The 57,671-nt window shown below is 27.3% G+C and carries 58 protein-coding genes (1 of these 58 running past the window's edge); 24 read left to right on the top strand and 34 right to left on the bottom strand.

The features are described 5' to 3' along the window. The 5 genes from EGD97_RS09395 to purR form a co-directional block, all read right to left on the bottom strand. On the bottom strand, positions 1-44 hold the beginning of the coding sequence (locus EGD97_RS09395; protein ID WP_078681874.1) for a response regulator transcription factor. Its footprint begins 643 nt before the window's first position; only the first 44 of its 687 coding nucleotides appear in the window; the start codon lies at positions 42-44; its stop codon lies off the left edge, out of view. 194 nt (positions 45-238) lie between these two features. Beyond that, positions 239-1,201, bottom strand: coding sequence for a ribose-phosphate diphosphokinase (locus EGD97_RS09390; RefSeq protein ID WP_078681875.1), 963 nt, complete (start codon positions 1,199-1,201; stop codon positions 239-241). Positions 1,202-1,255: 54 nt separating this feature from the next. Further along, the gene (glmU, locus tag EGD97_RS09385) at positions 1,256-2,629 is read right to left on the bottom strand and encodes a bifunctional UDP-N-acetylglucosamine diphosphorylase/glucosamine-1-phosphate N-acetyltransferase GlmU (RefSeq protein WP_127837158.1); all 1,374 of its coding nucleotides are present in this window, start codon (positions 2,627-2,629) and stop codon (positions 1,256-1,258) included. A 268-nt stretch (positions 2,630-2,897) separates the two neighbouring features. After that, positions 2,898-3,182: a septation regulator SpoVG gene (spoVG, locus tag EGD97_RS09380; RefSeq protein ID WP_078681877.1), complete on the bottom strand. Its 285-nt coding sequence runs from the start codon at positions 3,180-3,182 to the stop codon at positions 2,898-2,900. 126 nt (positions 3,183-3,308) lie between these two features. Beyond that, positions 3,309-4,115: a pur operon repressor gene (purR, locus tag EGD97_RS09375; protein ID WP_078681878.1), complete on the bottom strand. Its 807-nt coding sequence runs from the start codon at positions 4,113-4,115 to the stop codon at positions 3,309-3,311. A 283-nt stretch (positions 4,116-4,398) separates the two neighbouring features. Between purR and murC the strand changes: the two genes are divergently transcribed. Next, positions 4,399-5,775 (top strand): UDP-N-acetylmuramate--L-alanine ligase, encoded by a 1,377-nt coding sequence (gene murC / locus EGD97_RS09370; protein WP_127837157.1) that lies wholly within the window; start codon positions 4,399-4,401, stop codon positions 5,773-5,775. Positions 5,776-5,872: 97 nt separating this feature from the next. Here murC and EGD97_RS09365 read toward each other — a convergent pair whose 3' ends face one another. From EGD97_RS09365 to EGD97_RS09325, 9 genes are all read right to left on the bottom strand, one after another. Beyond that, positions 5,873-6,094, bottom strand: coding sequence for a DUF2922 domain-containing protein (locus EGD97_RS09365; RefSeq protein WP_078681880.1), 222 nt, complete (start codon positions 6,092-6,094; stop codon positions 5,873-5,875). A 20-nt stretch (positions 6,095-6,114) separates the two neighbouring features. Next, the gene (locus tag EGD97_RS09360) at positions 6,115-6,336 is read right to left on the bottom strand and encodes a DUF1659 domain-containing protein (protein ID WP_078681881.1); all 222 of its coding nucleotides are present in this window, start codon (positions 6,334-6,336) and stop codon (positions 6,115-6,117) included. A 211-nt stretch (positions 6,337-6,547) separates the two neighbouring features. Further along, on the bottom strand, positions 6,548-7,081 hold the full coding sequence (locus tag EGD97_RS09355; RefSeq protein ID WP_127837156.1) for a permease: 534 nt from the start codon (positions 7,079-7,081) through the stop codon (positions 6,548-6,550). Further along, a complete protein-coding gene (locus tag EGD97_RS09350; protein WP_078681882.1) occupies positions 7,078-7,563 on the bottom strand; it encodes a permease in 486 nt (161 codons plus the stop codon). The genes EGD97_RS09355 and EGD97_RS09350 overlap by 4 nt, the downstream gene beginning before the upstream one ends. A 108-nt stretch (positions 7,564-7,671) precedes the next feature. Then, complete coding sequence (locus tag EGD97_RS09345) at positions 7,672-7,860, bottom strand: hypothetical protein (RefSeq protein WP_078681883.1); 189 nt, start codon at positions 7,858-7,860, stop codon at positions 7,672-7,674. A gap of 134 nt (positions 7,861-7,994) precedes the next feature. Beyond that, positions 7,995-8,384 carry an aspartate 1-decarboxylase gene (gene panD, locus EGD97_RS09340; RefSeq protein ID WP_078681884.1) on the bottom strand — a complete coding sequence of 130 codons (390 nt, stop codon included), beginning with the start codon at positions 8,382-8,384 and terminating at the stop codon, positions 7,995-7,997. A 13-nt stretch (positions 8,385-8,397) separates the two neighbouring features. Continuing rightward, positions 8,398-9,243 (bottom strand): pantoate--beta-alanine ligase, encoded by an 846-nt coding sequence (gene panC, locus EGD97_RS09335; protein WP_078681885.1) that lies wholly within the window; start codon positions 9,241-9,243, stop codon positions 8,398-8,400. A gap of 17 nt (positions 9,244-9,260) precedes the next feature. Continuing rightward, positions 9,261-10,088 carry a 3-methyl-2-oxobutanoate hydroxymethyltransferase gene (gene panB, locus EGD97_RS09330; protein WP_078681886.1) on the bottom strand — a complete coding sequence of 276 codons (828 nt, stop codon included), beginning with the start codon at positions 10,086-10,088 and terminating at the stop codon, positions 9,261-9,263. 28 nt (positions 10,089-10,116) lie between these two features. Next, complete coding sequence (locus EGD97_RS09325; protein WP_078681887.1) at positions 10,117-11,010, bottom strand: Rossmann-like and DUF2520 domain-containing protein; 894 nt, start codon at positions 11,008-11,010, stop codon at positions 10,117-10,119. 493 nt (positions 11,011-11,503) lie between these two features. Between EGD97_RS09325 and EGD97_RS09320 the strand changes: the two genes are divergently transcribed. The 9 genes from EGD97_RS09320 to EGD97_RS09280 are packed head-to-tail and all read left to right on the top strand — an operon-like array spanning position 11,504 to position 20,020. Then, positions 11,504-11,830, top strand: a complete 327-nt coding sequence (locus tag EGD97_RS09320; RefSeq protein WP_127837155.1) for an ATPase — start codon at positions 11,504-11,506, stop codon at positions 11,828-11,830. Beyond that, positions 11,817-13,751 (top strand): V-type ATP synthase subunit I, encoded by a 1,935-nt coding sequence (locus EGD97_RS09315; protein ID WP_127837154.1) that lies wholly within the window; start codon positions 11,817-11,819, stop codon positions 13,749-13,751. The genes EGD97_RS09320 and EGD97_RS09315 overlap by 14 nt, the downstream gene beginning before the upstream one ends. A gap of 18 nt (positions 13,752-13,769) precedes the next feature. Next, a complete protein-coding gene (locus EGD97_RS09310; protein ID WP_127837153.1) occupies positions 13,770-14,255 on the top strand; it encodes a V-type ATP synthase subunit K in 486 nt (161 codons plus the stop codon). A gap of 55 nt (positions 14,256-14,310) precedes the next feature. Further along, complete coding sequence (locus EGD97_RS09305) at positions 14,311-14,892, top strand: V-type ATP synthase subunit E (RefSeq protein WP_127837152.1); 582 nt, start codon at positions 14,311-14,313, stop codon at positions 14,890-14,892. A 16-nt stretch (positions 14,893-14,908) separates the two neighbouring features. Then, on the top strand, positions 14,909-15,898 hold the full coding sequence (locus EGD97_RS09300; RefSeq protein ID WP_127837151.1) for a V-type ATP synthase subunit C: 990 nt from the start codon (positions 14,909-14,911) through the stop codon (positions 15,896-15,898). Then, positions 15,891-16,199 (top strand): V-type ATP synthase subunit F, encoded by a 309-nt coding sequence (locus EGD97_RS09295; protein WP_078681986.1) that lies wholly within the window; start codon positions 15,891-15,893, stop codon positions 16,197-16,199. Before EGD97_RS09300 ends, EGD97_RS09295 begins: the two co-directional genes overlap by 8 nt. 15 nt (positions 16,200-16,214) lie before the next feature. Then, a complete protein-coding gene (locus tag EGD97_RS09290; protein ID WP_164850196.1) occupies positions 16,215-17,990 on the top strand; it encodes a V-type ATP synthase subunit A in 1,776 nt (591 codons plus the stop codon). Then, on the top strand, positions 17,983-19,362 hold the full coding sequence (locus EGD97_RS09285; protein WP_127837149.1) for a V-type ATP synthase subunit B: 1,380 nt from the start codon (positions 17,983-17,985) through the stop codon (positions 19,360-19,362). Before EGD97_RS09290 ends, EGD97_RS09285 begins: the two co-directional genes overlap by 8 nt. Before the next feature lies 1 nt (position 19,363). Further along, a complete protein-coding gene (locus tag EGD97_RS09280; RefSeq protein WP_078681895.1) occupies positions 19,364-20,020 on the top strand; it encodes a V-type ATP synthase subunit D in 657 nt (218 codons plus the stop codon). Positions 20,021-20,058: 38 nt separating this feature from the next. Here EGD97_RS09280 and EGD97_RS09275 read toward each other — a convergent pair whose 3' ends face one another. The 10 genes from EGD97_RS09275 to EGD97_RS09230 form a co-directional block, all read right to left on the bottom strand. Next, positions 20,059-21,459 carry a GntP family permease gene (locus EGD97_RS09275; RefSeq protein WP_407643149.1) on the bottom strand — a complete coding sequence of 467 codons (1,401 nt, stop codon included), beginning with the start codon at positions 21,457-21,459 and terminating at the stop codon, positions 20,059-20,061. Between the two features lie 66 nt (positions 21,460-21,525). After that, positions 21,526-23,274 carry a dihydroxy-acid dehydratase gene (ilvD, locus tag EGD97_RS09270; RefSeq protein ID WP_347476722.1) on the bottom strand — a complete coding sequence of 583 codons (1,749 nt, stop codon included), beginning with the start codon at positions 23,272-23,274 and terminating at the stop codon, positions 21,526-21,528. A gap of 402 nt (positions 23,275-23,676) precedes the next feature. Beyond that, positions 23,677-24,363 carry a FadR/GntR family transcriptional regulator gene (locus EGD97_RS09265; protein WP_078681897.1) on the bottom strand — a complete coding sequence of 229 codons (687 nt, stop codon included), beginning with the start codon at positions 24,361-24,363 and terminating at the stop codon, positions 23,677-23,679. Between the two features lie 74 nt (positions 24,364-24,437). Beyond that, positions 24,438-24,608 (bottom strand): cation:proton antiporter regulatory subunit, encoded by a 171-nt coding sequence (locus EGD97_RS09260; protein WP_078681898.1) that lies wholly within the window; start codon positions 24,606-24,608, stop codon positions 24,438-24,440. A 431-nt stretch (positions 24,609-25,039) separates the two neighbouring features. Continuing rightward, entirely contained in the window at positions 25,040-25,549 is a 510-nt protein-coding gene (locus EGD97_RS09255; protein ID WP_127837148.1) for a GNAT family N-acetyltransferase, read from the bottom strand. A gap of 268 nt (positions 25,550-25,817) precedes the next feature. Then, positions 25,818-26,933: an amidase domain-containing protein gene (locus tag EGD97_RS09250; RefSeq protein ID WP_127837147.1), complete on the bottom strand. Its 1,116-nt coding sequence runs from the start codon at positions 26,931-26,933 to the stop codon at positions 25,818-25,820. Between the two features lie 100 nt (positions 26,934-27,033). Next, the gene (locus EGD97_RS09245; RefSeq protein ID WP_127837146.1) at positions 27,034-27,945 is read right to left on the bottom strand and encodes a M15 family metallopeptidase; all 912 of its coding nucleotides are present in this window, start codon (positions 27,943-27,945) and stop codon (positions 27,034-27,036) included. A gap of 90 nt (positions 27,946-28,035) precedes the next feature. Next, a complete protein-coding gene (gene trhA / locus EGD97_RS09240) occupies positions 28,036-28,677 on the bottom strand; it encodes a PAQR family membrane homeostasis protein TrhA (RefSeq protein WP_127837145.1) in 642 nt (213 codons plus the stop codon). Positions 28,678-28,986: 309 nt separating this feature from the next. Further along, positions 28,987-30,300 (bottom strand): histidine--tRNA ligase, encoded by a 1,314-nt coding sequence (gene hisS / locus EGD97_RS09235; RefSeq protein ID WP_127837144.1) that lies wholly within the window; start codon positions 30,298-30,300, stop codon positions 28,987-28,989. Positions 30,301-30,589: 289 nt separating this feature from the next. Beyond that, positions 30,590-30,790, bottom strand: a complete 201-nt coding sequence (locus tag EGD97_RS09230; RefSeq protein ID WP_127837143.1) for a hypothetical protein — start codon at positions 30,788-30,790, stop codon at positions 30,590-30,592. Positions 30,791-30,983: 193 nt separating this feature from the next. On the opposite strand from EGD97_RS09230, the gene EGD97_RS09225 reads away from it, so the two are divergent. Further along, a complete protein-coding gene (locus EGD97_RS09225; RefSeq protein ID WP_127837142.1) occupies positions 30,984-33,032 on the top strand; it encodes a sodium-translocating pyrophosphatase in 2,049 nt (682 codons plus the stop codon). A gap of 178 nt (positions 33,033-33,210) precedes the next feature. Here the strand turns inward: EGD97_RS09225 and EGD97_RS09220 are convergent, their stop codons facing one another. Beyond that, the gene (locus EGD97_RS09220; protein WP_127837141.1) at positions 33,211-35,505 is read right to left on the bottom strand and encodes an ATP-binding protein; all 2,295 of its coding nucleotides are present in this window, start codon (positions 35,503-35,505) and stop codon (positions 33,211-33,213) included. A gap of 343 nt (positions 35,506-35,848) precedes the next feature. Here EGD97_RS09220 and EGD97_RS09215 point away from each other — a divergent pair, with 343 nt between their 5' ends. Then, positions 35,849-36,175, top strand: a complete 327-nt coding sequence (locus tag EGD97_RS09215) for a hypothetical protein (RefSeq protein WP_127837140.1) — start codon at positions 35,849-35,851, stop codon at positions 36,173-36,175. Positions 36,176-36,225: 50 nt separating this feature from the next. Here EGD97_RS09215 and EGD97_RS09210 read toward each other — a convergent pair whose 3' ends face one another. From EGD97_RS09210 to EGD97_RS09200, 3 genes are all read right to left on the bottom strand, one after another. Continuing rightward, complete coding sequence (locus tag EGD97_RS09210; RefSeq protein ID WP_078681908.1) at positions 36,226-37,317, bottom strand: FAD:protein FMN transferase; 1,092 nt, start codon at positions 37,315-37,317, stop codon at positions 36,226-36,228. Positions 37,318-37,561: 244 nt separating this feature from the next. Next, positions 37,562-38,671, bottom strand: a complete 1,110-nt coding sequence (locus tag EGD97_RS09205; RefSeq protein WP_127837139.1) for a hypothetical protein — start codon at positions 38,669-38,671, stop codon at positions 37,562-37,564. A 407-nt stretch (positions 38,672-39,078) separates the two neighbouring features. Continuing rightward, a complete protein-coding gene (locus EGD97_RS09200) occupies positions 39,079-40,362 on the bottom strand; it encodes a hemolysin family protein (protein ID WP_127837138.1) in 1,284 nt (427 codons plus the stop codon). Between the two features lie 221 nt (positions 40,363-40,583). Between EGD97_RS09200 and EGD97_RS09195 the strand changes: the two genes are divergently transcribed. The 12 genes from EGD97_RS09195 to hisJ all read left to right on the top strand — a co-directional run bounded on the left by EGD97_RS09195 (position 40,584) and on the right by hisJ (position 49,771). Then, on the top strand, positions 40,584-41,090 hold the full coding sequence (locus tag EGD97_RS09195) for a hypothetical protein (RefSeq protein WP_127837137.1): 507 nt from the start codon (positions 40,584-40,586) through the stop codon (positions 41,088-41,090). Between the two features lie 383 nt (positions 41,091-41,473). After that, the gene (gene hisZ / locus EGD97_RS09190) at positions 41,474-42,454 is read left to right on the top strand and encodes an ATP phosphoribosyltransferase regulatory subunit (protein ID WP_164850195.1); all 981 of its coding nucleotides are present in this window, start codon (positions 41,474-41,476) and stop codon (positions 42,452-42,454) included. Between the two features lie 17 nt (positions 42,455-42,471). Beyond that, positions 42,472-43,113, top strand: coding sequence for an ATP phosphoribosyltransferase (gene hisG / locus EGD97_RS09185; protein ID WP_127837135.1), 642 nt, complete (start codon positions 42,472-42,474; stop codon positions 43,111-43,113). Positions 43,114-43,137: 24 nt separating this feature from the next. Beyond that, positions 43,138-44,430: a histidinol dehydrogenase gene (hisD, locus tag EGD97_RS09180; protein WP_127837134.1), complete on the top strand. Its 1,293-nt coding sequence runs from the start codon at positions 43,138-43,140 to the stop codon at positions 44,428-44,430. Beyond that, positions 44,430-45,479, top strand: a complete 1,050-nt coding sequence (hisC, locus tag EGD97_RS09175; RefSeq protein WP_127837133.1) for a histidinol-phosphate transaminase — start codon at positions 44,430-44,432, stop codon at positions 45,477-45,479. The genes hisD and hisC overlap by 1 nt, the downstream gene beginning before the upstream one ends. 25 nt (positions 45,480-45,504) lie before the next feature. Then, entirely contained in the window at positions 45,505-46,092 is a 588-nt protein-coding gene (hisB, locus tag EGD97_RS09170; RefSeq protein ID WP_127837132.1) for an imidazoleglycerol-phosphate dehydratase HisB, read from the top strand. A 1-nt stretch (position 46,093) separates the two neighbouring features. After that, positions 46,094-46,729: an imidazole glycerol phosphate synthase subunit HisH gene (gene hisH / locus EGD97_RS09165; protein WP_205693980.1), complete on the top strand. Its 636-nt coding sequence runs from the start codon at positions 46,094-46,096 to the stop codon at positions 46,727-46,729. Positions 46,730-46,780: 51 nt separating this feature from the next. Next, on the top strand, positions 46,781-47,497 hold the full coding sequence (hisA, locus tag EGD97_RS09160) for a 1-(5-phosphoribosyl)-5-[(5-phosphoribosylamino)methylideneamino]imidazole-4-carboxamide isomerase (RefSeq protein ID WP_127837131.1): 717 nt from the start codon (positions 46,781-46,783) through the stop codon (positions 47,495-47,497). A gap of 3 nt (positions 47,498-47,500) precedes the next feature. Further along, a complete protein-coding gene (hisF, locus tag EGD97_RS09155; protein WP_127837130.1) occupies positions 47,501-48,268 on the top strand; it encodes an imidazole glycerol phosphate synthase subunit HisF in 768 nt (255 codons plus the stop codon). Beyond that, positions 48,261-48,605, top strand: a complete 345-nt coding sequence (gene hisI / locus EGD97_RS09150; RefSeq protein WP_127837129.1) for a phosphoribosyl-AMP cyclohydrolase — start codon at positions 48,261-48,263, stop codon at positions 48,603-48,605. The genes hisF and hisI overlap by 8 nt, the downstream gene beginning before the upstream one ends. Beyond that, positions 48,592-48,927 carry a phosphoribosyl-ATP diphosphatase gene (hisE, locus tag EGD97_RS09145; protein ID WP_078681920.1) on the top strand — a complete coding sequence of 112 codons (336 nt, stop codon included), beginning with the start codon at positions 48,592-48,594 and terminating at the stop codon, positions 48,925-48,927. Before hisI ends, hisE begins: the two co-directional genes overlap by 14 nt. Next, positions 48,911-49,771 carry a histidinol-phosphatase HisJ gene (gene hisJ, locus EGD97_RS09140; protein WP_228202005.1) on the top strand — a complete coding sequence of 287 codons (861 nt, stop codon included), beginning with the start codon at positions 48,911-48,913 and terminating at the stop codon, positions 49,769-49,771. Before hisE ends, hisJ begins: the two co-directional genes overlap by 17 nt. Before the next feature lie 547 nt (positions 49,772-50,318). Here the strand turns inward: hisJ and EGD97_RS09135 are convergent. From EGD97_RS09135 to EGD97_RS09110, 6 genes are all read right to left on the bottom strand, one after another. Continuing rightward, on the bottom strand, positions 50,319-51,173 hold the full coding sequence (locus EGD97_RS09135) for a YitT family protein (RefSeq protein WP_127837128.1): 855 nt from the start codon (positions 51,171-51,173) through the stop codon (positions 50,319-50,321). 251 nt (positions 51,174-51,424) lie between these two features. Beyond that, positions 51,425-52,054 (bottom strand): HAD family hydrolase, encoded by a 630-nt coding sequence (locus EGD97_RS09130; RefSeq protein WP_127837127.1) that lies wholly within the window; start codon positions 52,052-52,054, stop codon positions 51,425-51,427. 15 nt (positions 52,055-52,069) lie between these two features. Further along, positions 52,070-54,817: a sigma 54-interacting transcriptional regulator gene (locus tag EGD97_RS09125; protein ID WP_078681923.1), complete on the bottom strand. Its 2,748-nt coding sequence runs from the start codon at positions 54,815-54,817 to the stop codon at positions 52,070-52,072. Between the two features lie 159 nt (positions 54,818-54,976). Further along, positions 54,977-55,945, bottom strand: coding sequence for an SIS domain-containing protein (locus EGD97_RS09120; protein ID WP_078681924.1), 969 nt, complete (start codon positions 55,943-55,945; stop codon positions 54,977-54,979). A gap of 44 nt (positions 55,946-55,989) precedes the next feature. Next, positions 55,990-56,814: a PTS system mannose/fructose/sorbose family transporter subunit IID gene (locus EGD97_RS09115; RefSeq protein WP_127837126.1), complete on the bottom strand. Its 825-nt coding sequence runs from the start codon at positions 56,812-56,814 to the stop codon at positions 55,990-55,992. A 14-nt stretch (positions 56,815-56,828) separates the two neighbouring features. Then, on the bottom strand, positions 56,829-57,593 hold the full coding sequence (locus tag EGD97_RS09110) for a PTS mannose/fructose/sorbose/N-acetylgalactosamine transporter subunit IIC (protein ID WP_127837125.1): 765 nt from the start codon (positions 57,591-57,593) through the stop codon (positions 56,829-56,831). Between the last annotated feature and the right edge of the window lie 78 nt (positions 57,594-57,671).

Below are 57,671 nucleotides of genomic sequence, written 5' to 3'. Positions count from 1 at the left end.
TCATCATCGTCTACAATTAAAATTTTACCTATTGAGCCTTCCATATAATTAATCCTCCTCTAATAAAATTTATGTTTATAATATAAATTATGTAATACTTATATTTTGCGTGGTATATTATCATATTAATAATGTATCACAAAATAAAATTTCTAATAATAGTATACTTAAAAAAGTTACAAATAATTTACACTAATAAAAAGCATAAGCTGTTTTTTAAACAGCTTATGCTTTAATTTTAAACTCCTTCAAATAATTTACTTACAGGCATATCTTCATAAATTCTTTTTATTGCATCTGCAAAAACTGGAGCAACTGAAAGTACTTCAAATTTATCAATATTTTTTTCCTTTGGAAGATCAATTGTATTTAACATAACAAGCTTTTTTATTGATGATTCTTTTATTCTTTCTATAGCAGGGCCTGAAAGAACAGAATGTGTACAACAAGCATAAACTTCCTTTGCACCCATATTAGTCAAAGCATTGGCACCATTACATATAGTACCTGCTGTATCTATAACATCATCTATTAATATAGCAGTTTTACCTTTAACATCTCCTATGACATTCATAACTTCGGAAACATTAGCCTTTGGTCTTCTTTTGTCTATTATAGCTATTGGTGCATGAAGTTTATCTGCAAATCTTCTAGCTCTTGTAACACTTCCAAGGTCAGGGGATACAACAACTACATCTTCATCTTCAAGGAAACCTTTATTAATAAAATATTTTGCAAGTATTGGAGCTCCTAAAAGATGATCTACTGGAATATTAAAATATCCCTGAATTTGTGCAGCATGTAAATCCATTGTAAGCACTCTATCTGCTCCTGCTGCAGTTAAAATATCTGCAACAAGCTTTGCAGTAATTGGATCTCTAGCTTTAACCTTTCTATCTTGTCTAGCATATCCATAGTATGGAATAACTGCAGTAATTCTTCCTGCTGATGCTCTTTTAAAAGCATCCATCATAATTAAAAGCTCCATTAAGTTGTCATTAACTGGGGCATTAGTTGATTGTACAAGAAATACATCGCTTCCTCTTACAGTTTCATTAATGTCAACTGAAATTTCTCCATCGCTGAATTTCCCAACATTAGCATTACCAACTGGTATGCCTAATATTTCTGCAATCTCTTTTGCAAGTTTGGGGTGTGAATTACCGGCAAAAATCTTAATGCCTTTACCGTGAGTTATCATGTGTTTTCCTCCTTATTAACAGCACCACTATAAAATGCAGCGGTTATTATATTATTATTTTTTATTTAAACCTTTTTTAGAAACCCAATCTATTATATTAACTTGTTTGGCTCTTGCAATTCCTAAACTATTTTCAGGTACTTCTTCTGTTATAGTTGAACCTGCTGCTGTATAAGAATTATCTTTAATTTCAACAGGTGCAACTAAATTTGTATTACATCCTATAAAAGCATTATTTCCTATCTTTGTTTTATATTTTTTAACGCCGTCATAATTTACTACGACAGTGCCGCAACCAAAATTACAGCCACTTCCAACTTCAGCATCTCCAATATAAGTTAAATGTGATACTTTAGTATTATCACCTATTGTTGATTTTTTAATCTCAACAAAATCCCCAATTCTAGCATTTTTCCCTATATTAGTTTCTGGTCTTAAGTAAGCATAAGGACCTACTGTTGTACCTTCTCCTATATGTGTTTCTAATATTACTGAACTTTGAATTGTAACATTTGATTCAATAATACTATCACTTATTCTAGAATTTGGATAAATCATACAATTTTCTTTAATAACTGTATTGCCTTCAATTACATTCCCTGGATATATGATAGTATCTTTGCCTATTTCAACATCGCTTCCTATATATGTATTTTGAGGATCAATTATTGTAACACCATTTTCCATATGTTTTTTATTTATTCTATTTCTTAATATTTTTTCAGCTTCAGAAAGTTCAATCCTTGAATTAACTCCAATTGTTTCTTCAAAATCTGTAACCATAGCTCCAATTTTTAATCCTTTATTTTTTAACACAGCTATTACATCAGTTAAATAATATTCTCCTTGAGCATTGTAATTATTAATCTCTTCTAAACTTTCTAAAAGTAAATCTATATCAAAGCAGTACATGCCTGCATTTATTTCACAAACTTCATATTCTTCTTTACTGCAATCTTTAGCTTCAACTATTTTAAGTACTTCACCATTTTTATCCCTTATAACTCTTCCATAGTGGGCAGGGTTATCTATAATTGAAGTCAAAATAGTAGCTTTAAATCCTCCTTCTTCATGAAAAGCTAAAAGCTTTTTAACAGTTTCTTCTTTTATAAGAGGAGCATCTCCTGTAAATATAGCTACAGTTCCACTTTTACCTTTTAAAAATTCCTTTGCACACTTAACTGCATGACCTGTTCCAAGCTGAACTTCTTGAAAAGAATAGCTTACATTTCTGCTTTCTGTACTGTTTTTAACCTTTTCAGCACCTTTTCCAACAATTACATTAACATCTTCAATACCTGATTTTCTCATTATATCTATAACATGATTAACCATTTCTTTTCCGCATACCTTGTGAAGAACTTTAGGTGTATCAGATTTCATTCTTTTTCCTTCACCAGCAGCTAGTATGACGGCACATTTATACATAAAAACACCTCTTTTAATTAGCAATTAATAACAAATTTTAATTGGTAAATTCTTTTAACCTTTTATTTAAATTATATAAAATCGCCTCTTAATATTATATTTTATAAAAAGTTATTTTGCAACCTTACGGAGTAATTTGTCAAAAAATAAAAAGAAGCTGAGATTTCAGCTTCAATTGTTATCTTACAGCATAATTATATTTATGATACTGTTTTCAATATGTATAAGATTAACATAATTTTGCTAAAAATCTTCAACTTCTTTTTATTTATTCCTCTTGTGAAACAGTAGTTTCATCATTTTTTACTTTTTCATATTCATCCAATACAAACTTTTGAATCTTTTCTCTAGTTTGAGTATTTATTGGATGAGCTATATCTTTAAACTCTCCATCTGGCGTTTTCCTGCTTGGCATAGCAATAAAAAGACCATTTTGTCCTTCAATAACTTTTATATCATGAACAACAAATTCATTATCAAAAGTTATTGAAACAATAGCTTTCATTTTACCATCAGCAGCAACTTTCCTAACTCTTACATCTGTAATTTCCATAAAAAACCACCTCCACGATGCTTATACAATAATATTCGCCACATTTTTTATTTTTCCTTCTTATTTTTCTAAATATTTATAAATTTTTTAAAAATTTAATTATTTCATATAATTTTTTAATTTAAATTATTTAGAAGGAAATAAAATTGCAGTTCCATCTTCTCCTATACCATTAAATTTTACAATAGATATATAGTCTTCAATTAATTTTTTAGGAGTTTTTATATCTTCAATCATAACTCCAATCCCTACAAGAAAACTGTCAAATTCTTTGAGCATATTTACTATACCTAAAGCTGTTCCTCCAGCTTTCATAAAATCGTCTATAAATATACATTTACTTCCACTTTTTAATGCCTTTCTTGAAAGAGACATAGTTTGTATTCTTTTACTAGAACCAGTAACATAATTAATACTTACTGTAGTTCCTTCTGTAACCTTCGTATCTCTTCTTACTATAACAAGCTGAACTCCAAGCATTTTAGATACTTCATAAGCAAGAGGAATTCCTTTTGTTTCAACTGTTACAACACAATCTACATCTTTGTCATTAAAAGCCGAAGCTAATACTAATCCTGCCCTTTTTATTATATCTGGATTATACATTATATCAGTCATATATATGTAATTTCCAGGTATTATTCTATCTTTTTCCTTTAATATTCCACAAAGTTCCTCTGCAAAATCTTTTCTATCTTTGTCTGAAATTTCGCAAACATATTTAACTCCTCCAGATGCTCCTGCTATAGTTTCAATTTTACCCATATTAAATTTATTCAAAGTTTCTTTTATAACTAAAATATCTTCACTTATAGTAGATTTTGCCGAATTAAACTTTTCTGTGAATGTATTTAAATTTATAACTTTATTAGGATTTTCTATAAGTATTTTTGTAATTGCAGCTATTCTAGTATTTCTATTTATTTTTTCCATAAATATCACCTTTATATCTAATTTAAATTTTACGAACTTTTTAATTAAAATTTAATTTATTATTCTTATTGTATTCTATTTCACAAATATTATCAATAATATGTTTTTAATCGTTAATATTAATTACCAATTATTGTTTATTTTTGTATCCTTTTTTATAAAATTTGTATATAATGATATATAGGGTTTTAATTTTACTAATAAATTATATTAATCCATTAATAAATAAACTGAATTTTCAGTTTAAAAATCCATAATTGAATGTTTTTAAGGAGTTGATATTTTGTCATTCGATTTTATAAAAGACAAACATAAAAGAATACATTTTATAGGTATAGGCGGAATTAGTATGAGCGGCCTTGCCGAAATATTATTAGAAAATAACTTTACTGTTTCAGGCTCAGATATGAAGTCTTCTTCTTTAACAGAAAAATTAGAAAAACAAGGTGCTCAAATTTTTTTAGGTCATGATGCTAAAAATGTAGAAGGTGCCGATTTAGTTGTTTATACAGCAGCTATTTCAGAAGATAATCCAGAACTTTCTAGAGCTAGAGAACTAAATATTACTACTATGGATAGAGCTGAATTTTTAGGTAAAGTTATGCAGGGACATAAATACAATATAGCTATTTCTGGAACTCATGGAAAGACTACAACAACTTCTATGATTTCTCATATATTTTTAAACGCTAAATTGGATCCGACTATTTTAGTAGGTGGAGAATTAGATATAATAAATGGTAATGTAAGATGTGGTAAAAGCGAATATTTTATTACAGAAGCTTGTGAGTATAAAGCTTCATTTTTGAAATTTTTCCCTTATATTGGGATTATACTAAACATAGAAGCAGATCATTTAGATTATTATAGGAACATAGATCACATAAAAGAAACATTTATAAAATTTGTACAGCTTATATCTAAAGATGGATATTTAATTGCTTATGCAGAAGATAAAAAACTTAAAGAAGTAATACCATATGCAAACTGTAAAGTAATTACTTATGGAATAGATGAAGGTGATATAAGAGCTAAAAATATAAAATTTAATGAAAAAGGCTGCGCAAATTTTGATGTTTATAAAAATAATGAAAAACTTTTTTCAATTAATTTAAATGTTCCAGGTAAGCATAACATACTTAATAGTTTAGCTAGTATATCTGCAGCTTTAAGCCTTAATGTAGAATATAAATATATAATTGAAGGGCTTTTAAGTTTTTCAGGAACACATAGAAGATTTGAAATAAAAGGAGTAAAAAATGGCATTACTGTAATAGATGATTATGCACATCATCCTACAGAAATTAAAGCTACTCTTGAAGCTGCTAAAAATTATCCTCACAATAAAATTTATTGTGTATTCCAGCCTCATACTTATACAAGAACTCTTACTTTATTTGATGATTTTGTTAATTGTTTCTATGATGCAGACGAAGTTATACTTGCAGATATATACGCCGCAAGAGAAAAGTTTACAAAAAAAATAAGTTCAGATATGCTTGGAGATAGTATAAGGGAGAAAGGAAAGTCTTGTAAAAATTTTCACAGTTTTGAAGAAATAGTTTCGTATTTAAAAACTGTACTTAATAAAGGAGACATACTTTTAACAGTAGGTGCCGGAGATGTTTATAAAATTGGCGAAATGTATTTAAATGAATAATTTCAAAAAATTTAAAAGCCATGCATAAATAGGAAAATATCCTTTTTATGCATGGCTTTTTTATAAAATTACATAAATATTATTTTTAAAATCACTTTTATTTAACTTGAAGTTCTTCTATGTCTTTAGATATTATTTGTGCTGAGTCTTTTAAAATTAAATCTCCTCCAGTTGAATCAAAAATATTTTTTTCTATTATAGCATCCATAACAAGTGAAACCTGTTGGTTAGTTACTGTATCTGCTATTTCATCTAATCTAATAGATACTTTCCTTCCTGATTCATTCATAAAATTCATCAATAAACTTCTATTAGCCATTTAAAAATTCCTCCTTTTTATTATTCAGCTCTAACAACATTTAAGTCTTCTCTAATTACCTCAGATAGAGGATATTTAAGAAGTTTTCCAATTTCTGTACCTATAAATAAAATATTTTCATCTGCTGAATCTACTTTTATTTTTGAAAATCTTGTGCTTTTAAATACATCTTCTCCATTTGCATCTACCCCTGTTTTAAATTTAATTATCATGCTACTTTGCACCTTAGTTGAAACAGCCATACTATCTACTCCTTTTATTTTAAATTTAACAGCTTAACTTAAAAATCTAAGTTTTCTGTCTTTCAATAATTAAATATGCAGTAATAAAAAAATTTACCTTAAAACAAAAAATTTATATAAACTAAAAATCAAACAAGTTTTATAGAACTATTTAATATTGATATAGATAAAATAAAAATTAAAAAGAGGCTGATAATAAAATCGCCTCTTTTTAATCAATTTTTGAAATATATAATTGTTCTAATTCATTTTTAGGCATCATTGCTTCGGCTAAATATCCCATAATAATAACGCCAGGTATATCTATTATAAGTCTTGCTAGAGTAAACTTGTAACCTAATGCAGCTATTTCAAACATGAGAGTTGATATTTTTGTTACACACCAAGCATTCATAAATATAATTATATTGCTAAACTTTACTCCTTTTTTAAGTAAAACTGCAGTAAACGGAAATGCTGCATACATAGGTCCAGCAGCTAATGAACCTATTAATATTGATAAAAACACACCCAATATACCAGAATTATTTCCCATATATTTCATCATAGTTTCTCTTGGTACCCATACATCCATAAGTCCAAGCAAAAGCATAATAGGCGGGACTACAGAAATCATCTGTTTAAAGCTTGAAAATGCTATGTTAAATGATTTAAATCCTATATCTTTATTTATAAATGTTATAATTATCATTATAAAAAAAGATATTATAAAAAAGCTATACCTTTTTATTAAATATTTAATCATAAAATTCCCACCACCTTTTCTACAAAAAAGGCTACTATAAAAGAAAATAAAAACGCTAGAATATTTCTATAAATAGCGGCTCTTTTCCCTATATATTTTATTTCTAAAGGTATTGTTATTATACCTATAAGAGTTAAAGTTGATATAAGTGCTGCTACCTGACTAACTCCTGCTCCGTTTTTTAGTAACATATCACCAGTTGAAAAGGCTACAAAGGTTGGCATCATAGCTATACTACCTATTAAGGCTGAAATAACTACTCCAAAAAATCCAGAATTTTTTCCTATTATATTAGATATAGTTTCAGGTTTAAGTAATGAAAGGGTTAATCCTACTATAATTATTATTCCAAGAAATTGAGGAAGCATATTTTCTAAAGACCGCCATGCTTTTAAAATTGCTTTTTTGCTTTTGTTTTTATCTTTTATATAAGACAAAAAAAGTAAAAAAACAGATACTACATATAAAACAAAAGCATTCATTATATTTTCTCCTAAAAACATACTATTAATAATATTATATTTTAAAAAAATTATAATGTGAGTCTAATTTATATACATTTTTTGTAAAATTAAAAGATAGCCTTTCGGCTATCTAATATCTTCTTTATTATCTTTACTATCTATATTTTTATAAACAACTTCCTTATTTCTAAAATAATTTCCATTGCAAATCTGTACTCTGGATATATATTTTATAAATCCAGAATATCCAAGCTCATTGATTAAAGCCTTTGTTCCCCTTTCAATAAGTTCTAAATCCTTATCTTTTAATTCCACTTTATTTCACCCCATAATTTTTATAAAATTTTATTAATCATAATATTCACATATTTAAATAAATGTTACACATTCATTTAAATTATGGGTAAATTTAAGAGGAACTAAACATATTTTAAAAAAATATTTAATTTTTAACAAAGTGTCAATTCACCATGTTTTTCATAGTTTGTTATTTTATTTATTGAATTATCTTCATTTACAAATACTACCCTTGGTTTATGTTCTTTAGCTTCTTGTAAAGTCATATTACAATATGCCATTATTATTATTATATCTCCCTTTTGTGCACAACGAGCTGCAGCCCCATTAAGGCATATTACTCCGCTTCCTGGCTCTCCAGCTATGACATACGTTTCTATTCTTTCTCCATTATTTACATTAACTACAGATACTTTCTCATATTCCATTATATGAGATGCATCTAATAAGTCTTTATCTATAGTAATACTTCCAACATAATTAAGTTCTGCCTGAGTTACTATAGCCCTGTGTATTTTTGATTTAAGCATTGTAATTTCCATAAAAATCCTCCTTCTAAAGAGAAAAAGTAAAATTATCTATAAGTCTAGTTTTTCCTATAAAAACAGCAATTGCTACTAAAACATCTGATTTAATATAAGAAACAGGTTTTAAAGATAAACTATCTACTACTTCAACATAATCAATTTTTGCCATTGGTTCACTATTTAATTTATCAATTATTATATCTTTTATTTTTAAAGCATCTCTTTCTCCTTCATTAAGTGCAGTTTTAGCACTTTCAAGGCTTTTATATAAAATTAATGCAGCTTTCCTTTCTTCAGGACTTAAATAAGAATTTCTTGAGCTTTTAGCAAGCCCATCTTCTTCTCTTATAATTGGACAAGATACAATTTCAATTGGCATATCTAAATCTCTAACCATTCTTTTAATTACAGCTAATTGCTGGGCATCTTTTTCACCAAAATAAGCTTTATCTGGCTGAACTATATTAAAAAGTTTTGTAACTACAGTACAAACACCTCTAAAATGTCCTGGTCTTTTAGCTCCACAAAGGCCTTCTGTTAATCCCTCTACATCAACATAGGTAGAAAAATTTTCTTTATACATTTCAGAAGGTGATGGATTAAAAATTATATTCCCACCACATTCTTCTACAACCTTGCTATCTCTATTTATATCTCTAGGATATCTTTCAAAATCTTCGTTAGGTCCAAATTGAATAGGATTAACAAAAATACTAACTACTACCTTATCATTTTCTTCACTGGCACGCTTTATAAGTGAAGCATGACCTTCATGAAGATATCCCATAGTTGGAACAAGCCCCACAGAAAGCCCTTCATTCTTCCATTTCTTTATTTCTTCTTTTAAATCCTTTATACTATAAATTATATTCATAATTTTATATTGCCTCCTTAATAAAGCTTATCTAAAATAGATTCATTTATTTTAAATTCATATTCTTCAGAAGGGAATAAATTATTTTTAACTTCATTTATATAATTTTGTACAGCATCTTTTATTATATTCCCTGTATTAGCATATTGTTTAACAAATTTAGGCTTAAAATCAGAGAACATTCCAAGCATATCTTGATATACTAATATCTGTCCATCACAATCTTTTCCTGCTCCAATTCCTATGGTTGGGATACTTACTTTAGAAGAAATTATTTTAGCAAGTTTTGCAGGTATACATTCCAATACTATTGCAAAAGCTCCTGCATCTTCAATTATTTTAGCATCCTCAATTAATTTTTTTGCAGTTTCTTCATCTTTTCCTTGAACTTTAAACCCTCCAAAAGCATTTACAGATTGAGGCGTCAAACCAAGGTGTCCCATTACTGGAATTGAGGAATTAACTATTGCTTTTATTTGTTCTGCTACAAAAGCCCCACCTTCAAGTTTTACAGCTTGTGCCCTTCCTTCTTTTATTAACCTTCCTGCATTAAAAACTGCATCATATATTGAAGTTTGATAAGACATAAAAGGCATATCTGCTACTATAAGAGCATTTTTAGCACCTCTAGCAACAGCCTTTGTATGATGTATCATATCCTCCATAGTAACACTTAATGTATCTTCATATCCTAAACATACCATACCTAATGAATCACCTATTAATATTCCATCAACACCTGCTTCATCTATAAGCTTTGCCATTGAATAATCATAAGCTGTAAGCATAGTTAATTTTCTTCCACTATTTTTAGCTTCTTTAAAAGTCGATACAGTGTTTTTCATTTTAAATTAATCCTCCTATATTCTAAAATTAATTGTTTAAGTCTTTTGCATAAAATTCTTTGTCAATTTCTTCAAAGTATTTTTCTAAATCAGAATAATCTCTGTTCTTATTTTTATTTTTAGCAATTAAAATAAGTTCTTTAGAAAGTTCACAATAAGCTTTTTTATGCTCTTTAGGCATAAACGCAATATGCTCTTTTACAGTATTTATATCTCCTCGCTCAATAGGTCCAGTTAAAGCATTTATAACACCAACATTAAAAATATTTTCTATATTATTTTTAATAAGAGGATATAAAGCATTAACAGCATCTTTTTCCTCAAAGCCACATTGTTTTAAATAATCGCAGCTTCTATTAAATAATGCTAAAAATAGGTTACTTGCAGTAACTGAAGCAAGATGATATAAAGGCTTATTTTTGCTATCAATTGAAATTATTTTAACCCCAATTGAAGAAAATAAATCAATCATAAATTTTAAATATTTATAACTGCCTTCAATTGTAAAAAAAGCATCTTTTAAGTATTTGTAACTTTCTTTTTTTTGAGAAATAGGAAACATAGGATGGATTGAATAAGAATATGCACCAAAATTATCTATGTCAGAAAAAATATTGGAAGAAAGGCATCCACTAGTATGACAAATAATTTTGTCTTTTAATGGATAAGATTTTAATTCTGAATATACATTTAATATTTCATTATCAGGTACAGTAATAAAGATAATATTGCTTTCATTTACTAAATCCTCAATACTTTTAAAATGCTTCGTATTTGTAAAAACTGAAGCTTCTTTAGAAGATTCAGGATTTTTGCTAAAATAGCCAGAAACATTTAAATTTTTTTCTTTCAAAAATTTTCCTAAAGAAAAGCCTACTTTACCAGCACCAATAAACCCAATTTTTATAATAACCACCTCCATATGGAAGTGTACCATCAATGAAATATATATACATAAATAATTTGGTGCAGCTCTAAATGATGCCACCCATAAAAAATTTATCATAAATATTTAATAAAATCAAACAAGATTTTACTTAAAAATAAACATAATATATAATTTCTTCAAAATTTAATATAACTATATAGTAAAATAATAATCCTCTCTATTAAAAACAACTAATATCCCTGCTCGGATTATTATTTTACTAGACTATATTTAATTTTCATGTTGGATATCTATACATTAAAGTTAATTTTTTATTTAATATTGCAAAAAAACACAATAATACTTTTGTATTTTAAAAAATTAACTAAAAGTTTTGTATTTCAATACTTATAATATAAACCCCATCCTTTATATATTTTTATAATTATGCTATAATATACAATTATTGAGAGAATTTTCTCAATATATTAAATATTATTGTCACTAATTATTTTTATTTTATATTTAAACTGGAGGTGAAAAATGGGTGGCTATACAAGAAATTATAGAAATAAAAAAAGCAGAAGAAGAAGCTTTTGAAATTATTAAAGCGGCTGAAAATGAAAGAAGAGATATTTTAAAATCAGCTCAAAATCAAGCTTTGGAAAAATATGATGAAACTTTAAAAGAAATAAAAAGCAAAGCTAAATCTATAGTTGATGAAGCTATTTCTTTAGCTGAAAAAGAAGCTTATACTATTTCTATAAATGGGAAAAATGAAATAAACAGCATTTATAACATACCAAAAGAAAGGCTTGATAATGCTGTAAAATTAATCATTGAAAGGATAGTAAAAAATTATGGCAATAGTTAGAATGAATAAATTTACTCTGATAGCTTTTGAAGCTAGTAAAAAAGACATTCTAAAGAAGCTGCAATCCTTTGGAGAAATCGAATTTATAAATCTTCAAAGCAAAAAATTAAGCAAAGAAGATGAAACATTAATTTCCTTAAAAGAAGATGTTTTTGATCCTTCTTTTAAAGAAACAGAAGAAACTCTTTCTGATTTAAAGTCTGCTATTAATTTTCTTAAAAATTATATAGAAAAAGAATCTGCTCTAAAATCTTTAAAAGAAGGAAAACCTTCCTTATCTTATGATGAACTTAAAAAATATGGAAAAGAAGAAAATTTTAGAGAACTATTAACCCTTTTAAAAGGAAAGGAAGAAAGATTAAGTGAAATAGATTCTTTAATATCAAAAATTAATACAGATTATGAAATTTTATTTCCTTGGAAAAACTTAGATTTGTCTTTTAGTGATTTAGAAGATTTTAAAAAAGTAAATTATTTTTTAGGTACTATTCCAACTTCAAGAGAAGGCGATTTTAAATATCAAATAGAAGAAAATTTTAAATATGTTCATTTTGAAATTGTAAATAGGGACACTAAATTATCTTATATTTTACTATTTGTTCATAAGGATGAGATGAGCTCTTTAGAATCTTTTTTAAAGCTTTTGGAGTTTAATGAATTTAAAACAGACTTTAAAGAAAAGCCTATTTTATTAATTGAAGGCTTTAAAGAGCAGCTAAATAATTTAAATGAAGAAAAACTTTCTATAATTAAAGATTTAAAAGGAATGAAAAATGAACTTTTAAATCTTGAAAAAGCACATGAATATTTCGAAAATAAACTTATAAGACTTAAATCTAGTGAAAATTTTTTAAAGTCCGATAAAACAATACTTATATCTGGATATTTCCCAGAAGAGAAAAGAAATATTTTTGAAAACTATATAAAATCATTGCCTAGTGATAATTATTATTATAAAATTTCCGATGTTTCTGATGAAGATATAGATGAAATCCCGATAAAGCTAAAAAATGGTACTATAGTTAAATCTTTTGAATCTATCACAGAAATGTATAGTCTTCCTAAATATGATGGTATTGATCCTACTCCTCTTTTAACACCTTTTTACATGATATTCTTTGGTATGATGGTAGCAGATTTTGCTTATGGAGTTATAGTATTTGCTGCTGCACTTTTTGCTCTTAAGAAATTCAATCTAAATGAAAAATCGCAAAATTTTGTAAGGATGTTTATGTATTTAGGTATTACAACTGCTATATGGGGACTTATATACGGTTCTGTATTCGGAGATGTAATTAAAATACCAGCTTTAATTGATCCGTCTCGTGATATTTACACTGTTGTATTTTTATCTATAGGTTTTGGAGCTATCCAAGTACTTTTCGGGCTTTGTATAAAAGGATATATGCTCATTAAAAAAGGAGACCCTTGGGGAGCATTTTTTGATTCTGGTTCTTGGATTATAACTTTAGTAAGTATAGGTCTTTTAGTTGCAGGCTTTTCATTTGCTAAATATACAATGATTGCAGGTATGGTTTTAATCGTGCTTACAAACGGTAGGGACGCAAAATCCGTGGCAGGTAAATTAGCTGGTGGAGCTTATGCTCTTTATGGTATTACAGGTTATATAGGAGATTTAGTTTCATATACAAGACTTATGGCTCTTGGAATATCTGGCGGTTCTATAGCCGGAGCTTTAAATCTTATAATTGGAAGTTTCCCAGGAATAAGTCTATTTATAGTAGGCCCTGTTCTTTTTATAGCAGTTCATATTTTTAATATGCTTTTAGGACTTTTAGGTGCCTACGTTCATGGTTTAAGACTTCAATATGTTGAATTTTTTGGAAAATTTTATTCCGGTGGCGGAAGGCCATTTTCACCTTTTAAAATGGTAAATAAATATATAAATATAAAAAACTAATATAAGGAGGAATTTATAATGGAAATATTAAATTTAGGAACTTGGTTACAAACTTATGGAGGAATAGTATTTGCTTCACTTGGAGTAGTTCTTGCAGTTGCATTAGCTGGTATAGGTTCAGCTAAAGGTGTTCAACTTGTTGGTGAAGCTGCATCTTCACTAGTTTCTGAACAACCTGAAAAATTTGGTCAATCATTAGTTCTTCAACTTTTACCTGGAACACAAGGTCTTTATGGATTTGTTATAGGATTTTTAATAATGACAAATATAAATAAAGACTTATCACTAATTCAAGGTTTATCTTATCTTTTAGCAGCATCAATAATAGGCTTGGTTGGTCTTTGGTCTGCTATAGCTCAAGCTAAAGTTGCCGTTGGCGGTATACATATATTAGCTAAAAAACCTGAACATTCTACAAAAGGTATAATTTTTTCTGCTATGGTTGAAACTTATGCATTACTTGCATTTGTTATGTCATTCTTATTAGTTAATAAAACATTTTAAATAATTATTTAAAATTAATTATAACCTCAAAGAATTGCAGGAGGGAATTTAAAATATGTCGATAAAAAATATTACAGATAAAATCCTTAGTGATGCAAATAGCAAAAAAACTGAAATTTTAAATTCAGCTAAAGAAGAAGCTTCCAAAATAATAGAAAACAAAATAAATGAAGCTAAGGATTTAGAAAAACAGCTTTTAGCTAAAGCTCATGAAGAAGCTGTTTCAAGTAAAAGCAGAATAATTCAAAGTGCAGAGCTTAAAGTTAGAAACGAAAAACTATCTGCAAAACATTCTGTTATTGAAAAATCTTTTGAGCTTGCACTTGAAAATTTAAAAAATTTAAATAAAGAAGATTTTTTAAATTTTTTAAAAACTATGCTTAAAGAAAATAAAGTTACAGGTAATGGAGTTTTGAGAGTTAATGAAAATAGATATTCTATTTTCACTTCTGAAGTTCTTCAATGGATAAATTCAGAACTTGGTTTAAATTTAGTTCTTGGTAAAACACTAAATAAAGAAGAAGACGGCTTTATTGTTGAACAAAATGGTACTATATTAAACTGTACTTTTAAAGCATTAGTTGATTCTTTAAAGGAAGATTTAATATTTGATATAAACAAAATATTATTTGAGTAAGGAGGCTTTTAAGTCCATGAAAACTACAGATTTTGCCTCTATAGTTACCAAAATAAGAGTATGGGAATCAAGGCTCCTTACTAAACCTTTCTATGAAAGGCTCATAGATACAGAAAATCTTGATGGAGCTTTAAAGCTTCTTTCAGAAACTTATTATGGGCATTACCTTGAAGGGAAAAATTTTGAAGCTGCTTTAAATAAAGCTTTTAAAGATATGTATGATGAGCTTTATGAAATTACCCCTTATAAAGAAATAATCGATTTTATGAGGGTTAAATATGATTACCATAATATAAAAACTCTTATTAAAGGTAAAATTCTAGATAAGGACTTTTCATCTATACTAATTCCTATGGGAATTTTAGATATAGACCTTTTAAAAACTGCCTTATCAAAAGAAAACTATGCAGAACTTCCTAATATAATGTCTGAAGCTATTAAAACTGCTTTAGATGATTTTGAAAATATAAAAGACCCTCAAAGAATTGACATTATATTAGATAGATATATGTTTATACATATGAAAAATTTAGTTCAAATATTAAATAATAGTTTTTTAGAGGGTTATGTTACTACTCTTATTGACTTAACTAATATTAAAACAATTTTAAGAATAAAATCACTTAATAAGCCTTTAAATTTTTTAAAAGAAGTTTTATTAGATGGAGGAGAGCTTGATTCTTCTTTACTTAAAGAATTATTTTTAGAAGATTATTCTCTTATTCCTAATAAATTAGCTCATAAAAACTACGGCTTAATGATTAAAGAAAGTATAGAAACATTTTTAAGAACAAATTCTTTAAGTAGTTTTGAGAAAAATATAGATGATTATATTATGGGATATATGAAAGACTCTAAATTGATAAATATAGGTCCAGAACCTATAGCAGTTTTCATATATGCACGTGAAACAGAAATTAAAAATTTGAGAATTATATTAGTTTCTAAGCTTAATAATGTTTCAAAAGAACTCATAAAGGAAAGGCTGCGTGATAGTTATGTATAAGGTTGGCATTGTTGGAGATAAAGACTCTGTTCTTGCATTTAAAGCCATTGGAATCGAAGTATTTCCAGTAGATAATGTAGAAGATGCTAGAAAAACTGTAGATACCTTAGCCTATAATAACTACGGAGTAATCTTTATAACGGAACAATTTGCAGAAAAACTTGAAGAAACAATAGAAAGATATAGTAAATCTATTACTCCTTCTATTATATTAATTCCTGGCAGCCAAGGAAGTCTTGGAATTGGTCTTAATAAAATTAAAGATAATGTTCAAAAAGCCGTAGGTATAAATATTTTATAAGAAAGGCGGAAAAGGATAAGCATGGGAAAAATAGTTAAAGTAGCTGGTCCCCTAGTTGTTGCTGAGGGGATGGATAATGCTAATGTATATGACGTTTGTCAAGTTGGCGATCACGGGCTTATCGGTGAAATAATTGAAATGAGAGGAGATAAAGCCTCAATTCAAGTTTATGAAGAAACCGTTGGCCTTGGACCAGGTGACCCTGTAGAAACTACTGGAGAACCTTTATCTGTGGAACTTGGTCCTGGACTTATAGAATCCATGTTTGATGGAATTCAAAGACCACTTGATGTTTACATGCACAAAGCTGATAGTGCATTTTTAAAAAGAGGCGTAAAAGTTTTTTCATTAAGTAGAGAAAAACTTTGGAAATTCAATCCTACTGTCTCTGTAGGCGATACTGTTAAAGCTGGTTCTATTATAGGAACTGTACAAGAGACTTCTGTTGTACTTCATAAAATAATGGTTCCTTATGGAATTTCTGGTACAGTTAAAGAAATAAAATCTGGTGAATTTACTGTAGATCAAACTATATGTTTAGTTGAAACAGAAAAAGGTATTAAAGAACTTTCAATGCTTCAAAAATGGCCTGTAAGACGTGGAAGACCTTATGAACGTAAATTAAACCCAGTAGAGCCTATGCTTACTGGTCAAAGAGTTATAGATACTTTCTTCCCCGTTGTTAAAGGTGGAGCCGCTTCAGTACCAGGGCCTTTTGGTGCTGGTAAAACCGTTGTTCAACACCAAATAGCAAAATGGGGAGATACTGAAATAGTTGTTTATGTTGGTTGTGGAGAACGTGGAAATGAAATGACAGATGTTCTTATGGAATTCCCAGAACTTAAAGATCCAAAAACTGGTGAATCTCTTATGAAAAGAACTGTCCTTATTGCAAATACTTCAAATATGCCTGTTGCTGCTAGAGAAGCCTCTATATATACTGGTATAACAATTGCTGAGTATTTTAGAGATATGGGCTATTCTGTTGCTATAATGGCAGATTCAACTTCAAGATGGGCAGAAGCACTTAGAGAAATGTCTGGCAGACTTGAAGAAATGCCTGGTGAAGAAGGTTATCCAGCCTATCTTGGTTCAAGACTTGCAGAATTTTATGAAAGAGCTGGTAAAGTTGTATGTCTTGGAAGTGAAGATAGAGTTGGTGCTATAACAGCTATAGGTGCAGTATCCCCCCCAGGAGGAGATATTTCAGAACCTGTTACTCAGTCAACTTTAAGAATAGTTAAAGTTTTCTGGGGACTTGATGCACAACTTGCTTATAGAAGACATTTTCCTTCTATAAATTGGTTAAATTCTTATTCATTATACCAAGATAGAATAGATGCATATATGGATGAACATGTAGCTTCTGATTGGTCAGAACTTAGAAGTGAAGCTATGACACTTCTTCAAGAAGAGGCAAACTTAGATGAAATAGTAAGGCTTGTAGGTATAGATGCTTTATCCGAAAAAGATAGATTAAAGCTTGAAGCTGCAAAATCAATTCGTGAAGATTATCTTCAGCAAAATGCTTTTCACGAAATTGACACATATACCTCTCTTAATAAACAATATAAAATGCTTAAACTTATAATTGCATTTTATAGAGAAGCAAATAGAGCTCTTGATAATGGAATTTATTTAAAGAAAATATTAGGCCTTGAAGTTAGAGATAAAATTGCAAGAAGTAAATATATAGCTGAAGAAAATATAGATAAAATTGATGCTATATATAATGAACTTAAAGAAGCCATAGATAATCTTATAGAAGAAGGAGGGCTGAAACGTGCTTAAAGAATATAAAACAGTAAAAGAAGTAGTTGGTCCTCTTATGATTGTTGAAGGTGTCAGTGGGGTAAAATATAACGAACTTGTTGACATAGAACTTCAAAACGGTGAAAAAAGAAGAGGTCAAGTACTTGAAGTTAATGGCGATAGGGCTATGGTTCAAATATTTGAAGGTTCCGCTGGAATAAATCTTAAAGAAACAAAGGTTAGGTTTTTAGGACGTCCTCTTCAAATAGGTGTATCAGAAGATATGCTTGGGAGAATTTTTGATGGTATGGGAAGACCAAAAGATAATGGTCCTAAAATACTTCCTGAAAAAAGACTTGATATAACTGGTGAACCTATAAATCCTGTAGCTAGAGACTATCCTGCAGAATTTATTCAAACTGGTATTTCAGCTATAGATCACTTAAACACATTAGTTAGAGGTCAAAAGCTTCCTATTTTTTCAGGTTCAGGGCTTCCTCACGCTGAACTTGCAGCTCAAATTGCAAGACAGGCAAAAGTTTTAAATTCTGATTCAAAATTTGCTGTAGTTTTTGCAGCTATAGGTATAACTTTTGAAGAAGCTAATTTCTTTTTAGATGAGTTTACTAAAACTGGTGCTATTGATAGATCTGTATTATTTTTAAATTTAGCAAATGATCCTGCTATAGAAAGAATATCTACTCCTAGAATGGCTTTAACTACTGCAGAATATTTAGCTTACGAAAAAGATATGCATGTACTTGTTATAATGACAGATATGACAAATTATGCTGAAGCATTAAGAGAAATTTCAGCTGCAAGAAGAGAAGTCCCAGGAAGAAGAGGATATCCAGGCTATTTATATACCGACCTCTCTCAGTTATATGAAAGAGCTGGTAGAATAAGAGGTAAAAAAGGTTCTATAACTCAAATTCCTATACTTACAATGCCTGAAGATGATAAAACTCATCCAATCCCTGATCTTACTGGTTATATAACAGAAGGACAAATCATTCTTTCAAGAGAACTTTATAAAAGAGGAATTAATCCTCCTATAGATGTACTTCCTTCTCTTTCAAGGCTTAAAGATAAAGGTATTGGAAAAGGAAAAACAAGAGAAGATCATGCTGATACAATGAACCAGCTTTTCTCAGCCTATGCTCAAGGTAAACAGGCAAAAGAACTTGCTGCAATCCTTGGAGAATCTGCTCTTTCCGATGTAGATAAAAAATATGCTGAGTTTGCTGAAAAATTTGAAAAAGAATATGTATCACAAGGTTTTAATACCAATAGAAATATAGAAGAAACTCTTGATCTTGGATGGAAACTCTTAAAAATACTTCCAAAAACAGAGCTTAAGAGAATTAGAGATGAATATTTAGATAAGTATCTTGGCAAAGTAGGTGATTAACTTGGCTATAATCAATGTAAACCCTACTAGAATGGAACTTACTAAGCTTAAAAAGAAACTTGTTACAGCTGTAAGAGGTCATAAACTTCTTAAAGATAAACAAGATGAACTTGTAAGACAGTTTATAATTCTCGTAAAACGTAACGACGAGCTTAGAAAAGAAGTTGAAAAAGAACTTGAAGATGGTCTTAAAGAATTTATGATTACAAGAGCAGTTTTAAGTGATGAAGTTATACAAGAAGCTTTAAGTTTTCCAAAGGAAAGTATATCTGTTGATATAAAAAGTAAAAATATTATGAGCGTTAATGTTCCTGTTATGGAATTTAAAAGGAAACTTGAAGATGACGAAGGAAGCATATATCCTTATGGTTTTGCAAGTACTTCTCCAGAACTTGATCATACAATTAAAAGACTTTATAATATACTTCCAAAGCTTTTAGAACTTGCTGAAGTTGAAAAAGCTACTCAGCTTATGGCAGAGGAAATAGAGAAAACAAGAAGAAGAGTTAATGCATTAGAATATATGACTATACCTCAATTAGAAGAAACAATAAAATATATAAGAATGAAACTTGATGAAAATGAAAGAAGTTCTTTAACAAGACTTATGAAAGTTAAAGATATGCTTGAAAAGCAAAATAATCCTCAAAATATTTAAAAAAAAAAAGCTACTGATTTAAAAATCAGTAGCTTTTTTTATGCAAATAAACTTATTATTAACGCAACAAGAAATCCTACTACACCAACTAACGTCTCCATTACTGTCCATGTTTTCAAAGTTGTTTTCTCATCTAATTCAAAAAAACCCTTTACCAGCCAAAATCCAGAATCATTAACATGACTTACGGCAGTTGATCCTCCAGCAATAGCCATAGTCATTGCTGCAAGATGTAATTGAGATAAAGCTTGTACTTGAGGCATTGAAGCCATTATACCTGCAGCCATAGTCATTGCTACTGTAGCTGAACCTACTGAAACACGCACAGCTAATGCAACTAAAAAAGCTATTACTATAAGAGGCATATTTTTACCTTGAATAGCATTACCTATAACATCACCTAATCCTGAATCTTGCAACATAAATCTTAAAACTCCACCGCCAGCTGTAACTAATAATATAAGCCCTGTAGGTTCTAAAGATTTTGTCATAACCTTTTCAAGTTCTTTTCTACTATATCCATGTCTAGTCCCCAACAAATACATAGCAGCTAATGTAGCTATAGTTAACGCCACAAAAGGCTCTCCTATAAAATTAAGAATTGGTTTTATAGATTTAATTGCTGGATTATATTTTTCAATTAAGTTAGCACCAGTATTTAATAATATTAATATAAGAGGTATAAGAATTATAGATACTACTGTTTTAAAAGATGGTAATTTTTTACCTTTAAAATCCAATTGTGTAGCAGCATGTTCTGGAACTGGTACAAATATTTTCTTACCTATAAAATTTCCAAAAATAGGTCCTGCTACTATCATAGCTGGTATTCCACATATAATTCCTAAAAGTATAACAAGTCCTAAATCAACTTTTAATTGATTGGCAACAAGTATAGGCCCTGGTGTTGGCGGAATAAAAGCATGGCCTACAGCTAAACCAGCTAGAAGAGGAATTGCATAAAACAAGCTTGATTTGCCTGTTTTTTTAGCTAGTCCATAAGCTAATGGTATCAATATAATTAGCCCTGCATCAAAGAAAACTGGTATTGCAACAATTACTCCAGTAATTCCAAGAGCCCATGCAGCTTTACTTTCTCCAAATTTATTTACTAAAGTTGAAGCTATAGTTTCCGCTCCCCCAGAAATTTCTAATATAGCCCCAAACATTGATCCTAAACCAACTAGCAATGCTATACCTTGTAATGTATTACCCATACCTTTTTGAACAGTACTAATTATCATTGAATAAGGCATTCCAACACCAATACCTATAGTTATAGCTGATATAACGATTGCAACAAGAGCCTGCATTTTAAATTTAATAATTAAAATTAACAATAAAGCTATACTTACAATAGCAGATATTATAAGTGCAGTTGGATTTGCCTTCCATACCATTTCTGAATTTGCAGTTAAAATTGGAAATGTACTTAACACCCTATGTTCCCCCTTAATTTTTATACTTTATAGATTTTGAATATTTAAGATATATGAAGTATTATATTACTCCATATATCCCCCTTTCATTGGTGACACTGCTAATCTTGTATAAATTCCTAAAGTCCCTTTTGTATATTTAGGAACTGGTCTTACCCATTTTTTTCTTCTTATATCTAAAATTTCTTCAATTTCTTTTTCTGACTTTTCCTCTCCATTTACACCTACTATTGCAATTAATCTATTAGGTATATCTATTTTTATAAGGTCTCCTTCCTCAACTAAAGCAATATTTCCTCCTTCACTAGCTTCTGGAGATACATGTCCTATAGCTGGTCCTCTAGTAGCTCCTGAAAATCTTCCATCTGTAATAAGTGCTACAGACTCTGATAAAGATGGATCTGAAGCTATAGCTTCTGTAGTATAAAACATTTCCGGCATACCGCTACCCTTAGGGCCTTCATATCTTATAAATACCGCATCTTTAGGCTTTATATTACCTGTAAGTACAGCTTTTAATGCCTCTTCTTCACTATCAAAAGGTCGTGCCCTTAAAATTACATTATGCATTTTTTTTGATACAGCAGAATGTTTAACCACAGCACCTTCAGGAGCCAAATTACCTTTTAATATAGCTATTGCACCTTGAGATTGAATCGGCTCTTTTACAGTTTTTATTATGTCTTCTTTTTTTATTTCTGTATTTTTAAGATATCTATAACATTTATCATAATATCCGTTTTTCTTTAATTCCTCTAAATTTTCTCCAAGAGTTTTCCCTGTAACAGTTAAAACATCAAGATGTAAAAATTCTTTTATTTCTTCCATTATAGCTGGAACTCCACCTGCATACCAAAAATATTCCCCAGGATAAAAGCCGCTTGGTCTTATATTTAATATATAAGGAATTTTTCTATGAATTTCATCAAATAATTCTGGTTCTATTTCAATCCCTAATTCATGAGCAATAGCAGGTATGTGAAGAAGTGCATTGGTAGAACCTGCAATAGCAGCATGTACCATTATTGCATTTTCAAAAGATTTCATTGTAACTATTTTAGAAGGTTTTAAATCCATTTCTATAAGTTTAAGAATATAATATCCTGCATAAGTTGCAGCATTTTTAAGCTCTTCTGATGTAGCAATCATTAATGCAGTGCCCGGAAGTGCTAACCCTAAAGCTTCAGCCATTACCTGCATAGTAGCTGCAGTTCCCATAAAAGAACAAGCCCCACAACTAGGACAAGCATTATGTTTATAATAAGTAAATTCTTCTTCTGTTATCTCTTTTTTTTCAAATTTTGCACTATACATTCCTATTTGTTCTAAAGTTAACATATTAGGACCAGACTTCATTATACCTCCAGGCACAAGTATAGATGGCATATCAAGTCTAGCTATAGCCTTTAAATGTGCCGGCATTCCTTTATCGCAACTTGCAATAAATATTCCTCCATCAAAAGGCGTTGCTTGCACCTGAAGCTCAATCATATTAGCTATATATTCTCTTGATGGTAGTGAATAATTCATACCATCATGTCCTTGAGCTTGGCCATCGCAAATATCTGTTACAAAATATTTTGCTGGCTTGCCTCCATTTTTCTCTACTGCTTTGTAAGCTTCATTTATTAATACATCAAGATGAGCGCTTCCGGGATGACTGTGACCAAAAGTACTTTCAATTATTATTTGAGGTTTAGATAAATCTTCAATTTTCCATCCTGTACCCAGCCTTAAAGAATCCATTTCTGGAGCCATATCCCTTATTTTTTGACTTTTTAACAAATTAATCACTCCTTTAAACTTGTATGACATATTTTATTTATTTTTACTGTTTTTTATGTATTTTTTTATCATTAGTAGATTTTGGGGTTATTTTATATTGTCAGACATCTTACAATTATTATTGTAAACTGTAAACGATTGTTTTGTCAATATTTTTATTTTAAAAAATAAAAAAAATCATTTTAGAACAGTATTTTTATATATTATTTGTTCTAAAATGATTTCAGTTGTATGATGACTTAGAATTGTTATTTCCTATATTATGATTATTTCGCAAAATTTTTTCTATTAAATATTGAGCACTATTATAGATGTAATAGAAATTTAGAAACACTATAAATTGTATAATAGAAATTAATTTATAGCTTATTGTTGGTTAGTTATATATTAACCTTAGTTATATATTAACCTTAGTTAAAAAATATATATTTTTTAACTAAGGTTATCTTCTAAGGCTTTAATATCTTTAATTGTTCTTTCTATATGTCTTCTCATATATATAGCACTAAGCTCATCATCTCTATTTTTTATAGCATCTAATATAAGTTTATGTTCTCTTATTCCTCCTGTTGGTCCCAATCTTTTATATAACATCTTTTGATGATATTCTAACATATTCCTTAACACATTATTTACTTTTAAAACTAATGTATTACCACTACCTTCTGCAATTATCATATGAAATTGCATGTCTGAAATAGTATATTTATTAATATCATCTTTATTATTGCTCATCATATCATATGACTGTTGAAGTCTATCAATTATTTCATCAGAGCATCGCTTAGTACAAAGTCTTACAGTTTCAACTTCAATAATAAGCCTAAATTCCAGTATATCCAAATAATTATCCTTATCTAAAGTAATCATAGGTATAAGAGTATTTAAGTATGTAGAAGGCGTTATATCATTAACAAAAGTGCCCTCTCCTTGCTTTTTGGTTAGTATATCTAAAGCAGCCATTTTTTCAATAGCTTCTCGAACAGACATTCTACTAACTCCTAGTTCCTTTGCAAGTTGAGGCTCAGACATGATTTTACTTCCAGGACTCCATTCACCACTTAATATTCTTTTTTCTATTTCACGAAACACAATCTCACTTGTTCTTTTATTTTTCATTTTTCACCTCTTATTGATTAAATAATACATTTATATTTTTAATAATTTCCTCTAATTTTTTTAAATCTTCATTTTCACCTACTGCAAATTATTATATCTTCTTCTTTTATTAAATCTTCAGCTTTAGGTGATACATTTATTTTATTTCCATGTTTTATTGCTAAAACATTAATTCCACACCTCTTTCTCATATTAAGCTGTCCTAAACTTTTTCCTTGCCATTTAGAAAGTGCTGAAAGCTCCATAAATACTATAGAAAGTTCTAATATAATCTAAAATTAAATAATAATTATCTTTAAAGCTATTTTAACATATTTTTTAATTAAAAAGTAATTAATGATGCTGCTTTATTAAAACTTTATATATTAATATAAAAAATATTCAAAGTTTAATTCATCCTTAACCATAAAGCTCTATTTTAAGATAAAATATATTTCATTCTTAAGTTATTTATTTTATTATGATTATTTTTAGTTTTAATGTTTTATAAATTAATATTATTTTTATAATTGGATAAAATATTAATATAAATTTAAATTAGGAGATTTTAATAATGAATGAGCTTTTAAAATTGATTATCCAATTTTTAAGTTTAATTTTAGTTATAAAAATATTTGAATATTTAAATATATAAAAAATGAGGGAAAATTATAAAAAAATAATTTTCCCTCATTTTTTATGCTGCAAGTTTTAAGAATTCATTTATAGTCATAGAATATTGCATTTCTACTTGAAGTTCTTTTTCTTCCTTAAAACCTATTTTTTTAAATACTCTAATAGAACGCTCATTTTTAAAATTTATCTTAGCTATTACTTTTTCTGTTCTCCATTTGAAAAAAGCATGTTTTAATCCTTGGAATACAGCATTAGATCCTAATCCCTGACCCCACTTTTCTTTTTCTCCAATAACAATTACTATTTCTGCTTCTTTAGCTTTAGGAACAAGCCTTAAAAATCCTACTGGTTCATCTTTTTTAGTTGTAATAACAAAAAAACTTCCATCTTGGTTAAAAAGATGTGTTAATATAGGCATATTAACTCTTTCCATTACTTGCTTTATACTCTTGCTTGCATTTTGATTTTCATTTAAATATTTAGTTATTTCTTCATCTTCTAGCCAGTCAATAATCTTCCATGCATCTGACTTATAAATCTCTTGTCTCAGTTGTACATCTTTTTCTTTCATTAGTACAATCCTCCTTAAAAGATACTAAAAGCCTTTCAAGGATTATCATTATCCTGACGGTTCTTTTCCAATTCAATGTCAATACTACCACACAAAAACATTTATGTAAAATGGAACAAGTGAGTTTATATAAGTTTAACATAATAAATTGACATATATCTCTGTTTTACAACAATATATATAATATTATAATAATGAATATTTAATATTATCGATTAAAAGTAAATACCAGTTTTTAGGTGTTTAATCTCCCTAAAAACTGGTATTTTTAATAATGTACACGTACAAGCCAAAATTTTATATTTTTATTACTCCATCCTAAATCCCAAGGTACTTTATTTCTATCTGTATTATGGCAAGTAACCAATGAATATCCTCGTGAATCAGCTCCTGTAACTACAGAAATATGAGTAACATCTCCTTTTTTTTCATATGCTATAAAATCCCCTGGTAAAAGTTTGTAAGAAGCTTTATAGACTTTTTCATAACTACCATAAGCTATTAATGAAGCTCTTCCACTATTTAGCATATAGTTTTTAAATCCATCAGCATTTAGCCATGCTCTTGTAGCTCCTTTATTATCATAATTCCATGCTTTATTTTTTTTAAATTTGCCTCCTTCATATAATATTTGAGATGCAAAATTAGCACAGTCTCCTCCTTGAGGATTGTAGTCTCTATATTTTTTATTATATTTAAATCCATATTTCTCTTCACTTGCCGCTCCACAATATCTTTCTGAATATTCTACTGCTTTTATTCTTCTTTCATTTAATGAAGAAAAATCCCTTTTTTCTTGTGATAGTATATATTGTTTTATATCATCAGCTTTAATATTTTCTAAATTTAACGAATCTGCAAAAGGATCAGTATACCATTCTTTTGTAATTATAAAAACTCCATCTTTATTTAATAAATTTATAGTATGATATGTTCCTATTCTTGAACTGTTAATTTCATTTTCCTGATTTTCATAAACATATTTATATTCTGTAGAACATAATAAATTTACTGAATATTTATTGTTATTTCCCTTTATACTTCTAATTACAAGTGTAGGATTTATTTCTGTAAATTTAACACCTTGTTTCTCCGCCCAATTATGAAGATACTTAAGTTTTTTTATTTCGTATTCCATAGCCCAAGTCCCATATTTTGTATCTAAATCATAAATAGACTCTATCATTTCTACATCTTGAGTTAATATAGCCCTATTCCTTATTTCAAAAATTTGTTCTAATGCTTTTGTAACTTCTTCTTTTGAATCTGAAGTTTCTTCGAAGGCTTTTACTTCAAAAGAACATATTAAAAAACATAAAATTACTATAATACTAAGCTTCATAATATATAACTTAAATTTAGACTTTTCTAATATATAATTCATATTAACACTCCTTACATTTAAGGATAATTCATATGAATTTATTATTCCCGAATTTTTATAAAACTGTCCTGTGAATTTTGACCAAGAAATATATTAATAACTAATTCCCTAATACTGCTTCAATTTTTTTAATATTGTCTTTTGTATTTTCATCATTTATAGGTATTCCTTCGTACCATTTTTCACCTTTTTTATAAAAATCTTTAAAATATTTAGCTTTTAAAATTATTTCTGGCCTATACTCAAAATGGAGAATATCAAAATGATTCCACTTTCCTCCCCAAACAAAATTGTTTTTCTCAAAAATTTCTACAATTTCTTTTGGATAAGATTTAATTCTATTTCTTCCCTGTTCTATACTTGCCCATTTCCAGTAATCTCTATTATCTCTTGCTAAATCAATAGCATTTCCAAAAGCATGAGGACTTAATCTTCCTGTACCAGAAATTACTCTATAATTATAAGTTCCACTTAAGGGATAAATACAACTGCTAATTTTTGAATTACCTTTTGCAAGAGGTAAAAGTTCATCCATAACATTTTTTAATGATTCTGCAGCTTTATTATTTTTATTAAATCTACAATTTATTTTTTCTACATTTACAAGATTTGATTCTATAGCTTTTTTTGAAGATCCATAAACTTCATTTAATAAACTATATACTCTAATTCTTCCAGGATCAAAATTTTTTTCCATAACATCATCTATAGGGCAAAGAGGATATATTTGTTCAAGCATATCTTCTAGATCTGGATTGTTTAATTTTTGTTCAAAATTTTTTATTTTTTTATCATCATAAAGTATCTTCTTCCCTGACTTCATAATTAAATATACATATCCATTATTATCTTTTTCTACATTTACAGCATATTCAGGATAAGCCATCATTAAAATTAAAATATCTCTTTTCATGTTTATATCGTAGTCAGAAGCATTACCTTCAGCCTTTACTGCATAACTATTGCAAATTAATGTATACATAAGCATTATAAATAAGGCAATTTTTTTCATATCTATTCACCTTCTTATACTTTTTCTACACTTATATATTTACCAAAAGTATAGCTGCTATGTAATACATTTTTTGGATTTTTTGTTTTTTTATTTTATATAAAGTAGACTCATTACTGAGAAAAAATGAAATACACTTCCACCTATAACAAATAGATGCCATATACTATGATTAAAAAATATTTTATTTTTTGAATAAAAAAATGCCCCTACAGTATATAAAAGTCCACCAATTACCAAAAATAAAAATCCACTAAAAGTCATTTTAATATATAAAGTTTTTATTGCTATTATTATCATCCATCCCATAATAATATAAAGTATAGTTGAAAGTCTCTCTTTTTTGCCTGTGTAAAAAGCTTTCAAAGTAATACCAATTGCAGCACTTACCCAAATAATACCCAATATAGTCCATCCTAAAGTTCCTCTTAAAACAGTAAGACAAAATGGAGTATACGTTCCTGCTATAAGAAGATAAATAGACATATGATCAAATTTTCTAAAAAGCTTTTTTATTTTTTCTCCTGTAAAACTATGATATAAAGTTGATTCCAGATATAATATAACTAAAGCTGCTCCAAAAATAGAAAAGCTTACTACATGCCATACAGTCCCTTCTATAGCAGCATATACTATTAAAATAACTAATGCTGCTATAGCAAGCATTGCTCCTATTCCATGGGTTATTGCATTAGCAATTTCTTCCCCTTTACTATAAAATTTTTGTTCCATAATATGACCTCCAAATAAATATATTTATATAAGTAGTTTTTAAAACTACAATACATTATATTAATATTATATCTCATTATTTAAAATAAAAAAGAGTAATTGAAAAAATTTATAAATTTTTTTATTTTTAATTTTATATACATAACTTAATATATAATATATAAAAATAAAATTTAATATTTTTTGTTTATTTTTATATAGTTATCAACAACATATTGTGCATAATGTGTACAACTTCTTCTATATATTGTTTTAAATTATTATAGGGCTGTCTTATATGATTTATTTTAAGACAGCCCTATAATTTATTTACTTTAATTTATTTATTATTTCTTCTATAGTAAGTTTAGACTGTTCTCCACTTTTCATATCTTTAAGTGTCAATATACCACTTGATATTTCATCACTACCTATTATTATTACATATGGAATACCAAGCTTATTTGCATAGCTTAATTTTTTAGCAAATTTTCCTTCTTCAAAATATACTTCTGTAATTATTCCTGCTTTTTTAAGTTCATTAGAAATACCAATAGAATAAGCAATATTTTCATCCATTGGTACTACTAAAACTTTAGTTAAGGTTGATGAAGTATTTTCTTTGAAAAAGTTTGCTTCTTTAAGCTGATAAAATAATCTGCTTAAGCCTATAGATATTCCAACACCAGGTAATTTTTGCGTAGTATAATATTCAGCTAAATTATCATACCTTCCACCAGAACAAACTGAACCTATACCAGGATAATCATTTAATATAGTTTCATAAACTGTACCTGTATAATAGTCAAGTCCTCTTGCTATTTTTAAATCTATAACAAAGTTTTTATCTGGAACTCCAAATTGTCTTATATAGTACACAACCTTTGAAATTTCTTCAACACCTAAAGAAAATTCGTCATTTTCAATATTTAATTCTTTTAAACTCTCTAAAATTTCATCATTAGTGCCTTTTATGTTTATGAATTCTTCTATTCTATTTATAGCATCACAAGTTAATCCTAAATCTTTAAGCTCACTTTTAACTGCATTTATTCCAATTTTATCTAATTTATCTACAATTCTTAAAGTTTCAACTTTATCTTTAACACCTATAGCATCAAAAAAACCATTTAAAATTTTTCTATTATTGATATGTATTGTAAAATAATTAAATCCCAAATCGGTAAAAGTTGAATAAATTATACTTGGAATTTCAGCATCATTTATAATGTTTAACTTCCCATTTCCTATAATATCTATATCACATTGATAAAATTCTCTAAATCTTCCCTTTTGGTTTCTTTCTCCTCTATAAACTTTACCTATTTGATATCTTCTAAAAGGGAATGTTAAATCATTCATATGCTGAGCTACAAATCTAGCTAATGGTACAGTTAAATCAAAGCGAAGAGAAAGATCACTATCTCCTTTATTGAATCTATAAATTTGCTTCTCTGTCTCTCCACCACCTTTAGCAAGAAGTACCTCAGATTTTTCAATAACTGGAGTATCTACAGGAATAAATCCATACTTTTCATAGTTTTTTCTTATAATATCCATCATCTTATTAAAAGCTATTTGATCAGCTGGAAGCCATTCTATAAATCCTGGTAATGTAGATGGTTTTACTATTTGATTAGCCATTTTTGTATTCTCTCCTATCTATAACAAATTACATATGTATAATTTATCACTTTATTTTAATAAAATAAAGTGATAAATAAATTTTAGATAATAATATTATTTATTACAATATTATTATAGTTAAAACATAATAAACTTTAAAAACAATTTCCATAGCATCTGTCTTATTATATATTTTAACATAAATAATTATATTTAATATTAATTATTATATTTATTTTTTACCTCTCTTTATGAAATTCTCTTTAGTTGTTTGTAATTTATTTCATTTAACAACTAAAAAGGGTGCTTATATGCTGGCACCCTGTAATAAATATCTTTCTTTTGGTTTTCTAAACTTCTTTTTAACCTTTACTTGATTTTTATTAATACTACTACACTCTGCTATATATATCTGCTTAGCAAAGTATATTAGCGTTGACATCTGAGCATTTGGGTATTTAAGTTTTGCAATTAACATAGCTCGCCGCCAACTGACGCCACTATCCATAAACTCACTCCTTGTTTATATGATACTTATATTATACACAAATTTATTATTTTGTGCAACTAGTCTGAATTTTCAAATTTTAATATAAATTTTATAATATTCCCGAATATTACATTAAAAAAAGTATATTATATATTGGAGGAATTTTTTTGTATTTAAGTTACTTGTTTACAAATTTATAGGAGGTTTTATTATGGATTTAAAAATTGCTCTTTTGTCTATTATTGTTTCCTTACTTTCTTTTGGTGTGGCCGCTTATTATTATAACTGGGTAAAGAATTTACCTTGCGACAATGAAAAAATAGAAAAAATCAGTCTTTTAATTAAAAACGGGGCTGAAACTTTTCTAAAAACAGAATACAAAGTTTTAATAAAGTTCGTTACTGTAGCTGCAATATTAATATTTCTGTTCCTTCCAGAACCTATTTGGTCAAATAACGAACCTATTAGAAATATTAGTATGGCTATAGCTTATATTCTTGGATCTTTTCTTTCGGGATTAGCTGGAAAAATAGGTATAAGTATTGCAACTATAGCTAATAAGAAATCTGCTGTTGCTGCCCAAAAAGGTATAGGTCCAGCTTTTGATGCAGGGTTTAGAGGTGGTGCCGTTATGGGGTTGGCAGTTGTTGGCACAAGTTTAATTGGAGCAACTCTAGTTTTCATTTTAACAGGCGATCACAATGCTCTTTTAGGCTTTAGTTTTGGTGCAAGTTCTTTAGCACTTTTTGCAAAAGCAGGAGGAGGCATATATACCAAAACTGCCGATATAAGTGCTGATCTTGTAGGTAAAGTTGAACTTGGAATTCCAGAAGATGATCCAAGAAATCCAGCTGTTATTGCCGATAATGTTGGTGATAATGTTGGTGATGTTGCAGGAATGGGTGCTGATCTTTTTGACTCCAATGTAGCTTCTATCGCTGCTGCTGTGGTAATAGGTTTATCTATTGGAGAGATAAATATGGTATTTTGTTATGTTTCTCTCGGTCTTTTAGCTTCAATACTAGGTATATCCTTTGTTAAAGTTGGGAAAAAGGGGAACCCTGGAAAAGCATTAAACAATGGTACTTATATCACAACCATTTTCTTTGCACTTTTAACATTCTTAGCTTCATATATTTTTAATTATAGTTTTCGTATTTGGGGTGCAACTATAATAGGACTTATAGTTGGGGTTATAATGGGCTTTACTTCTGAATATTTTACTTCAGATGAAAGGAAACCTGTTTTTAATGTCGCTAAAGCTTCAAATTCTGGTCCTGCTTTTACAATAATAAGCGGATTGTCTTATGGACTTTTAAGCATATTTCCATCATTAATTGGAATAGGTATTGCTGCTTTAACTTCATATAAACTTTGTGAACCAATAGGTCCCGGATATGCTATGTTCGGTATAAGTATGTCTTCTATAGGAATGCTTTCTATAGTTGGAATAGTTGTTGCAAATGATGCTTATGGTCCAATAGTTGATAATTCTCGTGGACTAGCCGAAATGGGTGATTTAGGTGATGATGTTATAAAAATTGCAGATGATCTTGATAGTGCAGGTAATACATCAAAGGCTATAACTAAAGGTTTTGCTATAGGGGCTGCAGGTCTTACTGTTATAGCTTTACTTGGAGCATATCAAGAAATTGTTCATACAGCCACTGGAGAAAATATTTTCTTTGATTTAATGAATCCATTAGTATTTTTCGGAATTCTTGCAGGAGTTGCTCTCCCAGCAGTATTTTCTGCTATGCTTATGCTTGGAGTTGATAGAAACGCACAAAGAATGGTTTTGGAAATACACAGGCAGTTTAATGAAATACCAGGTCTTAAAGAAGGATATAAAGAATCTTCTCCAGATTATGAAAGCTGTATAAATATAGCAACAAAAGGAGCTATTAAAGAACTTATCCCTGCTGGACTTATTACTATAATAGTTACTTTAGTAGTTGGTTTTATTGGAGGAATTAGAGCCATAGGAGGATTCCTTGCAGGTAATATAATGTCAGGGCTTATGCTTGCACTTCTTATGGCAAATGCAGGTGGTATGTGGGATAATGCTAAAAAATTTATAGAGGCTGGTAATTTAGGCGGAAAGGGCTCTGAAACTCATAAAGCAGCTGTTGTAGGCGATACTGTAGGAGATCCATGTAAAGATACTGCAGGTCCATCATTAAATACTCAAATTACTGTTGTTTCTTTAGTTGCTTCCTTAGCTGCACTTCTTTTTATAAAATTCTCTCTTTTTAAATAAAATATATTATAATTATCTAACAAAAGTCTTTTTATTAAATGTTAGCCACTATTATAAATGTAATAGAAATTTATAAATACTATAAATTATATAATATAAATTAATTTACAGCTTATTGTTGGGTTAGCTAATCATATTATAATAAAATAGAAGAGCTATATTTATTTATATAGCTCTTCTATTTTATTAAAGTACTATTTTCAATATCTTCATCTTCATATGTATCTTCTATACAAGGAAGAATTATTTTAAAAGTAGAACCCTCCATAGGCTTACTTTCAACCTCAATTCTTCCATTATGTTCATTAATTATTTGATAACATACATTAAGTCCTAAACCTGTTCCATTATTTTTAGTAGTATAAAATATAGTACCCAGTTTTTTAATTTCTTCTTCTGACATTCCTTTTCCATTATCACTTATTTTTATAAACATTTCATTTTTATCTTCATCATAACCTGTTTCTATATTCAATACAGCGTTTTCTTTATAAGTCATAGCATCTACAGCATTTTTACATATATTTAATATAACTTGCTTTATCTGTACTTCATCACAAAGTAAATATCTCTCTTCTTCAGACAAAAATACATTTACATTTACTCCTTTTACAAGAGAAGATGTTTCAACTAAATTTTTAATAGATTGAAAAATATCCACCATAGAAACTTCTTGCATTTGGGTTTCTCTAGGCTTAGATAAAAATAAAAACTCACTAATTATACTGTTAACTTCATCCACATCATCATTTATTTTGGAAGCATATTTTTTTATATTTTCATCTTTAGAAATTGCTTCAATAAGTTGGCATCTGCCTTTTATATTTGTTAAAAAATTTCTTGTTTCATGCACTATACCCGCACCTAATTGCCCTAAAAGAGCAAGTTTTTCTTGCTGCCTTATTTTAAATTGTTCTTTTTTTATTTCTGTTATATCTGTGTTTATACTAATAGCTCCTATTATCTCTCCTTCTACATTTTTAATATTTCCTGTATAAATACTAATTTCCTTTACATCTCCATCTAATGTAGTTAATGAAATTTCTTTAAATTTATCATGATCAATACATTGCCCTTGCAGTGCATCTTTAATAAGCTTACCTCCTTCATAATGTATCATTTCACTTAATTTATCTATATCTATACCTATAATATCTTCTTTCTTAATTTCAGCTAATTCTTCAAAAGCTCTATTACAAAGTACAACCTTTTTATCTTTATCAATCATTAAAACACTATTGCTCACTGAATTTAATATAGTTTCTGTTTGAAGATTTAAATTACTTAAAACTTGTTCTTCTTTTGCTTCTTTAATTAATGCTATAACTCCTCCTTTTATTTTTCTAGATGTTATAGCTACCTTTTTATATTCTCCATTTTGAAGTTTATAAGTTCTAAACATTTTTATTTCATTTCCTTCACTTTGCGATACTATATCCCACAAAGTCTTTTCTTCTGTATTAATATTTTTAAAAATTTTTGATAATTCAAAAGTAGTCAAATTATATAAATTAATTCTATTGCAATTGAATATTTCTTCAAATTTACTATTTATGTATTTAATTCTTCCTTCATCGTTATAAGTAAATACCGCAAAAGGTAAAGCTTCTAAAATATCACTTAAAGTTTGAGTAATGCTATTAACTTCATATACTGCTTCTTCTAAAATTTTATGTTCTTTTTTTAACTTACTAAAAGAAAAAATAAAAGTATTTACAAATATAGCTTTAAATAAAAAGTAATAAGAAATAGTTTTTAATGTACATCCCATAGAATATATTATAGAACTATAATTTCTATAATATATAAAGCATATTTCTGAAACTATAGCCAAAACTATACAATTATAAACATATATATGTTTTGTATTTGCAAATTTCTTATTTTTATTTTTTATATTATAAGTGGTTAACAAAAATAAAATAATGATTGCATATTTAAAAAATATCTCTAAAGCTTTTATTCCATTATGTGTAAAAATAAGTAATAAATATTCAGAACTAAAAATAGAAAAATAAGTTATAGAAGCTGTTAAAAAAACAAAAATTATAAGTCCAATCCATTTATTGATAATTATTTTTAAATTTTTGGCATAAAAAAGCATAAAAACAGCTTGAGTAAATCTACTTATTATCCAAAACTTATTTGATAAATTAATACTATAATAAATATTTAAATTTGATTTTAACAAATAATAACAACGGAATACTTCAAAAATTGCTGAAATCAAAAGTCCGAAAGACAAAATAGAAATATTATATTTAGAACTATACCATATAGAAACAAATAATGACAAAGTTATAAAAATACATATCATTTCTAAAATCATATAATATATGTCTAATTGTTTTATAAAACTACTATGTATAATAAGAGCTACTATAAAAGATAAAAATAAAGATAATAAAATATTTACTAAAGCATTCTTGTTTAAGTTTGTAAATGTTTCCTTGATTTTAAAAGTTGCATCCATTGTAAAACCCCCACGCTGCTAAATTATTTTATATATTGACTTTTTATACATTTATTTAGTTTGTTAATTTTACATATAATTTCCCAAAACCACTACTTTGTCCCATATCATATATTATCACAATTTTGTGTAAATTCATACACATTAATATAATTAATTACATAAATATTCGTATATTTTATAATTTTTACAAATAATATATTAATTAGCAAGCTTTCTTTTAATACTAAATTAAAAATTTAATTAGAATGTTTATGATTTTAACCTTATAAACACTTTTTCTTGAAATATAAATTAATGAAGTGTATAATAACATTATTCTTAAGAAAGAGGTGTATGACCCATGAAAGCATTTGAAACTCTTGTAGAAGAAACTTTAGAAGCTATAGACATGGATGAGTTAGAAGCTGCTGCAGATTTATTTCAATTTGGTATAGAATCAGGTCATTATACAAAAAGACAAGCAGATGAATTTAATATTATATATTGGAAGGTAAAAAATAAACTTTTAGCTTACGAACTTTCTAAAACTGTAAAAGCTAATGTATTAGATTTAATTTCTATAGTTTCTAATGCACCTTCTAATATAAAAAATGATAAAAGCGAACTTTTAAATTATGTAAATGGACGTTTAAAAGCACTTAAAGGAAAAGTAAGCGGACTTAAATAAAAAATTAAAGGAAGATTTATCAAATATAATCTTCCTTTAATTTTTAATATTTATTGTGATTCGGCTCCTGTAGCTCCATTACTTTTCATTATTTTCTTCATTCCATCTGTCGCTTCTATTTTCCCATCTTTCATAACCCATAATGCTTCAACACCATTAATACTTTCTACAAGTGCACGGCTTTTATCATATGGAAGTAAAAATAATGTTGTAGAGAGAAAATCAGCAAGTCCTGAATTTTGTGTTACTACAGTTATTGCTTTATAATATTCACCAGGCATAAGAGTATCTGGATCTATAAGATGATGATATTTTTTATTATTAACAACATAATATCTTTCGTAATCACCACTACTTACAACTGAAGCATTTTTTATAAATATAGTATCTATATATTTATCAGCATCATCTGATAATATAGACTTATCTGGATTTTGAATTCCTACTCCCCAGCGTTCCCTTATATTATCAAGAGGTTTATCTAAAGCTCTTACATTACCTCCAGCACTTATTATCCCTGATGTAAATCCTTCTTTCATAATTTTTTGAGCTATAACCTCAGTAGCATATCCTTTCCCTACAGAACCTACATCTAATTTCATATTTTTATCTTCTAAATAAACAGTACTATTTTTAGCATCTACTACCACTTTATCCATATCAATATGCTTTCCAGCTTCTTTTAATTTTTCATAAGGAGGAAGTTTTGCATTTAAAGGATCTTCAATCCCTTCCTCTCTATAATCATGCCATATGCTTGTAACTGAACCCATAGCAATGTTAGTTCTTCCTCCTGTTTTTTTATACCATTCTTTTGAAAAATTTATAAGATCTATTATTTCTTTATCGACTTTTACAGGCTTTATTCCTGCATTATCATTTATAGTTTTAATATTATTTATTCCATCATAGTTATTATATATATCATACAGTTTATGATATTTTTGAAATTCTTCATGAATTTTATTAAAATATGATTTAAATTCTTCTTCTGTTTTTGTATATCCTACAACTATTACCACAGTATCAAAAGTATCGAAAAAACTATCAGTATATTTATTATATTTAATTTCTTTCTTACAACCTATAAAAAGACAAGAAGTTAAAATTACCGTCAAAATTAAAGTTATTATTTTTTTCATAAATATCCTCCAATTACATAAAATTTAATTTTTATTTAAAATAGAAAAAAGTATTATAAATAAATTATGTATAGCCATATATTAATCAAAAATAAATAAAATATTCTCTTTTTTACATTAAACGGAATTTATACATCTTTTAAAAAGAATAGCCACAAATCCTAGTACTTTTCGTTTGTTTAAATGCTAATAAACTTAACGAAAGCACTTGATTTGTGGCTATTATACAGCCTATTAATTTAAATTATTTTGCATTTGTATATGCTTCTTTTAATGCAGCAAGGTACTCGCCAACATTAATAGTAACTGATGAAGTTAATTCTGGAACATCTGGAACTTGTGGATGTTCATCATTAACTTTTTTAGTCTTCATAGAAGTTATTTCATCAACAGTTTTTCCAACCATCCATTTTTGAAGAGCTTCAGCTTGTTGATACCATTCTTTTTGTATTTTAGAGCCCTTTATCATACCATATTTATCTTTAAGTTCAACTTTAGTTTGTTGTGGTGCTGTCTTATCAACAGTTACTTTACCATTTTTATCAAATGGAACTTTAGTTTGCGCACTATCAATTATAGCTCCTACAACTTTTCCATCTTTATCAAATGCCGCAGCAACTAATGAAGTATCAACTTGTGCAAGAGGAGTTTTATCTCCATTTAATCCTGTAGATTTAGCAGATGATATTTCATGTCCAAGGCCAACTTTTACACCGCCAGTAACATCAATAGCATTCTTATATGCTTCTTCTACAGCTTCAATATATTCTCCAACATTAATAGTAACTGATGAAGTTAATTCTGGAACATCTGGAACTTGTGGATGTTCATCATTAACTTTTTTAGTCTTCATAGCTTTTATTTCATCAACAGTTTTTCCAACCATCCATTTTTCAAGAGCTTCAGCTTGTTGATACCATTCTTTTTGAATTTTAGAGGCCTTTATCATACCATATTTATCTTTAAGTTCAACTTTAGTTTGTCCTGCTGCTTTAACATCTGTTTTTAATGAAAGATCATCATTAAATTCTACTTTAGTTTGTGCGTTATCAATAGTTATTGATACGACTTTTCCATCTTTATCAAATCCAGCAGCAACTAAAGATGTATCTACTTGGCCAAGTGCACCTTTCCCAGTTTCTAAATCTTTTGATTTACTAATTGAAGTAATATGTCCAAGACCTAATTTTACTATGTTTCCTTCTGTTTTAGTATTTTCATTATTTTTAGCTGGTTCAGTAGCAGCTGGTTTATCATTATTTGCAGCTGGAGTAGTTTCTCCTTTATTTGCGCATCCTGATAGCATTGAAAATGCAAATACAGTTGCTAATAAAACTGAAATTTTCTTTTTCATTTTTATCCCCCATTCATATAAATAATTTGATTTTTATTCCAATCATAACTAAATATTATCATATTGTTAATAAATTGACAATAGTTTTTAAAAAAAATTATTAAATTATTATAAAAATTATTAAATTATTATAAAAATTATTAAATTATTATTTTTAATTTTTATTATTATAATTATTTCAAAATAAACTATAAATAAGTTTTAGCTATGCTATAGTATTATATTATATAATTTATTAAAACAATTCTAAATTCTAAAAATGATTTTTATTCTATATTGGTAAGATATTAAAAAAAGATTTTAATCTAGCAAATTTTTTATCTCTTGCATAACAAGCATTATTTCTAAATTATACTATGTCCTCAAAATCTAATAAATTTAAAATTTTAAAAAATATATACATAAATTTAATTTATACATATCTTTAATTTTTCAATTCTTTTTTCTTCTACTTTTTCAATCTCAAAAGTTAAATTTTCATATTCTACAACAAGATGTTCATCTTCTTTTGGAATACTTCCTAAAATATCAATAACAAAACCTCCTATAGTATCATAATTATCAGAAGGCAGATTAATATGAAGAGTTTCATTTATATCATCTATTGATGTAGCACCATTTACTATATAAGTATTTGTATCAACTTTAGTTATATCTTCTATGACTATATCGTCATATTCATCAAATATATTTCCTACAATTTCTTCAATTAAATCTTCAATAGTAACTATGCCTGAAAAACCACCATATTCATCTATAAGTATTGCCATATGATTTTTATTGCTTTGAAGCTCTCTAAAAAGTTCATCTATATTTTTAGTTTCTGGAACAAAATAAGGTGTTCTTAATATTTTTATTAAAGTTTCTTTGGTAATTTCTCCTTTTCTTGAATAAATAAATAAATCTTTTAAATATAATATTCCTATAATATTATCTATATCGCCTTCATATACAGGTATTCTTGAAAATTGTTCATCCATTACTTTGTTTATAAGTTCTTCAATTGGAGTATCTATATCTACAGCAAACACATCTGTTCTAGGAGTCATTACTTCTTTTGCAAGAGTATCATCAAAATCAAATATACCATCTATCATCTCTTTTTCAGTCTGATTTAAAATTCCAGTTTCTTCTCCTACATCAATCATCATCATTATTTCTTCTTTTGATACCTTTTCTTCTATACTTTCATCTTTATTTCCTAGTATTCTCATAATTAAATTAGTAGATGCAGTAAGTATTTTTACAAAAGGCAGAGTAATTTTAGATATAAAAATTATGATATTAATTGATGCCATTGCTATACGTTCAGAATTTTGAAGTGCTATTCTTTTAGGCACTAATTCTCCTAATACTAAAGTAATATAAGCAAGTATTATAGTTACTAAAAATAATGCTATTTGATCGCTTCCTGGAATATTTAATTTTAATAAAAATTTTGCTAAAGGCTTTGACATAGATGTAGCTGCAGAAGCACTGGCTAAAAATCCTGCCATAGTAATACCAACTTGAATTGTTGCTAAAAATTTACTTGGCTCTTCCATAAGTTTTAATAAAGTTTTTGCTTTTTTATTTTCTTCATTAGCAAGATGTGTTATTTTTGTTCTATTTAATGAAACTATAGCCATCTCTGAAGCTGCAAAAAAAGCATTAATTAAAATTAAAATTATAATTAATAATAATTCTGCCATTATTTTCCCCTCACATTTATTTAATAGAAAGTATTAACTAAAAAGTATTACTTAGGATATATTATACCTAAAATTATATAAATAAACAATTATTTAAGCCATTAATAATACCTTTATATTATGTCATTAATTCACTAACATATATATTATATTTATCGGAAAAATACTATTAAGTATTTAAATAATAAAATAATACTTTACCATTATAAGGAGGTAATGATATGAAAAAATACAAATTATGCCTTTTATTACCACTTGTAATTTTGTTTTTTTCTTTTGATATAGTTAGTGCTAAATCATTAATTTCAAATGAAGATAATAATCCTCTGATTTTAGAAATTGAAGAAAAAAGGAAACTTATAAAAAAGCAATTTGAAATAAATAAAAATTTAGAAACAAAAGTAGAAAAGAAAAGTAAACAAGCAGAAGATTTATTAGTAAAAGTTCCTGAAAATGCTGTAATTCCACAAGATATTTTAAATCAACAGATAGATGAAAGAATGGATGTTATTATGAATCATTTATACAAAATAGGTGAGCAGGAAAGACTTGTATGGGAAAATATAAATGCAGCAAACGATAATATAAATGCTAAAAATTATTCTGAAGGAATTAAAGGTCTAGATAAAACTTTAACTGCTTTAGAAAAAAAATATAAATATCTTGTTGAGTTTGATGCTGATTTAGATGATTTATTATCATTTTTAAGTACAATAGATGAAAAGTAGATAATTTGGATAGATAATTTTGAAGGACGGAACTTTATTTTTAATACCGTCCTTTTATTTATATTTATTTTTTATATTTGTTTTAATAATTTCATTAAAAATTAAAATTGATATTTAAAAATCTAAAAAGAATATTTCACAAGAAAAGCAGCAACACCATAGGACTTTGCATTATTGTGCATTTCCTAACTTCTCTCATGAAATATTCTCTATTAGTTATTATTCTTTATAATTAAAAATTTATACATTTAATTTTTATAATAATTTAAAATTTAACTAAAATATTTTTAAAGTATTGACACTTCATATATAAAGTGCTATCATTTTATTAATTTATCATGGTAAAGCGATAAATTAATAAAATGATAGAGGAGTGTACTATTTTGAGTAAGTGGAAAAAATACATACCCGAAGGTACAAGAGATTTATTATTTGATGAGTGCACAAAAAAAATAGATATAATTAATACACTTAGAAATTTTTATTTAGAAAATGGCTTTCAAGAGGTCATTACCCCTACTTTAGAATTTTATGATGTATTTCATTTAGACAACCTTTCTATAGAGCAAGAAAAAATGTATAAACTTTTTGATAATAACGGTAGGATATTAGTTTTAAGACCTGATATGACAACTCCAATAGCTAGAATTGCAGCAACAAGACTTAAAGGAGCAAATTATCCTTTAAAAATCTGTTATAGTGGAAATATATTTAGAATGAATGAATCTTTAGGCGGTAAACTTAGCGAAATAACTCAATCTGGAATAGAAATAATTGGTGCTTCTGGAGTAGAAGCTGATTTAGAGGTTATAATAACAGCTATAAAATCTCTTCTTTCTATTGGAATTAAAGATTTTGAAATAGAACTTGGTCAAGCTGATTTTTTTAAGTATTTAATTGAAGATATAGATCTTTGTGAAGAAGATTTGGAAAAACTCAGGAGATTAGTAGAAAATAAAAATTTTACCGCACTTGAAGATTTTGCTTATTATAACAAAGATAAACTTCACAAAAATGCAGAAATTTTAAAAAAGCTTCCTAAACTTTTTGGCGGTATTGAAATACTTGAAAAAGCTAAAAGCTTGACAAATAATGAAAAAGCTCTTAAAGCTTTAAAAAATATTTCTGATATATACAAAAAATTAGAAACTTTCGGTTTGAGTAAATTTTTATCAATAGATTTAGGTATGGTTCAACACATAAATTACTATACAGGAATGACTTTTAAAGCTTATAGCAAAAAAACTGGTGCTGAAATTTTAAGTGGAGGGCGCTATGACAGCCTTATAGCTCAATTTGGTGAAGATATTCCTGCAGCTGGCTTTGGAATAAATATAGACAATATAAAAGATTATGAAATATAAATTACAGGAGAGATAGTATGAAAAATATAAGAATTGCACTTACTAAAGGCAGACTTGAAAAATTTTCAATTAATATGTTTGAAAATATCGGAATTGATTGTACAGAGCTAAAAGATAAAGGAAGAAAACTTATTTTTAAAGATGATAAAAATAACATCGAATTTGTTTTGGTAAAGTCTACTGATGTTCTTACTTATGTTGAATATGGCGCTGCTGATATAGGTATAGTAGGTAAAGATACTCTTTTAGAGCAAGAAAAAAATTTTTATGAAGTTGTAGATTTAAAGTTTGGAAGATGCAGCTTTAATGTAGCAGCACTTCCTGATTATAAAAATTATACTAGTCTTAAAAGAAAAAGAATTGCAACAAAATATCCTAATGTAGCAAGAAATTTCTTTAGAAGCAAAGGAGAAGATGTTGAGTTAATAAAAATAGAAGGATCTGTTGAATTAGCTCCTATACTTGGCCTTTCAGATGCTATTGTAGATATTGTAGAAACTGGAACAACTCTTAAAGAAAATGGACTTATTATAATAGAAAAAATATGCGATATAAGTGCTCGAATGATAGTTAATAGAGCAAGTATGAAGATAAATAAAAACAAAATTGGAACTCTTATAGAAAAAGTACAAAAATATGTTGATGAAAATGTAAAATAGCATATAAAAACAAGGAGGGTTATGATGATAAATATTATTTATGGTAATAGTTATGAAGGTAAAAATTATATATCTTCTCTAAAAAAAAGAGCTGAACAGGTTCAAAGTGATGTAATAAATAAAGTTTCTGACATTTTAGAAGATGTAAAAAATAATGGTGATAAAGCCTTAATTGAATATACAAAAAAATTTGATAGTACAAATATTAACTTAAATAATTTTATAGTATCTAAACAAGAAATTGAAGAAGCTTTTAAAAAAGTAGATGACAAATTTATTGGTGCTATAAAAAAATCTAAAGAAAACATTGAATACTTTCATGAAAAACAAAAAAGAAATTCTTTTATAACCACAAAAGATAAAGGAGTTATATTAGGACAGACTATAAGGCCTCTTGAAAAAGTAGGTATATATGTACCTGGAGGTACTGCCGCTTATCCTTCATCAGTTATAATGAATGCAGTTCCAGCAAAAGTTGCTGGAGTTAAGAATATAACAATGACTACCCCTCCTTTAAAAGATGGAAGCATAAATCCAAATATCTTAGTTGCAGCTCATATTGCTGGAGTAGACACAATAATTAAAGCAGGAGGAGCTCAAGCTATCGGTGCTCTTGCATTTGGTACTGAAAGAATTGAAAAGGTAGATAAAATAGTAGGTCCAGGTAACATATTTGTTGCAATGGCTAAAAGAAGCGTCTACGGCTTTGTTGATATTGATATGATTGCAGGTCCAAGTGAAATACTTATAATAGCAGATGAAACTGCTGACTCTAAATTTTTAGCTGCAGATTTAATGTCTCAAGCTGAACATGATGTACTTGCTTCTTCTATTTTAGTTACAACATCTAAAAATTTAGCTCAAAATGTAAAAATTGAACTTGAAAGACAAATAGAAAATTTAGAAAGAAAAGAAATAATAAAAAAATCTCTTGAAAATTATGGAGCTATTATAATTGTAGATTCTTTAGATGAAGCCTTAAAAATTGCAAATTACATAGCTCCAGAGCATCTTGAAGTTATGACTGAAAAACCATTTGAGATATTAGGAGATATAAAAAATGCAGGTTCAATATTCCTTGGAGCATACTCTCCAGAACCTCTTGGAGATTACATGGCAGGACCTAATCATGTACTCCCAACAAGTGGTACAGCAAGATTTTTCTCTCCACTTTCTGTAGATGATTTTATTAAAAAATCAAGCTATATTTATTATACTAATTCTGCATTAAAAGATTTAAAAGACGATATAATAAAACTTGCAGAAACTGAAAAATTAACTGCTCATGCTAATTCCATTAAAGTGAGGTTTGAATAATGATTAATAAATTTTTTAGAGAAGATTTAAAAACATTTAAGCCATATGAAACAGAAAAAAATACCTGTAACATAAAATTAGATGCTAATGAAAGCTTTTTAAATTTTCCAAAAGAATTAAAAAAAGAACTTTTAGATTCTATAGAAAAAACTCTTTTTAATAGATATCCAGATCCAAGTTCTGAAGAAATATGCAGACTTTATGGAAAATATGCTGGAACTAATTTTAAAAATATAATAGCTGGCAATGGTTCAGATGAACTTATTCAAATTATTATAAATGCATTTATAGGTTATAAAGATAAAGTTATGACTTTAAGCCCTGATTTTTCTATGTATGAAATATATACAAAACTTGCAGGCGGCATACATATTGAATTTGAATTAGATAGTAATTTTAAATTAGATACAACTGCTTTTATAGAAAAAGCTAATATAGAAAATGTAAAACTTGTTTTTATATCAAATCCAAACAATCCAACTGGAGGAGTTATTCCTAAAAAAGATTTACTTAATATAATTGAAAATACTAATTCCATAGTCGTAATTGATGAAGCTTATTATGAATTTTATGGTCAAACTATTATTGATAAAATAAATACTTACGAAAATTTAATAATATTAAGGACCTGTTCTAAAGCACTTGGTCTTGCAGCATTAAGACTTGGATTTTTGATTACAAATGAGATTCTTTTAAGTGAAATAAAAAAAGCTAAACCACCTTTTAATGTTAATTCTATCACTCAATCTGTAGCAGCAGTAATTTTAAGAAATCCTGATTTTATTAAAAATAATATTAATATTATTTTAAAAGAAAGAGATTATTTATATAATGCTCTAAAAAAAATTAAAGGTATAAAAATTTATGAAACATCCGCAAATTTTATACTTGTAGAAGGAAATTGTACTCATGATTTAAAAGAAAAAGCACTCAATGCTTCAATAAGTATTAAAAGCTTTGGAAACCCACGATTAAAAAATTGTTTAAGAATTACTGTTGGAAGCAGAAAAGAAAATGAAGCTTTTATTAATTCTATATGCGAAAATTAATTATTATTTATTTTAAGGTGATTATATGAATAGAAAAACAGAAATCCAGAGAAAAACATTGGAAACAAATATAAAGTTAAGTTTAAATTTAGATGGCGAAGGTATTTTTAAAGGAAGTACAGGAATAGGATTTTTTGATCATATGCTTACTCTTTTTACAAAACATGGTCAATTAGATTTAGATATAAATGCTCAAGGAGATTTAGATGTTGATAGTCACCATACTATTGAAGACATAGGTATAGTTTTAGGAAGTGCTTTAAAAGAAGCTTTAAAAAACAAAGTTTCTATAAAAAGATATGGAACAAGTTTTGTCCCTATGGATGAAACATTAGCCGAAGTTCATTTGGACATAAGTTCAAGACCTTTTTTAGTTTTTGATGCAGACTTTACAGTAGATAAATTAGGAAATTTTGATACAGAAATGGTAGAAGAATTTTTTAGAGCTTTTGCTTTTAATGCTGGAATAACTCTTCATGCTAGAATTCTTTATGGTAAAAATAATCATCATATGGCAGAAGCTTTATTTAAAGCATTAGGAAGAGCATTAAAAGAAGCAATAACTATAGATGAAAAAATTAAAGGTGTTATGTCTACAAAAGGTGTATTGTGAGGTGAAAAATTTGATAGCTATAATTGATTATGGCATGGGAAATTTAAAAAGTGTCCAAAAGGCATTAACTTTCTTAAATATAGATTCATTTATTTCAGACAAAAAAGAAGATATAGAAAAAAGTGCAGGTATTATAGTTCCTGGAGTTGGAGCTTTTCCTGATGCTATGGAAAGTTTAAGGAAAAATGGACTTTATGAATTAATAAAAAAAGAAGCTAAAATTGGAAAACCTATTTTAGGAATATGTCTTGGTATGCAGCTTTTCTTTGAAGAAAGCTGTGAAATTACAGATACTAAAGGCTTTGGCTTTTTTAAAGGTAAGATTTTAGAAATAAAAAAAGATGTAAAAGTACCTCATATGGGATGGAACAATTTAAAATTTCAATCAGATTGTCCTCTTTTAGAAGGTGTTAAAGAAGATTCTTTCGTATATTTTGTACATTCTTACTTTGCTAAAATAGAAGAAGATGGCATATTAAAAGCTTATACTGAATATGGCATAGATATTCCAGCTATAGTTTGTAAAAATAATATATTCGGTATTCAATTTCATCCTGAAAAAAGCGGAGAGGTTGGAATGCAAATACTTAGAAATTTTAATAAGCTGGTTAATAATTTTAAAAAAACTAACTTATAAATTAATTAAAAATATTTAATTAATTTATTTTCCACTGAAAGGAGAACTAATATGATAATATTCCCTGCAATGGATTTAAAAGGCGGTAAATGTGTAAGATTATATCAAGGAGATTTTTCAACATCTGAAGTTGTTGGTGAAAATCCTTTAGATGTAGCTTTAGACTTTAAAGCTCAGGGTGCTGAATACATACATATGGTAGATTTAGATGGAGCTTTAGAAGGAGATATAAAAAATATAGATGTAATAAAAAATGTTATCAAAGAAACAAATCTTAAAATACAGCTTGGAGGAGGCATAAGAGATATTAAGACAATTGAAAAACTTATAGAAAGCGGTCTAGATAGAGTTATATTGGGAACAGCTGCTTTAAGTAATCTTTCACTTGTAAAAGAAGCCGTAAAAAATTTCACAGACCACATAGCTGTAGGTATAGACGCAAAGGACGGATATGTTGCTACTCATGGCTGGCTTAAAGTAAGCCAGACAAACTATATTGATTTTGCAAAAACCATGGAAGATATAGGTGTGAAAACTATAATTTTTACAGACATAAGAAGAGATGGAACACTTAAAGGACCAAATTTTGAAGCTACTGGTATTTTAAACGAAAAAGTTTCCTGCAATATAATAGCATCAGGTGGAGTTAAAGATATTGAGGATATTAAAATATTAAAAAATATGAATATTTATGGGGCAATAATTGGTAAAGCATTATATAGCAAAAGTATATCTTTAAAAGACGCCATTGCTTTAGGGAGGGAGTAAATAATGTTAACTAAAAGAATAATACCATGTCTTGATGTAAACATGGGAAGAGTGGTCAAAGGCGTAAATTTTGTTAACCTAAAAGATGTTGGCGATCCTGTAGAAATTGCAGAATTTTATAACAAAGAAGGAGCAGATGAAATTGTATTCCTTGATATAAGTGCAACTTATGAAGGAAGAAAAACTATGATAGATGTAGTTGAAAAAACTGCAGAAAAAGTTTTTATTCCTCTTACAGTTGGAGGAGGCATTAGAACTATAGATGATTTTAAAGATATATTAAGAGCCGGAGCTGATAAGGTATCTGTAAATTCTGCTGCTATTAAAAATCCTTCTTTAATAAAAGAAGCTTCTAGAAAATTTGGCAGTCAATGTGTTGTTACAGCTATAGATGGTAAGAAAAGAGAAGACGGTAGTGGATGGAATGTATATATAAACGGAGGAAGAATAGATACAGGTCTTGACGCAGTTGAATGGGCAAAAAAAGTTGAATCTTTAGGATCAGGAGAGATACTTTTAACAAGTATGGATGCTGACGGTACAAAAAATGGTTATGATATAGAATTTACTAAAATAATATCAGAAAGTGTAAACATACCTGTAATTGCTTCAGGAGGCTGCGGGAAACTTGAACATTTTGCAGAAGTTTTTAAAAATACCAAAGCAGATGCTGCTCTTGCTGCATCTTTATTCCATTATAGAGAGCTTACTATAGGTCAAGTTAAAAATTATCTTGCTAAAGAAGGATTGGAGGTAAGATTAAATGCTTGATAAATATGAAATAGACTTTCAAAAAGGACTTATCCCAGCAATTATTCAAGACTTTAATAATAATGAAGTTCTTATGCTTGCTTACATGAACGAAGAATCTTTAAAAAAAACATTAGAAACAGGTACAACATGGTTTTTTAGTCGTTCTAGGCAAAAACTTTGGAATAAAGGAGAAACTTCAGGTCATTTCCAATATGTAAAAAGCATAAATTATGATTGTGATGGCGATACTCTTCTTATTAAAGTTGATCAAATAGGTGCAGCCTGTCATACTGGAAATAGAACCTGTTTTTATAGAGAAATTAATATAAAGGAGAATATTTATGAATCAAAATAATGTAATTAAAGATTTATATGAAATAATAGAAGATAGAAAAATAAATCCTGGAGAAAATTCTTATACAAGCTACCTTTTTGAAAAAGGTTTAGATAAAATTTTAAAAAAAGTTGGTGAGGAATGTTCAGAAGTTATAATAGGAAGTAAAAATAATAATAAAAATGAAATCATATATGAAATATCTGATTTAATATATCATATTCTTGTATTAATGGTTGAACAAAATATAAAATTAGAAGATATAGAAAAAGAACTATCAAAAAGAAGAGAAAAAACAGGTAATAAAAAACCTGAAAGAATTGGAGTTGATAAAAATAGTTAAATTTAAGCCTCAATCTAACTATCATACCCATTGTATATTCTGCGATGGACATGGGAGTCTTGAAGATTATGTAAAAGAAGCAATTAAAATAGGATTTAAATCTTTAGGTTTTTCAAGTCATGCTCCCCTTCCTTTTTCTAATGACTGTAACATGAAAAAAGAAGATTTAATAAATTATATAAATGAAATAACAGTTCTTAAAGAAAAATATAAAAATCAAATAGATATATACTGTGGATTAGAAGTTGACTATATTGAAAACATATTAGGTCCAGATTCTTTGGAATTTAAAAATTTAAATCTTGATTATACAATAGGTTCTGTACATTTTATAAAAGATAAAAATACAGAATGTTATCTTCCTGTAGATAATACTTTAGAAGAATACGAAAAAATTATTAACATATTTTTTAATGGTAATATTAAAGATTTTATTTGTGAATATTATAGACTTATAAGAAAAATGCTTTGTGAACATAAACCTGATATATTAGGCCATTTAGATTTAATTAGAAAACATAATAATAATCATTTTAACGAAGAAGAATTTTGGTATAAAGAAGAAATATCTAAAACATTAAATGTTATAAAAAATTCCGGTACTCTTTTAGAAGTAAATACAGGAGCTATAGCAAGAGGTTATTTAAGCACTCCCTACCCTAGCTTTTGGATATTAAAAAAGTGTTGTGATATGGATATACCAATAGTTCTTAATTCTGATGCTCATTTCCCAAAAAATCTTAATTTTTACTTTGAAGAGGCATTGGATTTAATAAAAAATGCAGGATATGAATATATTTACGAAATGGATAAAGGACATTGGATAAAGAAAAAAATAAAATAATGTTAGAGTATTATAATTTTTAATTATTTTAATCATTAAAATCACTATCATAAATATATTATAAAAATATTTGACATACTAAATGTAGAATAATATAATATATCTATAATACCCCTATAGGGTAAAGTTTATATCTTAGTCTTAATGAAGGGAGGATTTTTAATGAATATTATTATAGACGAAGAGACAAAAAAAGCTTTACTTGAAAATCTAAAAAAAAGAAACAAAAGTGCAGTTAGACTTTCTATAAAAGGCTTTGGCTGAGGCGGCCCATCCTTTGGAGTTGTTCTGGATGAACAAACTGAAAATGATGATTTTATAGAAGTTGATGGTATTAAATTTGTAGCCGAAAAAGACATTTCATTTATATTTAATAACACAAAAATAATTCATAGAAAAGGACTTTTTGGCGACTCTTTTGATATATACAATCCTGATAATTCAGGTGGAAGCTGCAATTAAAAACAATTAAAAAATGCTGATTAAATTACATAATTAAAACTTTGTAATTTAATCAGCATAATCATTCTAATATTTTTAATATATTTTATAAAACAGGTTTCAAAAATCCTTTGCCTGTTATTTCTTCTGCTTCTGAAATAGAAATAAGTGATGTTGGATCAATCTTTTCAATTAATTTTTTAACATCATTTAGTTCTTTTGTAGTCATTAAGCTATATATTACCTTTTTCTTTTCTCCTGAATATGCTCCTTCTCCATATAAATAAGTAGTGCCTCTTCCAGTTTCATCCATTATAAGATTGGACACTTCTTTTTCCTTTTGTGTAATTATAATAACAATTTTTTTATGATCAAAACCTTCTGTAACCTTATCTATTACTAAAGATTTAATAAACATTAAAAGTATTGTATAAAGAGTAAGTTCAATACTAGTAAAAAATATTCCCAAAAAAGCTATAGTCCCATTTAAAATAAAATATAAATCAGACATTTTAACTCCATTTTTATTTCTTATGATAACTGCTATTATGTCAGTTCCTCCCTGTGATGCTCTGCTTTTGAATATTAACCCCATACCTATTCCGCTAAATACGGCTCCAAATAATGTTGAAATAAATAAATCATTTACTATAATTAATCTGCTTATATCTTTAGTTAATACAAGAAATATAGACATTGTAAGCATACCTATCATACTAAAGAATACAAAATCCTTATCTATCTTTTTAAGTCCCAATATAAATATAGGTATGTTTAATATAAAAACCCAATATCCTGATGGTACTTTTGTAATGTATTGCACTAAAAGTGAAATTCCTGCAATTCCTCCACTTAAAAGCTTATGAGGAGCTATAAATATATTTATAGCTAATGCATAAATTAAGCTTCCAAGGCTTACCGTAAGTATTCTTTTAATGAGATTTTTATTCACATTTAACACTTAAAAAACCTTCTCTCTTTATACTTTTATAATAAATTGTAATAAATACTATATTATTCAAAATTTATAAATAAGCACCTGCTACTATTAATAATATATTAAACCTTATTATCTTTCAAACTTGTTAGAATGAATTTACAGCAATTATACTTTAATTTTGATAGATATAATTCATTTTTATTGGTTTTTCATATAAATGTGAAATAAATCTTTCATATGTTTGTATATTAACTTTATTTATGCAAAATAGATTAAATTAATTCAATTATTTCTTTTAAGTCCTTAATTTTATATCGGGCTTGTGATTGATCTAAATCGTAATCCTTTTGATATAATGCTACAACTTCTAATCCTGCAGCCTTAGCTGACTGAATACCTAGTAAAGAGTCTTCTATTGCTAATGCTTCTTTTGGTAATATATTTAAAGCTTTAATTGTTTTTATATATATATCAGGATTTGGCTTGCTTTCAATACACTCTTCTCCACTAATTACAAAATCTATATATTTTTCTAATTCACATTCATTAATCATTCTAAATATTTCTTTTTTTTCTGAAGAAGATGCAATTGCTACTTTTATTTCTCTTTTTTTTAACTCCATAAATACATATTCAACTGAATTATTTAACACTTTTTTAAATTCGATCTTATTTATTTCTCTATATTTAATGTACTTTTCTTTAAGCAATTTACGCTTAATAAAATCATTTGGCACTAATTTTTCCCAAATCATCCTATCACTCAATCCAACAAAATCTTTAAAATTACGTGTTGCTGGCTCTATTCCTAAACTATCAAAAAAATCCATCCTCCTTTTAAAATAAAAATATTCACTATTTATTAAAACTCCATCCATGTCAAAAATAACAGCTTTTTTCAAATTAATTCCCCCTTTTTAATCGCTAAATATAATATCACAAATTAAACGAATTTCTGGATCTGAGATTTTAATTGTATATTCTTTTTCTATTTCAGAAAAACAATATCTAATTATTTCTACCCTTCTTTTTTCTTTTTCTAAAAACTCATTAATATCATTTTGTTCATCAACATTTTCTTTCCTTAAAATTCTTTCAACCATACAACAAGAATGTACATAAAGTAAAAATCTTCTATTATTTGATAATTTAATATTTAAATTTTCTTCTATTTTATCAGTTGCTTTTTCCACAAATCTCAATATTTTATTTGGATCCAGAATTGTTAAATTCTCTACAATTTTCTTTATAGAAAAGTTAAATACTAGTTCCTTCTTTAATTGTTGTTCATCAAATTCAAAGTTATCTTTTAATATATTAATAAGCTTTTGAATTTCTTCACCATTTATTAATTGATCTAATCCAATATAATTAATTCCATCAATTTTAGGATCTGCAGTTCCTATAATAGCCAAAATATCATATATTTGAAATGGCAATTCTTTTTGTTTATTTTGTTGTAATTTTTTGTAATCATAAGGAATAATAACAAAAGATTTATCATCATATCTTAAACTTTTTTGAAGTATCTCTTGGATTTGAATCGCACTTCCTATTCCTGTATAGCAACAAGTTAAAATAGCTTTTTTCTTGTTACCAATTGGATATATTAATTGTTTATTAATTCTAACATTTTTTAATATTTCATCACTAATTTCATTTATATTTTTCCCTTGAAGTAATAAGCTTCCTATTTCTAATACTAATGGTGTAGATACATAATCTATTATTAACATTGGACATTTTATTTTATCTTTTAATCTAGTACTTAAATCAGAAAGAGAGCCCATATCAACTAATAAAATTAATCCATTCTCTACTATATTATTATCAATAAAATCTATAACTTTATTTTCTATATCATCTATAGTAGTATTAATAGGCATATCTATTGCTTGAAAAAGGTTTTTCTTTAATAATCTATTAGCTACATTTGCCATACTACTTGCTGTTGAATAACCATGAGCTAAAATTATACTATTTATTTCACCTTTTATGTTTTGCATATTTGTACTGTTTAAATAAAATGAAATAAAAATTAAATCTTCATCTAAAAATTGATAATCCAATTGTTCACTTAAATTCTTTAATATAATCTTTGCTAAATATACAGCATTTTTCATATATGAATTAATAAATATAATTAATTTAGGTTTTATAGTATTCCAATCTGGATGATTAATTAAAATTTCTTTCTCTTCCTTAAAATATAATAAATTTGCAATAGAAAGAATTTTATTACCATCTTGCTTAAACCCATAATTTTCTTCCATATATTTAAATGTAAATCTAATATTAAAAGATATCATAGAAAATAAACTTTCATTTTTAGCCAATTCATTATTAAATACTAAATCATCTAATAATAAATTTACATTTGTCATCATTTTATTAATATATTGTTCTTTAGTTATATTTCCATATTCAACTTGTTTAAACTCTTCAATAAATTTAAAATATGTTATTGTTATATTTTTCTGTTCTCTACTATTTATATTTAATAATTCTGGATTCTTATAATCATAACTTCTATCTTGATATCGATTTAAAAATTTATGATTTATATTTTCTTTTATATGTTCTTCACAATCAACTGGTAAATCAGTAATACGAACTTTTATTACATCAGTATTTTTCATTCTTGCATAACTTTTGCCACAACTATATTTTATAATATTTTTTATTTTACCAACATTTCCATCATAGTTACTTGATAATAAAAAAGATATTACTTGCTTAGAAACTTCTATTGTTCTTTTTAATATTTCACTCTCTTTTAAAAAGAAACTATCTATTAATTCAAGTTTTTCTTGTTGAGTTCTTTCTGAAAAACCAGGTATACTTACTATAACAGGCAATCTACGAATAAATGTTGGTAAAAATGTTGATTGTATAGATTCTGTTGTTGCAAAAATTAATCTTACATTAGACTTTTTCTTAACACTATTATCACCTATAGGTGAATATTCACCTGAATCCATAAATGTAAATAATTTTTCTTGTCCTTCGTTTGTTAAACGATGTACTTCATCAAGAAATAATACTCCTCCATCTGCGTTTTCGAGAAGTCCTTTTTTATCTTTATCTGCTCCTGTGAAAGCTCCTTTAGTATATCCAAATAACAAGCTTGATAGTAACTCTGGATTATGATAGTATTGTGCACAATTTAAAGAAATAAAAGGAGCTTTTTCACCAATTAATTTCTTTTGTATACAATAATCATAAATACATTTTGCTAAATATGTTTTTCCTGAACCACTAGGCCCTAACAGCATTATAGGTAGTCCATGTTCAGGATATAAAACTGCAGTTTTTATTTGTTCAATCTGCTCCTTTAAGCTTCCTTTTGCTCCAATAACATTACTTAATGGATCTTTATTTTTTATTTTCTTACCTTCATTAAATAAATCTTCTAAAGACTCATATTCATTAGCTGTTATCTTAAAATATATTTTTGAAAAAATTTCCTTATCTAAGAAAATTACTGGATATTCTTTGATTTTTATTATACTTCCCTGTTTTACTCCCTTATTTAAATAACTACTTACTGTACTTCTACTTAAGTTAATATTCTCAGCAATTGAATTTGCAGAAAAAAGTTTTAAATTATCTTTGTTAAAAATTTTAGTAATTTCTTTAAGATAGCTATATAAATCTTTTTCCATATAAAGCACCTCTTTCTACAAACATCAAATTTAATTTCTAATAGCATTTTATATAAATAACTTTTAATTTTTTGTATTATTATATTTTACACTTTAATACTTAAAAAGCAAAGAAACCGAAAATTTTCGATTTCTTTGCTAAATTAATAGCTCTTTATTTTAATATTCTAATTTCCACATATATCTTCTTTTAGTTAATGGATGCTGTCTAACATAAGAAAGTTCTTCTGCATAAACACGAAATACTGCTGTAATTAACATAGGATTAAAATAATCAACTACATTATTTGAAATAACTGAGGATAACCCATAATCTAAAGCATCTATAACCGTTGTTTTTGCTTCAAATCTTTTTAAAAATGTTAATGCACGTGAATCTATTTTACGAGTTCTTCCATCATTCATTAATAATATAAATGGAACATCTTTATCTACTATTTCAAATGGTCCATGAAAAAATTCTCCTGAATGGAATGTACCTGAATTAATCCATTGCATTTCCATCATTAAACAAATTGACGTAGCATATGCAACTTCATGAGTAGCACCACTACTCATAACATAAATAATAGGAGCATCTTTATATTCTTGAGCAAATTTTTTAGCATCACTTACTACTGATTTTGCAGCCTTATCAGCTAAATCATATATTTTACTAAAACCAGTCTTCATATCTTCATAGTATTCATATCCTTCATATTGATTTAATATTTCTACTGCTAATTCTAAAGCATATCCCATTTTTTCTAATTTTGCAGAATAGCTCTCAGCAAATCTATGATATATAGTATAGTCTGCATTATTAGCTATTGGAGAATTTACACAACGTGTTAAACTAATTACATGTGCACCCATAGCTTTTGCTTTAGCTGTAGCTTCTACAGTTTCTGGAGTTGTTCCTCCTAGTGAAGCAGTAATAACTATAGCAGTTTCATCTACTGCAACTGGAGTAGCATAATTAAATTCATTTGCTGTAAAATGACTAACTCGTAAATTTTTAGCATTGTTATCTAAAAAATACTTAGCTGGATATAAATCAGCTTTAGATGCACCACAGCCTACAAAAATTACACTTTTAATATTATCTTGTTTTTCCTTTATCTCTTTAATAATTTGTTTTGGATCCATTTTTAAATTCCTCCCATTTATTTTTATTTATATATTTTTAATTTTTATTTAAAAATACCTAACAAACTTAAAATTATTCCCCCTACAATACAAATAGTGAGCATCCATCCAGTTGGAACTTTCTTTTTTAAAAGCCAATATAATGAGAAAGTAACACTTAAAGGAATAATTTGAGGTACAATTCCATTTAGAATATCTTGTAATACAAATGTTTTCCCAAATTTAATAGGTGTTGTTATACCAATCATACTTGCCATCATAGAGCCAATAACCATTAATCCTACTACAGAACAAATATACATAACTTTATCCATAAGATTTTCTTTGTATAATTTGGTTAAATACTTAGTACCCATTAAATACCCTATTTTCCCACCATAATAAGTAACCAAATAAGATGGTATAAAAGATATTATCATCGCTAAAATAGGTCCTAAAATATTTCCTTGCTGAGCTAAATTAATCCCCAACCCAAAAGCTAATACACGAATAGTACCTTGAAAAAAAGAATCTCCTATACCTGATAATGGTCCCATTAATGATGTTTTCATTGCATTAATTGATTCTGGATTGAAATTATCCTTATCTTCATAATATTTTTCTTCCATAGCTGCAGTTAAACCTAATACAAAAGCACTTGTTTGAGGTGTACAATTATAAAATTCCATATGTCTTTTATATGCTTGTTTTTTTAATTCAGAGTCTTTTGGATTTTTATATATATTATCTAAAATAGGGGCAATACCATATAAAAATCCCATATTCATTTGTCTTTCATAATTCCAAGAAGCTTGAATAGCCCAAGAACGCCAGAAAAATTTTCTATATTTCCATTTATTTTTATCTTTTTCTTTTAACTCTTTTTTCATTTTTATCCCTCCAATCAATCTAAACTATCTAATGTGTCTTCTGGTTTATCATTTTTAAACTTAAATTCAGATAATATAAATGCAAATAAACAAGCAAAAATAGCTATACCAGTTACACTTAAATTTGAATATGCAGTAATAAAAAAGCCTATTAATAAAAAAGGTAACATTTTTGCAGAAAGCATTATATTAAGCAATAAAGCAAATCCATAAGCTGGTAAAATCTTACTTGCTAAAGTTAACCCATCTATAAGCCAATTAGGTATAACATTTACAATATCTTTTACCAAATCTGTTCCAAAATATATAGCTAGAAAAATAGGAATAAAATACATTAAAGAATATAAAACTGTTCCCCAAAGAATATGAATTCTGCGAGCCTTTTCATATTCTTCTTTTTCAATAAGATAATCAGCTCTATGTGTTAAATTAGAAAGAATAGTCCTCATTAAAATTCCTAACATTTGACCTAATATTGCTATTGGAATAGCAATTGTTAATGCAGTTTGTGCATTTGCATTTGATAAAATAGCAAATGCTGTTGCTATTATAGATGCCATATTCATATCTGGAGGTGCAGCAGCACCTATATTTACCAATCCTAATGCTATTAGTTCAAGAGAGGCTCCAACCATTAAACCTTTTTGAATATCTCCTAAAACAATTCCAACTAAAGTACTTACAATAAGAGGTCTTTCAAAATTTAATCTTCCTAAAAGTCTTGAATCTAATATACAGAATACGCCAATCAAAGCAATCAATATAGATTTTAGTAACATTTTATATCCTCCCTCATATAATATTGTTAGTAACATTTGATAGAAAACATATCTATTCTCTACCGAACATTACTTATA

This window comes from Clostridium prolinivorans (assembly GCF_004011155.1).
In the GTDB taxonomy this organism is placed as follows: domain Bacteria; phylum Bacillota; class Clostridia; order Clostridiales; family Clostridiaceae; genus Clostridium_AT; species Clostridium_AT prolinivorans.
Note: the sequence above shows the minus strand (reverse complement) of the source record. Positions and strands in the feature narration are given on the sequence as shown.

Excerpts from the sequence above, each read along its gene's own strand:
- EGD97_RS09210 (WP_078681908.1), bottom strand. The coding sequence starts at position 37,317 with ATGAAAAAAATAATAACTTTAATTTTGACGGTAATTTTAACTTCTTGT.
- EGD97_RS09120 (WP_078681924.1), bottom strand. The coding sequence starts at position 55,945 with ATGGATCCAAAACAAATTATTAAAGAGATAAAGGAAAAACAAGATAAT.
- EGD97_RS09245 (WP_127837146.1), bottom strand. The coding sequence starts at position 27,945 with ATGAAAAAAATTGCCTTATTTATAATGCTTATGTATACATTAATTTGC.
- EGD97_RS09325 (WP_078681887.1), bottom strand. The coding sequence starts at position 11,010 with ATGGAGGTGGTTATTATAAAAATTGGGTTTATTGGTGCTGGTAAAGTA.
- EGD97_RS09310 (WP_127837153.1), top strand. The coding sequence starts at position 13,770 with ATGGAAATATTAAATTTAGGAACTTGGTTACAAACTTATGGAGGAATA.
- panC (WP_078681885.1), bottom strand. The coding sequence starts at position 9,243 with ATGAATATAATTTATAGTATAAAGGATTTAAAAGAAGAAATAAAGAAA.
- EGD97_RS09110 (WP_127837125.1), bottom strand. The coding sequence starts at position 57,593 with ATGTTACTAAAATCTATATTGATTGCTTTGATTGGCGTATTCTGTATA.
- hisB (WP_127837132.1), top strand. The coding sequence starts at position 45,505 with ATGAATAGAAAAACAGAAATCCAGAGAAAAACATTGGAAACAAATATA.
- hisS (WP_127837144.1), bottom strand. The coding sequence starts at position 30,300 with ATGGCTAATCAAATAGTAAAACCATCTACATTACCAGGATTTATAGAA.
- trhA (WP_127837145.1), bottom strand. The coding sequence starts at position 28,677 with ATGGAACAAAAATTTTATAGTAAAGGGGAAGAAATTGCTAATGCAATA.
- EGD97_RS09350 (WP_078681882.1), bottom strand. The coding sequence starts at position 7,563 with ATGAATGCTTTTGTTTTATATGTAGTATCTGTTTTTTTACTTTTTTTG.
- hisE (WP_078681920.1), top strand. The coding sequence starts at position 48,592 with ATGAATCAAAATAATGTAATTAAAGATTTATATGAAATAATAGAAGAT.
- ilvD (WP_347476722.1), bottom strand. The coding sequence starts at position 23,274 with ATGTCATACAAGTTTAAAGGAGTGATTAATTTGTTAAAAAGTCAAAAA.
- EGD97_RS09355 (WP_127837156.1), bottom strand. The coding sequence starts at position 7,081 with ATGATTAAATATTTAATAAAAAGGTATAGCTTTTTTATAATATCTTTT.
- EGD97_RS09255 (WP_127837148.1), bottom strand. The coding sequence starts at position 25,549 with ATGAAAGAAAAAGATGTACAACTGAGACAAGAGATTTATAAGTCAGAT.
- panB (WP_078681886.1), bottom strand. The coding sequence starts at position 10,088 with ATGAAAAACACTGTATCGACTTTTAAAGAAGCTAAAAATAGTGGAAGA.
- EGD97_RS09265 (WP_078681897.1), bottom strand. The coding sequence starts at position 24,363 with ATGAAAAATAAAAGAACAAGTGAGATTGTGTTTCGTGAAATAGAAAAA.
- EGD97_RS09300 (WP_127837151.1), top strand. The coding sequence starts at position 14,909 with ATGAAAACTACAGATTTTGCCTCTATAGTTACCAAAATAAGAGTATGG.
- EGD97_RS09225 (WP_127837142.1), top strand. The coding sequence starts at position 30,984 with ATGGATTTAAAAATTGCTCTTTTGTCTATTATTGTTTCCTTACTTTCT.
- EGD97_RS09125 (WP_078681923.1), bottom strand. The coding sequence starts at position 54,817 with ATGGAAAAAGATTTATATAGCTATCTTAAAGAAATTACTAAAATTTTT.
- hisC (WP_127837133.1), top strand. The coding sequence starts at position 44,430 with ATGATTAATAAATTTTTTAGAGAAGATTTAAAAACATTTAAGCCATAT.
- EGD97_RS09315 (WP_127837154.1), top strand. The coding sequence starts at position 11,817 with ATGGCAATAGTTAGAATGAATAAATTTACTCTGATAGCTTTTGAAGCT.
- EGD97_RS09200 (WP_127837138.1), bottom strand. The coding sequence starts at position 40,362 with ATGGCAGAATTATTATTAATTATAATTTTAATTTTAATTAATGCTTTT.
- hisD (WP_127837134.1), top strand. The coding sequence starts at position 43,138 with ATGATAAATATTATTTATGGTAATAGTTATGAAGGTAAAAATTATATA.
- hisG (WP_127837135.1), top strand. The coding sequence starts at position 42,472 with ATGAAAAATATAAGAATTGCACTTACTAAAGGCAGACTTGAAAAATTT.
- EGD97_RS09295 (WP_078681986.1), top strand. The coding sequence starts at position 15,891 with ATGTATAAGGTTGGCATTGTTGGAGATAAAGACTCTGTTCTTGCATTT.
- EGD97_RS09205 (WP_127837139.1), bottom strand. The coding sequence starts at position 38,671 with ATGAAAAAGAAAATTTCAGTTTTATTAGCAACTGTATTTGCATTTTCA.
- EGD97_RS09260 (WP_078681898.1), bottom strand. The coding sequence starts at position 24,608 with ATGGAGCTTTCAGCACTTTCTAAATGGCAAGGAAAAAGTTTAGGACAG.
- glmU (WP_127837158.1), bottom strand. The coding sequence starts at position 2,629 with ATGTATAAATGTGCCGTCATACTAGCTGCTGGTGAAGGAAAAAGAATG.
- EGD97_RS09250 (WP_127837147.1), bottom strand. The coding sequence starts at position 26,933 with ATGAATTATATATTAGAAAAGTCTAAATTTAAGTTATATATTATGAAG.
- panD (WP_078681884.1), bottom strand. The coding sequence starts at position 8,384 with ATGGAAATTACAATGCTTAAATCAAAAATACACAGGGCTATAGTAACT.
- EGD97_RS09365 (WP_078681880.1), bottom strand. The coding sequence starts at position 6,094 with ATGGCTAATAGAAGTTTATTGATGAATTTTATGAATGAATCAGGAAGG.
- spoVG (WP_078681877.1), bottom strand. The coding sequence starts at position 3,182 with ATGGAAATTACAGATGTAAGAGTTAGGAAAGTTGCTGCTGATGGTAAA.
- EGD97_RS09215 (WP_127837140.1), top strand. The coding sequence starts at position 35,849 with ATGAAAGCATTTGAAACTCTTGTAGAAGAAACTTTAGAAGCTATAGAC.
- EGD97_RS09220 (WP_127837141.1), bottom strand. The coding sequence starts at position 35,505 with ATGGATGCAACTTTTAAAATCAAGGAAACATTTACAAACTTAAACAAG.
- EGD97_RS09305 (WP_127837152.1), top strand. The coding sequence starts at position 14,311 with ATGTCGATAAAAAATATTACAGATAAAATCCTTAGTGATGCAAATAGC.
- EGD97_RS09390 (WP_078681875.1), bottom strand. The coding sequence starts at position 1,201 with ATGATAACTCACGGTAAAGGCATTAAGATTTTTGCCGGTAATTCACAC.
- EGD97_RS09195 (WP_127837137.1), top strand. The coding sequence starts at position 40,584 with ATGAAAAAATACAAATTATGCCTTTTATTACCACTTGTAATTTTGTTT.
- hisA (WP_127837131.1), top strand. The coding sequence starts at position 46,781 with ATGATAATATTCCCTGCAATGGATTTAAAAGGCGGTAAATGTGTAAGA.
- hisI (WP_127837129.1), top strand. The coding sequence starts at position 48,261 with ATGCTTGATAAATATGAAATAGACTTTCAAAAAGGACTTATCCCAGCA.
- EGD97_RS09230 (WP_127837143.1), bottom strand. The coding sequence starts at position 30,790 with ATGGATAGTGGCGTCAGTTGGCGGCGAGCTATGTTAATTGCAAAACTT.
- hisF (WP_127837130.1), top strand. The coding sequence starts at position 47,501 with ATGTTAACTAAAAGAATAATACCATGTCTTGATGTAAACATGGGAAGA.
- purR (WP_078681878.1), bottom strand. The coding sequence starts at position 4,115 with ATGGAAAAAATAAATAGAAATACTAGAATAGCTGCAATTACAAAAATA.
- EGD97_RS09115 (WP_127837126.1), bottom strand. The coding sequence starts at position 56,814 with ATGAAAAAAGAGTTAAAAGAAAAAGATAAAAATAAATGGAAATATAGA.
- EGD97_RS09360 (WP_078681881.1), bottom strand. The coding sequence starts at position 6,336 with ATGGCTGTTTCAACTAAGGTGCAAAGTAGCATGATAATTAAATTTAAA.